The organism is Burkholderia sp. LK4, from assembly GCF_001043615.1.
Taxonomy (GTDB): Bacteria; Pseudomonadota; Gammaproteobacteria; order Burkholderiales; family Burkholderiaceae; genus Burkholderia; species Burkholderia cepacia.
The window spans coordinates 57,672-112,913 of record NZ_LDUL01000041.1 but is presented as its reverse complement, the minus strand read 5'-3'; the positions used below and the strand labels follow the sequence as shown (position 1 = coordinate 112,913).

59 protein-coding genes and 1 riboswitch (2 of these 60 running past the window's edge) are annotated in these 55,242 nt (G+C 66.7%); of the genes, 32 read left to right on the top strand and 27 right to left on the bottom strand.

Annotated elements, in window-relative coordinates:
- Positions 1–319, bottom strand: the beginning of a protein-coding gene (locus VK92_RS21355; protein ID WP_048025115.1) for an SDR family oxidoreductase. It extends 461 nt beyond the left edge of the window; the window shows 319 of its 780 coding nt (coding positions 1–319); it begins with the start codon at positions 317–319; its stop codon lies off the left edge, out of view.
- Between the two features lie 139 nt (positions 320–458).
- Here VK92_RS21355 and VK92_RS21350 point away from each other — a divergent pair, with 139 nt between their 5' ends.
- The 6 genes from VK92_RS21350 to VK92_RS21325 all read left to right on the top strand — a co-directional run bounded on the left by VK92_RS21350 (position 459) and on the right by VK92_RS21325 (position 4,766).
- Positions 459–1,295, top strand: a complete 837-nt coding sequence (locus VK92_RS21350) for an alpha/beta fold hydrolase (RefSeq protein ID WP_048025117.1) — start codon at positions 459–461, stop codon at positions 1,293–1,295.
- 66 nt (positions 1,296–1,361) lie between these two features.
- Positions 1,362–2,150: an SDR family NAD(P)-dependent oxidoreductase gene (locus VK92_RS21345; protein WP_048025119.1), complete on the top strand. Its 789-nt coding sequence runs from the start codon at positions 1,362–1,364 to the stop codon at positions 2,148–2,150.
- A gap of 32 nt (positions 2,151–2,182) precedes the next feature.
- On the top strand, positions 2,183–2,932 hold the full coding sequence (locus tag VK92_RS21340; protein WP_048025120.1) for an electron transfer flavoprotein subunit beta/FixA family protein: 750 nt from the start codon (positions 2,183–2,185) through the stop codon (positions 2,930–2,932).
- 16 nt (positions 2,933–2,948) lie between these two features.
- Positions 2,949–3,893 (top strand): electron transfer flavoprotein subunit alpha/FixB family protein, encoded by a 945-nt coding sequence (locus VK92_RS21335; RefSeq protein WP_048025122.1) that lies wholly within the window; start codon positions 2,949–2,951, stop codon positions 3,891–3,893.
- Between the two features lie 2 nt (positions 3,894–3,895).
- Positions 3,896–4,423, top strand: a complete 528-nt coding sequence (locus VK92_RS21330) for an acyltransferase (protein WP_027791703.1) — start codon at positions 3,896–3,898, stop codon at positions 4,421–4,423.
- Between the two features lie 94 nt (positions 4,424–4,517).
- Positions 4,518–4,766, top strand: a complete 249-nt coding sequence (locus tag VK92_RS21325; protein WP_042978349.1) for a hypothetical protein — start codon at positions 4,518–4,520, stop codon at positions 4,764–4,766.
- A 35-nt stretch (positions 4,767–4,801) separates the two neighbouring features.
- Here VK92_RS21325 and VK92_RS42545 read toward each other — a convergent pair whose 3' ends face one another.
- Positions 4,802–5,062, bottom strand: a complete 261-nt coding sequence (locus VK92_RS42545) for a hypothetical protein (protein WP_165589141.1) — start codon at positions 5,060–5,062, stop codon at positions 4,802–4,804.
- On the opposite strand from VK92_RS42545, the gene VK92_RS21320 reads away from it, so the two are divergent.
- The 5 genes from VK92_RS21320 to VK92_RS21300 all read left to right on the top strand — a co-directional run bounded on the left by VK92_RS21320 (position 4,995) and on the right by VK92_RS21300 (position 8,988).
- Positions 4,995–5,294, top strand: coding sequence for a hypothetical protein (locus VK92_RS21320; protein WP_021164379.1), 300 nt, complete (start codon positions 4,995–4,997; stop codon positions 5,292–5,294). The genes VK92_RS42545 and VK92_RS21320 overlap by 68 nt on opposite strands.
- Positions 5,295–5,472: 178 nt before the next feature.
- The gene (locus VK92_RS21315) at positions 5,473–6,117 is read left to right on the top strand and encodes a DUF1326 domain-containing protein (protein WP_048025124.1); all 645 of its coding nucleotides are present in this window, start codon (positions 5,473–5,475) and stop codon (positions 6,115–6,117) included.
- Positions 6,114–6,905, top strand: coding sequence for a DUF2182 domain-containing protein (locus VK92_RS21310; protein ID WP_048025126.1), 792 nt, complete (start codon positions 6,114–6,116; stop codon positions 6,903–6,905). The genes VK92_RS21315 and VK92_RS21310 overlap by 4 nt, the downstream gene beginning before the upstream one ends.
- 66 nt (positions 6,906–6,971) lie before the next feature.
- Positions 6,972–7,319 carry a copper-binding protein gene (locus VK92_RS21305; protein WP_048025128.1) on the top strand — a complete coding sequence of 116 codons (348 nt, stop codon included), beginning with the start codon at positions 6,972–6,974 and terminating at the stop codon, positions 7,317–7,319.
- 283 nt (positions 7,320–7,602) lie between these two features.
- Complete coding sequence (locus VK92_RS21300; protein ID WP_048025130.1) at positions 7,603–8,988, top strand: collagen-like triple helix repeat-containing protein; 1,386 nt, start codon at positions 7,603–7,605, stop codon at positions 8,986–8,988.
- A gap of 120 nt (positions 8,989–9,108) precedes the next feature.
- Here the strand turns inward: VK92_RS21300 and VK92_RS21295 are convergent, their stop codons facing one another.
- Positions 9,109–9,570: an Lrp/AsnC family transcriptional regulator gene (locus VK92_RS21295; protein ID WP_027791696.1), complete on the bottom strand. Its 462-nt coding sequence runs from the start codon at positions 9,568–9,570 to the stop codon at positions 9,109–9,111.
- 116 nt (positions 9,571–9,686) lie between these two features.
- Here VK92_RS21295 and VK92_RS21290 point away from each other — a divergent pair, with 116 nt between their 5' ends.
- On the top strand, positions 9,687–10,319 hold the full coding sequence (locus VK92_RS21290; protein WP_048025133.1) for a LysE family translocator: 633 nt from the start codon (positions 9,687–9,689) through the stop codon (positions 10,317–10,319).
- On the opposite strand, the gene VK92_RS21285 is transcribed toward VK92_RS21290, so the two are convergent.
- The 7 genes from VK92_RS21285 to VK92_RS21255 all read right to left on the bottom strand — a co-directional run bounded on the left by VK92_RS21285 (position 10,316) and on the right by VK92_RS21255 (position 18,216).
- A complete protein-coding gene (locus tag VK92_RS21285) occupies positions 10,316–10,741 on the bottom strand; it encodes a DUF6331 family protein (protein WP_048025135.1) in 426 nt (141 codons plus the stop codon). The genes VK92_RS21290 and VK92_RS21285 overlap by 4 nt on opposite strands.
- A gap of 19 nt (positions 10,742–10,760) precedes the next feature.
- The gene (locus VK92_RS21280; RefSeq protein WP_048025137.1) at positions 10,761–11,756 is read right to left on the bottom strand and encodes an alpha/beta hydrolase; all 996 of its coding nucleotides are present in this window, start codon (positions 11,754–11,756) and stop codon (positions 10,761–10,763) included.
- A 22-nt stretch (positions 11,757–11,778) separates the two neighbouring features.
- Positions 11,779–12,351, bottom strand: coding sequence for a TetR/AcrR family transcriptional regulator (locus tag VK92_RS21275; protein WP_048025139.1), 573 nt, complete (start codon positions 12,349–12,351; stop codon positions 11,779–11,781).
- 401 nt (positions 12,352–12,752) lie between these two features.
- Positions 12,753–13,598, bottom strand: a complete 846-nt coding sequence (locus VK92_RS21270; RefSeq protein WP_048025141.1) for a GNAT family N-acetyltransferase — start codon at positions 13,596–13,598, stop codon at positions 12,753–12,755.
- A 204-nt stretch (positions 13,599–13,802) separates the two neighbouring features.
- A complete protein-coding gene (locus tag VK92_RS21265) occupies positions 13,803–14,372 on the bottom strand; it encodes a YdeI/OmpD-associated family protein (protein ID WP_048025143.1) in 570 nt (189 codons plus the stop codon).
- 235 nt (positions 14,373–14,607) lie between these two features.
- Positions 14,608–16,536, bottom strand: coding sequence for a TonB-dependent receptor domain-containing protein (locus VK92_RS21260; RefSeq protein WP_048025200.1), 1,929 nt, complete (start codon positions 16,534–16,536; stop codon positions 14,608–14,610).
- Between the two features lie 339 nt (positions 16,537–16,875).
- A riboswitch (cobalamin riboswitch) is annotated at positions 16,876–17,068 on the bottom strand.
- An 89-nt stretch (positions 17,069–17,157) separates the two neighbouring features.
- Complete coding sequence (locus tag VK92_RS21255; RefSeq protein ID WP_048025144.1) at positions 17,158–18,216, bottom strand: helix-turn-helix domain-containing protein; 1,059 nt, start codon at positions 18,214–18,216, stop codon at positions 17,158–17,160.
- Positions 18,217–18,383: 167 nt separating this feature from the next.
- On the opposite strand from VK92_RS21255, the gene VK92_RS21250 reads away from it, so the two are divergent.
- The 5 genes from VK92_RS21250 to VK92_RS21230 are packed head-to-tail and all read left to right on the top strand — an operon-like array spanning position 18,384 to position 22,159.
- Entirely contained in the window at positions 18,384–18,728 is a 345-nt protein-coding gene (locus VK92_RS21250; protein ID WP_048025146.1) for a hypothetical protein, read from the top strand.
- Positions 18,718–19,386: a Dabb family protein gene (locus tag VK92_RS21245; protein ID WP_048025148.1), complete on the top strand. Its 669-nt coding sequence runs from the start codon at positions 18,718–18,720 to the stop codon at positions 19,384–19,386. The genes VK92_RS21250 and VK92_RS21245 overlap by 11 nt, the downstream gene beginning before the upstream one ends.
- Before the next feature lie 43 nt (positions 19,387–19,429).
- Entirely contained in the window at positions 19,430–20,422 is a 993-nt protein-coding gene (locus tag VK92_RS21240) for an NADP-dependent oxidoreductase (protein WP_048025150.1), read from the top strand.
- Positions 20,423–20,453: 31 nt separating this feature from the next.
- Positions 20,454–21,329: an SDR family NAD(P)-dependent oxidoreductase gene (locus tag VK92_RS21235; RefSeq protein WP_048025152.1), complete on the top strand. Its 876-nt coding sequence runs from the start codon at positions 20,454–20,456 to the stop codon at positions 21,327–21,329.
- 5 nt (positions 21,330–21,334) lie between these two features.
- The gene (locus VK92_RS21230) at positions 21,335–22,159 is read left to right on the top strand and encodes an SDR family NAD(P)-dependent oxidoreductase (RefSeq protein WP_048025154.1); all 825 of its coding nucleotides are present in this window, start codon (positions 21,335–21,337) and stop codon (positions 22,157–22,159) included.
- Positions 22,160–22,192: 33 nt separating this feature from the next.
- On the opposite strand, the gene VK92_RS21225 is transcribed toward VK92_RS21230, so the two are convergent.
- The 6 genes from VK92_RS21225 to VK92_RS21200 form a co-directional block, all read right to left on the bottom strand.
- Positions 22,193–22,441, bottom strand: coding sequence for a hypothetical protein (locus tag VK92_RS21225; protein ID WP_048025156.1), 249 nt, complete (start codon positions 22,439–22,441; stop codon positions 22,193–22,195).
- Positions 22,442–22,592: 151 nt separating this feature from the next.
- A complete protein-coding gene (locus VK92_RS21220) occupies positions 22,593–23,567 on the bottom strand; it encodes a threo-3-hydroxy-L-aspartate ammonia-lyase (RefSeq protein WP_048025157.1) in 975 nt (324 codons plus the stop codon).
- 66 nt (positions 23,568–23,633) lie between these two features.
- A complete protein-coding gene (locus VK92_RS21215) occupies positions 23,634–24,272 on the bottom strand; it encodes a helix-turn-helix transcriptional regulator (protein ID WP_021162168.1) in 639 nt (212 codons plus the stop codon).
- Between the two features lie 69 nt (positions 24,273–24,341).
- The gene (locus VK92_RS21210; RefSeq protein WP_048025159.1) at positions 24,342–24,845 is read right to left on the bottom strand and encodes a YbaK/prolyl-tRNA synthetase associated domain-containing protein; all 504 of its coding nucleotides are present in this window, start codon (positions 24,843–24,845) and stop codon (positions 24,342–24,344) included.
- A 258-nt stretch (positions 24,846–25,103) separates the two neighbouring features.
- Positions 25,104–26,465 (bottom strand): NAD(P)/FAD-dependent oxidoreductase, encoded by a 1,362-nt coding sequence (locus VK92_RS21205; protein WP_048025161.1) that lies wholly within the window; start codon positions 26,463–26,465, stop codon positions 25,104–25,106.
- Between the two features lie 86 nt (positions 26,466–26,551).
- On the bottom strand, positions 26,552–27,067 hold the full coding sequence (locus VK92_RS21200; RefSeq protein WP_048025163.1) for a hypothetical protein: 516 nt from the start codon (positions 27,065–27,067) through the stop codon (positions 26,552–26,554).
- A 668-nt stretch (positions 27,068–27,735) separates the two neighbouring features.
- On the opposite strand from VK92_RS21200, the gene VK92_RS21195 reads away from it, so the two are divergent.
- The 3 genes from VK92_RS21195 to VK92_RS21185 all read left to right on the top strand — a co-directional run bounded on the left by VK92_RS21195 (position 27,736) and on the right by VK92_RS21185 (position 30,795).
- On the top strand, positions 27,736–28,482 hold the full coding sequence (locus tag VK92_RS21195; RefSeq protein WP_124922721.1) for a TetR/AcrR family transcriptional regulator: 747 nt from the start codon (positions 27,736–27,738) through the stop codon (positions 28,480–28,482).
- Between the two features lie 242 nt (positions 28,483–28,724).
- On the top strand, positions 28,725–29,594 hold the full coding sequence (locus VK92_RS21190; protein WP_131723319.1) for a hypothetical protein: 870 nt from the start codon (positions 28,725–28,727) through the stop codon (positions 29,592–29,594).
- A gap of 175 nt (positions 29,595–29,769) precedes the next feature.
- Positions 29,770–30,795 carry an alpha/beta hydrolase gene (locus VK92_RS21185; RefSeq protein ID WP_231600669.1) on the top strand — a complete coding sequence of 342 codons (1,026 nt, stop codon included), beginning with the start codon at positions 29,770–29,772 and terminating at the stop codon, positions 30,793–30,795.
- Positions 30,796–30,922: 127 nt separating this feature from the next.
- On the opposite strand, the gene VK92_RS21180 is transcribed toward VK92_RS21185, so the two are convergent.
- On the bottom strand, positions 30,923–31,342 hold the full coding sequence (locus VK92_RS21180; protein ID WP_048025168.1) for an NUDIX hydrolase: 420 nt from the start codon (positions 31,340–31,342) through the stop codon (positions 30,923–30,925).
- Between the two features lie 155 nt (positions 31,343–31,497).
- Here VK92_RS21180 and VK92_RS21175 point away from each other — a divergent pair, with 155 nt between their 5' ends.
- Both VK92_RS21175 and VK92_RS21170 read left to right on the top strand, forming a co-directional pair.
- Positions 31,498–32,262, top strand: coding sequence for an alpha/beta fold hydrolase (locus VK92_RS21175; RefSeq protein ID WP_048025169.1), 765 nt, complete (start codon positions 31,498–31,500; stop codon positions 32,260–32,262).
- A 124-nt stretch (positions 32,263–32,386) separates the two neighbouring features.
- On the top strand, positions 32,387–32,752 hold the full coding sequence (locus tag VK92_RS21170; protein ID WP_048025170.1) for a hypothetical protein: 366 nt from the start codon (positions 32,387–32,389) through the stop codon (positions 32,750–32,752).
- 85 nt (positions 32,753–32,837) lie between these two features.
- Here VK92_RS21170 and VK92_RS21165 read toward each other — a convergent pair whose 3' ends face one another.
- Together VK92_RS21165 and VK92_RS21160 are read right to left on the bottom strand one after the other, a co-directional pair.
- On the bottom strand, positions 32,838–33,554 hold the full coding sequence (locus tag VK92_RS21165; RefSeq protein WP_048025172.1) for an EthD domain-containing protein: 717 nt from the start codon (positions 33,552–33,554) through the stop codon (positions 32,838–32,840).
- 51 nt (positions 33,555–33,605) lie between these two features.
- A complete protein-coding gene (locus VK92_RS21160) occupies positions 33,606–34,118 on the bottom strand; it encodes a nuclear transport factor 2 family protein (RefSeq protein WP_048025173.1) in 513 nt (170 codons plus the stop codon).
- A 212-nt stretch (positions 34,119–34,330) separates the two neighbouring features.
- On the opposite strand from VK92_RS21160, the gene VK92_RS21155 reads away from it, so the two are divergent.
- The 6 genes from VK92_RS21155 to VK92_RS21130 all read left to right on the top strand — a co-directional run bounded on the left by VK92_RS21155 (position 34,331) and on the right by VK92_RS21130 (position 41,796).
- A complete protein-coding gene (locus tag VK92_RS21155; protein WP_048025204.1) occupies positions 34,331–34,831 on the top strand; it encodes a nuclear transport factor 2 family protein in 501 nt (166 codons plus the stop codon).
- Between the two features lie 50 nt (positions 34,832–34,881).
- Positions 34,882–35,748 carry an SDR family NAD(P)-dependent oxidoreductase gene (locus VK92_RS21150; protein WP_048025175.1) on the top strand — a complete coding sequence of 289 codons (867 nt, stop codon included), beginning with the start codon at positions 34,882–34,884 and terminating at the stop codon, positions 35,746–35,748.
- 9 nt (positions 35,749–35,757) lie between these two features.
- Positions 35,758–36,513, top strand: coding sequence for an SDR family NAD(P)-dependent oxidoreductase (locus VK92_RS21145; RefSeq protein ID WP_048025177.1), 756 nt, complete (start codon positions 35,758–35,760; stop codon positions 36,511–36,513).
- A 115-nt stretch (positions 36,514–36,628) separates the two neighbouring features.
- Positions 36,629–37,405 (top strand): glucose 1-dehydrogenase, encoded by a 777-nt coding sequence (locus VK92_RS21140; RefSeq protein ID WP_048025179.1) that lies wholly within the window; start codon positions 36,629–36,631, stop codon positions 37,403–37,405.
- A 526-nt stretch (positions 37,406–37,931) separates the two neighbouring features.
- Positions 37,932–39,797, top strand: coding sequence for a phosphoenolpyruvate carboxykinase (GTP) (locus tag VK92_RS21135; RefSeq protein ID WP_048025180.1), 1,866 nt, complete (start codon positions 37,932–37,934; stop codon positions 39,795–39,797).
- A gap of 478 nt (positions 39,798–40,275) precedes the next feature.
- Positions 40,276–41,796: a hypothetical protein gene (locus tag VK92_RS21130; protein ID WP_048025181.1), complete on the top strand. Its 1,521-nt coding sequence runs from the start codon at positions 40,276–40,278 to the stop codon at positions 41,794–41,796.
- Between the two features lie 153 nt (positions 41,797–41,949).
- Here the strand turns inward: VK92_RS21130 and VK92_RS21125 are convergent, their stop codons facing one another.
- The 5 genes from VK92_RS21125 to VK92_RS21105 are packed head-to-tail and all read right to left on the bottom strand — an operon-like array spanning position 41,950 to position 45,867.
- Positions 41,950–42,858 carry an NAD-dependent epimerase/dehydratase family protein gene (locus VK92_RS21125; RefSeq protein WP_048025183.1) on the bottom strand — a complete coding sequence of 303 codons (909 nt, stop codon included), beginning with the start codon at positions 42,856–42,858 and terminating at the stop codon, positions 41,950–41,952.
- 58 nt (positions 42,859–42,916) lie between these two features.
- Entirely contained in the window at positions 42,917–43,753 is an 837-nt protein-coding gene (locus VK92_RS21120; RefSeq protein ID WP_048025185.1) for an SDR family NAD(P)-dependent oxidoreductase, read from the bottom strand.
- A 37-nt stretch (positions 43,754–43,790) separates the two neighbouring features.
- Positions 43,791–44,549, bottom strand: coding sequence for an SDR family oxidoreductase (locus VK92_RS21115; protein ID WP_027791663.1), 759 nt, complete (start codon positions 44,547–44,549; stop codon positions 43,791–43,793).
- A 40-nt stretch (positions 44,550–44,589) separates the two neighbouring features.
- Positions 44,590–45,447, bottom strand: a complete 858-nt coding sequence (locus tag VK92_RS21110) for an SDR family NAD(P)-dependent oxidoreductase (RefSeq protein ID WP_048025187.1) — start codon at positions 45,445–45,447, stop codon at positions 44,590–44,592.
- 3 nt (positions 45,448–45,450) lie between these two features.
- The gene (locus tag VK92_RS21105) at positions 45,451–45,867 is read right to left on the bottom strand and encodes a nuclear transport factor 2 family protein (protein WP_027791661.1); all 417 of its coding nucleotides are present in this window, start codon (positions 45,865–45,867) and stop codon (positions 45,451–45,453) included.
- 460 nt (positions 45,868–46,327) lie between these two features.
- Here VK92_RS21105 and VK92_RS21100 point away from each other — a divergent pair, with 460 nt between their 5' ends.
- Together VK92_RS21100 and VK92_RS21095 are read left to right on the top strand one after the other, a co-directional pair.
- The gene (locus VK92_RS21100) at positions 46,328–46,537 is read left to right on the top strand and encodes a hypothetical protein (RefSeq protein ID WP_048025206.1); all 210 of its coding nucleotides are present in this window, start codon (positions 46,328–46,330) and stop codon (positions 46,535–46,537) included.
- A gap of 292 nt (positions 46,538–46,829) precedes the next feature.
- On the top strand, positions 46,830–48,326 hold the full coding sequence (locus VK92_RS21095; protein WP_042976804.1) for an FAD-dependent oxidoreductase: 1,497 nt from the start codon (positions 46,830–46,832) through the stop codon (positions 48,324–48,326).
- A 146-nt stretch (positions 48,327–48,472) separates the two neighbouring features.
- On the opposite strand, the gene VK92_RS21090 is transcribed toward VK92_RS21095, so the two are convergent.
- Positions 48,473–50,131 (bottom strand): acid phosphatase, encoded by a 1,659-nt coding sequence (locus tag VK92_RS21090; protein ID WP_048025188.1) that lies wholly within the window; start codon positions 50,129–50,131, stop codon positions 48,473–48,475.
- A 472-nt stretch (positions 50,132–50,603) separates the two neighbouring features.
- Between VK92_RS21090 and ftsH the strand changes: the two genes are divergently transcribed.
- Positions 50,604–52,586, top strand: a complete 1,983-nt coding sequence (gene ftsH / locus VK92_RS21085) for an ATP-dependent zinc metalloprotease FtsH (protein ID WP_048024605.1) — start codon at positions 50,604–50,606, stop codon at positions 52,584–52,586.
- A gap of 83 nt (positions 52,587–52,669) precedes the next feature.
- On the top strand, positions 52,670–53,137 hold the full coding sequence (locus tag VK92_RS21080) for an OsmC family protein (protein ID WP_048024606.1): 468 nt from the start codon (positions 52,670–52,672) through the stop codon (positions 53,135–53,137).
- A 7-nt stretch (positions 53,138–53,144) separates the two neighbouring features.
- Here the strand turns inward: VK92_RS21080 and otsA are convergent, their stop codons facing one another.
- On the bottom strand, positions 53,145–54,551 hold the full coding sequence (otsA, locus tag VK92_RS21075; RefSeq protein ID WP_021162139.1) for an alpha,alpha-trehalose-phosphate synthase (UDP-forming): 1,407 nt from the start codon (positions 54,549–54,551) through the stop codon (positions 53,145–53,147).
- Positions 54,552–55,149: 598 nt separating this feature from the next.
- Positions 55,150–55,242, bottom strand: the end of a protein-coding gene (locus tag VK92_RS21070) for a methyl-accepting chemotaxis protein (RefSeq protein ID WP_021162137.1). It continues 1,527 nt past the right edge of the window; the window shows 93 of its 1,620 coding nt (coding positions 1,528–1,620); its start codon lies off the right edge, out of view; the stop codon is at positions 55,150–55,152.

Genomic DNA, 55,242 nt, shown 5'->3' with positions numbered 1-55,242 from the left:
TCGATTCGGTGAAGCGCGGCGACGCATCGGCTGCAAGCGCGAACGGCGAGCCGCCCGCGTTGTTGACGAGCACGTCGAGGCCGCCGGCCTCCGCGCGGATGGTTGCGAGCATCGTGTCGACCTGCTCGATGTCGCGCAGGTCGGCCGCGACGAATGCCGCCGTGCGGCCGCCGGCCGCGGGCGGCGTGTCGGGCGCGCTGCGTCCGCAGACGAACACGCGCGCGCCCGCCGCGAGAAACCGTTCGGCGATGCGCCGCCCGATGCCCTTGGTGCCGCCCGTCACGAGCACTGTCTTGCCGCTGTAGTCGAATCCGTTCATCGTCTGCCTCCGTTTCGGTGGGCCGATGATAGGAAGAAGCGCGCGCGGCTTCGTAGTCTGAAAGGACGATGCCGGCCGGCGCCGGCGACGCAATCATCGTGGTCAGGCATCCATCGAACGACGAAGGAGACAACCCGCGATGACGATCCCCACGACGCCGCCGGCCGGCATCTTCACCGACGTGCCGGGCGGCCTGCGCCTGCACCATTACGAGGCGGGCGAGGGCCGGCCCGTGGTGTTCATCCACGGCAGCGGCCCGGGCGCCAGCGGTTTCAGCAACTTCAAGCACAACGTGCCCGCGTTCGCGGCGGCCGGCCATCGCGCGATCGTCGTCGACCTGCCGGGCTACGGGCAGTCGTCGAAGCCGTCCGACGTCGCCTATACGCTCGATTTCTTCGTCGGCGCGCTGCATGCGCAACTGGACGCGCTCGGGATCGGGCCGGCCGTGCTGCTCGGCAACTCGCTCGGCGGCGCGATCGCGCTCAAGTACGCGCTCGATTACCCGGACGAAGTCGACGGGCTGATCATGATGGCGCCGGGCGGCGTCGAGGATCGCGACACCTATTTCCGGATGGAGGGCATCCAGCGGATGGTGAAGCTGTTCACCAATCGCCAGATGAATGACGACACGATGCGCGAGCTGCTCACGCTGCTCGTGCACGATCCGGCGATCGTCACCGACGCGCTCGTGGCCGAGCGGATGAAGGTGTGCGTCGAGCAGCCGACCGAAGTGCTGTCGACGATGAGCGTGCCGAACCTGACCGGTGCGCTCGGCGACCTGCGCTGCCCGGTGCTGGGTTTCTGGGGAACGGACGACCGTTTCAATCCGGTCGGCGGCGCGCTGAAGTTCCTCGAACACTGCCGCGACGCGCGTTTTGTGCTGATGAACCGGTGCGGCCACTGGGTGATGGTGGAACACGCCGACTATTTCAATCGGGAATGCCTCGATTTTCTTGCGGCGCGGAATACGCGATAACGCCGGATGCCCGCGAGGGCCTGCCCCGATGCGGGCGGGCCGTCTGAACACATACATGGAGACGACATGAAGCTCATCGAAGACCTGTTCGACCTGCGCGGCAAGGTGGCCGCGATCACCGGCGGCGCGCGCGGCATCGGCGCGGAGACCGCGCGCACGCTGGCCGCGGCCGGGGCGAGCGTCGCGATTCTCGACGTGCTGTCGCAACCGGCGGAAGCACTCGTCGAGGAGATTCGCGCGCAGGGCGGCCAGGCCGCGTTCTGGGCGCTCGACGTGACGCAGGAGGCCGACGTGGCGCGCGTGTTCGGCGAGATCGTCGCGCGCTTCGGGCGCCTCGACGTGCTCGTCAACAACGCGGGCATCGAAGGCCACAACGTGCCGACGCACGAACTCACGCTCGCGCAGTGGCAGCGCGTGCAGGACGTGAACGTGAACGGCGTGTTCCTGTGCACGCGTGCCGCGATTCCACATATCGACGCGGCCGGCGGCGGGTCGATCGTGAACCTGTCGTCGATGTACGGGATCGTCGGTGGCCCCGACGTGCCCGCGTATCACGCGTCGAAGGCCGCGGTGCGGATGATGGCGAAGGTCGACGCGATGCTGTACGCGGCGAAGAACATCCGCGCGAACTCGGTACACCCCGGCTATATCCGCACGCGGATGCTCGAGGACGCGTTCCGCCAGATGGGGCAGGACCCGGACAACGTGTTCGGCTACCTGCAGACGCACGTGCCGATGGCGAAGATCGGCAGCCCGCGCGACATCGCGGCCGGCATCCTGTATCTCGTGTCGCCGGCCGGGCGTTACGTGACGGGCGCGGAGCTCGTGATCGACGGCGGTTATACCGCGCGCTGACGCGGCTATCGCACCACAAGGGAGACGCGCAGTTGAAAGTGCTCGTGGCAGTGAAACGCGTGGTCGACGCGAACGTGAAGGTCGGCGTGAAATCCGACCGGACGGGCGTCGACATCGCGAACGTGAAGATGTCGATGAACCCGTTCGACGAGATCGCCGTGGAAGAGGCCGTGCGGTTGAAGGAGGCCGGTGTCGTGACCGAAGTGGTCGCGGTGTCGGTCGGCGTCGCGCAGGTGCAGGAAACGCTGCGCACGGCGCTCGCGATCGGCGCGGATCGCGCGATCCTCGTCGAGTCGAACGACAGCGTTGAACCGCTGGGCGTCGCGAAGGTGTTGAAGGCGCTGGTCGACAAGGAGCAGCCGTCGCTCGTGATTCTCGGCAAGCAGGCGATCGACGACGATTCGAACCAGACCGGGCAGATGCTGGCCGCGCTGGCCGGTTTGCCGCAGGCGACGTTTGCATCGAAGGTGGTGGTGGCCGACGGGCGTGCGACGGTTGCACGCGAAGTCGACGGCGGCGCGGAAACGCTGTCGCTTCGACTGCCGGCCGTGGTGACCACCGACCTGCGTTTGAACGAGCCGCGCTACGTGACCTTGCCGAACATCATGAAGGCGAAGAAGAAGCCGCTCGAGATCGTGCAGCCCGGCGACCTTGGCGTGGATGTGACGCCGCGTTTGAAAGTGCTCAACGTGAACGAGCCGCCGAAGCGCGCAGCCGGCATGAAGGTGCCGGACGTGCAGACGCTGGTCGCGAAGCTGAAGACCGAAGCCAGGGTGCTGTAACAGGGAACGCAACGAAATGACGATTCTGGTAATTGCGGAACACGACAACGCATCGATCAAGGCCGCGACACTCAATGCGGTGGCGGCTGCGCAGGCGCTCGGCGCGGCAGGTGGCGGTGACGTGCATGTTCTGGTCGCGGGCCACGACGCGCAAGGCGCGGCCGATGCGGCAGCGAAGATCGCAGGTGTGTCGAAGGTGCTGCTGGCCGATGCGCAGCAACTGGCCGACGGCCTCGCGGAAAACGTCGAGGCGACCGTGCTGAACATCGCGAAGGACTATTCGCACATCCTCGCGCCGGCGACTGCATACGGCAAGAACATCGCGCCGCGTATCGCCGCGAAGCTGGACGTCGCGCAGGTCTCCGAGATCACGGCGGTCGTGTCGGCCGATACCTTCGAGCGCCCGATCTACGCGGGCAACGCGATCGCGACGGTGCAGTCGGGCGATCCGGTCAAGGTCATCACGGTGCGCGCGACGGGTTTCGATCCGGTTGCAGCGGAAGGCGGCAGCGCGGTGGTCGAGAAGATCGAGGCGGCGGCAGACGCCGGCAAGTCGCAGTTCGTGAGCCGTGAAGTGACGAAGCTGGACCGTCCGGAGCTGACGAGCGCGAAGATCATCGTGTCGGGCGGCCGTGGTCTGGGCAGCGGCGAGAACTACACGAAGGTGCTGGAGCCGCTGGCGGACAAGTTGTCGGCCGCACTGGGCGCCTCGCGCGCGGCAGTCGACGCCGGCTACGTGCCGAACGACTACCAGGTCGGCCAGACCGGCAAGATCGTCGCACCGCAGTTGTACATCGCGGTGGGCATCTCGGGTGCGATCCAGCATCTGGCCGGGATGAAGGATTCGAAGGTGATCGTCGCGATCAACAAGGACCCGGAAGCGCCGATCTTCAGCGTGGCCGACTACGGCGTGGTCGGCGACCTGTTCGCGCTCGTGCCGGAAGCGGTCGCGGCGCTCTGACGATGCCGCTGTTCGAATTCAACGGGATGCGGCCGCGCGTCGATCCGTCCGCGTACGTCGACCCGAGCGCGGTCGTGATCGGCGACGTGACGATCGGCGCGCGCTGCTACATCGGCCCGCATGCGAGCCTGCGCGGCGACTTCGGCGCGATCGTCGTCGAGGACGGCAGCAACGTGCAGGATGGCTGCGTGCTGCACGTCGGGATCGGCGAGACGTGCCGGCTCGGCGTCAACAGCCACATCGGTCACGGCGCGATCGTGCATGGCGCGACGCTCGAACCCGACACGATGATCGGAATGAATGCGGTCGTGATGGACGGCGCGACCATCGGCGCCACGACGATCGTTGCCGCGTGCGCATTCGTGAAGGCCGGCTACGACGTGCCGCGCGGCGTGCTGCTCGCGGGCATGCCGGGGCGGGTCGTGCGTCGGCTGAGCGACGCGGAGATCGACGCGAAGGCGAACGGCACGCGGATTTATCAGCAGCTGGCAGCGGATTGCCTGAGGACGATCAGACGGATCGACGCGTGAGCGAAAGGCATCCGGGGGCAGGATGCGACGGATTGCCGGGCAGGTTGCCGTTGCCGTAAGATCGGCACTGGCTTTCCACCGGCATTCGCGTCACATGAAAAAGAACGTCCGTTTGCGGCTCACGGTCATCGCGTCGGCTTTTGCCGTCTACAGCGTTTATATGCACATCCAGCAGCTCATCAGCGGCTGCGTGTGGGTCAGGGGCCATCAGCGCTGCAGCTTCGAAAACAGCGCGAATTTCGAAGGCTGGATGGATCTCGACCTGATGATCGCCTGTTGCTGGGTCGCCGCGGCGGTGGTGGGCTGGATTTCCGTCGTGCAGGCCACGAAGAAGCCGGGTTGAAGGCGGGCAGTTCCATCGCGCGAATCCGGTTTCTGTCAATCCGTGACAACGATCATCGGCTCCGCGCCGTCCGCGATCGACACGCATCTGCGGCTGCTCGAGGAGGCGACCGGCGTATCGTTGCTCGAGCGCGCGCCGCGCGGGCTGCGGCCGGCCGGCGTTGTGCTTTTCCCCTCCGCGCCGGGATAATGATCCGGCATCGCGCACGCTGCGCGAGGGGAGGCTCCCATGCAATTTCCGACGGGATCGGTGGTCGCGCTCAGTTCGGCCGCCGCGACGATGTTTTCGATGGGCATGCTGTTTCTCGGCTACTGGGGATTGCACGAGCCGTTGCCCTGGCGGTTCGGCGATTACGTCGTGATCGTGCTCGCGCTCGCGGGTTTCGCGTGCCTCGCCAGCGTGCCTTTTCTCGCGACTTCGCCCATGAAGACCGCTGGAGACGAATCGCGGATGCTCGTCGCGCGGCGCGTGTTTCTGTGCGGCGCAAGTGCCGTGTGGTGTGCGATCGTCGCGTCGCTGGTCGTGTGACGTGCGGGCGTGACGTCTGGATCTGAGCGGCCGTCCGCGAGCCGGTCGACGCGCCATGCGCGCCACCGGAATTCGAGGGTTTCTCCCGTCGTATCGGTCATCCGTTCCCGCTTTGATTTCCCCGATGCCGTGCACTAGATTCGAAGCGTTCATGTGTTACAGCGCGCGAGGTGAAGCCATGACGCCGTGGGAGATTCAGGGCACCGAAATGATGAGCTGCAATTGCTCATACGGATGCCCTTGCCAGTTCAATGCACCGCCGACGCACGGCGGATGCGAAGCAATGGGTGCGATTTCGATCGACAGCGGCCACCATGGCGACGTGGTGCTCGACGGCGTCAGGATCGCGGTCGTGTTTCAGTGGCCGGGGGCGGTCCACGAAGGCCGGGGCAAGTGCCAGCCGATCGTCGACGAGCGCGCGAGTCCGGCGCAACGCGAAGCGGTGCTGAAGATCATGACCGGTCAGGATACCGATCCGTTTGCGACGATGTTCGCGGTATTCGCGTCGACGCTCGAGCACGCGTTCGATCCGATCTTCACGAAGATCGATTTCGACGTCGATGTCGATGCGCGGCACGGCCGGATTCATGTCGACGGCGTGTTCGACGTCGCGGGCGATCCGATCCGCAACCCGGTGACGGGCGCCGAGCATCGCGCGCGGATCGACCTGCCGAACGGTTTCGAGTACGAACTCGCCGAGATCGGTTCGGGCACCGGGCGCTCGCAAGGCAACATCGTGCTGAACCTCGACGGAACCTATGCGCAGTTCGCGCGGCTGCACCTGAACAACCACGGGCTGATCCGGCATCGCGCGGCGGCATGACCCCGTTCGACACCTGGCTCGGGCGCGAGCGCGTCGTCACGCTGCTCGGCATGGCCGCGCTCGTCGGCGTGTGCTGGTTCTACCTGTGGACCGGCGCGGGCACCGGCATGTCGGCGCTGCAGATGACGGCGATCGCGCTCTTTCCGCATCGGCTGACGGGCGACATGGGCAGCATGGATCCGTCGCTGCCAACCGTGATCGTGATGTGGTGGGTGATGATGATCGCGATGATGACGCCCAGCGCGGCGCCGCTCGTGATGCTCTACCGGCGTGTGCTAACGCATCGCGGCGCGGACGGTGCGGCGGCTGCGTTGACGTCGCTGTCGCTGCTGGCCGGCTATCTGGCCGCGTGGTTCGCGTTCTCGGTCGGCGCGGCGTTGCTCCAGGCACTGCTGCAGCCGGCCGGGCTGATCTCCGCGATGATGCTGTGGTCGAAGAGTGCGGTGCTTTCCGCGGCCGTGCTCGCGCTGGCCGGGCTCTATCAATTCTCGCCGCTGAAACGTGCATGCCTTCGGCAATGCCGCGCGCCGGCGGCCTTTCTGGTTGCGCACTGGCGTCCGGGCATCGCCGGCAGTTTCCTGCTCGGTGCGCGACACGGGATGTATTGCGTCGGGTGCTGCGGGTTGCTGATGGCGCTGCTGTTCGTCGGCGGCGTGATGAACGTCGTGTGGATCGCCGCGCTGTCGGTGTTCGTGTTCGCGGAAAAAGTCCTGCCCGGCGGCGAGCGCGCCGGGCGCGTGCTGGGCGTCGTGCTGATCGCATGGGCCGGTGCGACGTTGTTCGTTTGAGCCGGGTATCCGCGTCGCGGCTTCGATGAACAACGGGAATGTCTTCGGGGCTGCGGGGGACGATCGATGAAGACCTGCTTTCACGCTTTCGCCGCCTGGTGCGCGGCGGCAGTCGTCGCGATGCCGGCGTTCGCGGGCAGCGACATGCCTGCGATGAGCATGGGTAGTTCGAAGATGTCGGCGCCGGATGCGGCGCTGACCGATGCCGAGGTCAAGGAGATCGATGCCGGGCGCGGGTTGGTCATGTTGAAGCATGGCGCGCTCGACAACGTCGGGATGCCGCCGATGACGATGGCGTTCAAGGTCGAGGATGCTGCGATGCTGACGTCGCTTCATGTCGACGACAAGGTCAGGGTGCGCGTCGAAAGCGTGAACGGCACGCTTACGATTGTGAAGATCGTGAAGCGTCCGTGACGACGCGTGGCATGTGCAATGTGCCGGGACCGGCGGTGTGCGGTCCCGGCCGTTTTTTTGGGGGAGTCGTGCTACGTAACGCCGGATCGGTGTTACGTCGGTGCTGCCGGAACGCACGGCCGGATTGAACGCTGCGGATGGAGGCGCGGGCGATGTGCTGCGCGGGAGTATGGCGTCGGCAGGGGCGCTGCGGTGCGGCGGCGGGATCGTTACCGGAACCGACGGGCATGGCACGGTAGATGCTTGCAGGAAGGATCGCGCTGAATTGCAGACGGGGGCTTCCATGCAAAATCATTTCATCAAGGCGAACGTTGCGCTCGCCGCGATTGCCGCGGCGTGTGCGCTGGCGGCGTGCGGCGGCAGCGATGTCACGGCGCCGAAGCCGGGTGGCAACAACATCGGAACGAGTACGAGCGGGACGGGTGGGACGAGCGGGACGAGTGGGACTAGTGGGACTAGTGGCACGAGTGGCACGAGTGGCACAAGCGGCACAAGCGGCACAAGCGGCACAAGCGGCACAAGCGGCACGAGTGGCACGAGTGGCACGAGTGGAACGAGTGGAACGAGTGGAACCAGCGGCACGAGCGGAACCAGCGGAACAAGTGGAACCAGCGGAACAAGTGGAACCAGCGGCACGAGTGGGACCAGCGGCACGAGCGGAACCAGCGGCTCGAGCGGAACGAGCGGAACGAGCGGAACGAGCGGAACCAGCGGAACCAGCGGAACCAGCGGAACCAGCGGAACCAGCGGAACCAGCGGCACGAGCGGCACGAGCGGAACCGGCGGCACAAGCGGCACGAGCGGAACCCCCGGCACGAACGGCATCGTCAGTTCCGTCGGGGCGGTCGTCATGGCCGCCGGCGCCACGATCAGTGAAGTGAATCCGCCGGGAGTGGGCAACGGCGTGACCACCGGCCTCGGCAACACGGTCACGGGTGTGGGCACGATCATCCGCGACACGTCGAACGCCGTGAGCAACGGCATCGGCCAGACCGGTTTCACGGCGAACCCCGTCGGCACGACGGTCGCCGGGCTCGGCTCCATCGTCGGCTCGGTCGGCAATCCGGTCGCCGGCCTCGGCGACACGGTGAAGGCGCTCGGCACCGGCCCGCTGTCGCCATTGGCGCCGCTCACGACCCCGGTCGGCGGCCTGCTCGACACCGTGTCCGGCGGCATCAAGACGGGCGGCACCATGCTCGGCTCGGCCCTGTCGTCGGCCCCGGTCCAGCAGACGACGCAGGCGATCAGCACCGCGATCACGCCGCTCGTCACGACCGTCGGCCAGGTCACGCAGCAGGTCGGCACGGCGACCGGCCTCGGACAGCCGGTCGCGGGCCTGCTCGGACAGATCGGCGGCGCGATCACGTCGGCGGGATGGAAGGTGACGTCCACGTCGCCCCAGCCGCTGGTCGGCGGCGTCGGCGGGCTCGTTCGCGCGGTCGGCAACACCGTGACCAATGTGGGCGGCCTCGTGAACCCGAGCGGCGCGAACGGCGCGGTGCCGGTGGCGGGCCTGGTGACGAGCGTGGTCGGCGGCATGCCGGCGACGGTTCACAACGGTTCCGCGACCGGCGCGGATGGCGGCTCGCCGCTGGGGGCGCTCGCCAATCCGCTCGCGCCCATTACGGGGCTGGTGGGCGGCCTGCTTGGCGGCGTGGCCGGCAAGTAGCCGAGCGGTCCGGATCGTCACGGCGGTAACCGGCCAGATGAAGTCTGGCCTCCGGTTACCGCCGGCGGGTTTCCTGATGGTCTCCCGCGGAAAACGGATCGGGCGGGGCCGCTCGATGCGTCAATCGCGAACGATGTCGCGCGGCGACGGCGGCCGCGCCAATCCGCGTGCGGGCAGCGGCGTCGACATCACGATCGACGTGCGTGTTTCGCCGTACAGGTTGATGCGTTCGATCAGTTGTTCGAGATGGGTCATGCTGATCGCGACGAGTCGCATCACATACGAGTCCGCGCCCGTCACGTGATGGCATTCGACGACTTCGGGAATCGTCTCCAGCAACCGGAGGAATTTCGCTTTCGCCGGTTGCGGCACCGTGATGCCGATCAGCGCGCTGACCGGATAGCCGGCGGCGGCAGGATTGATCCGCGCGGTGTAGCCCTCGACGACGCCGGCCGCTTCAAGGCGCTTCACGCGCTCCGTCACAGCCGGCACCGACAGATGCACCTGGCGCGCCAGCTCCGTGTAGCTGATGCGGCCGTTGGCCTGCAACAGCGCCAGTACCTTCCAGTCCAGATCGTCCATCGCGGTGGAATTTTTTAAGGTGGAGCCGCCATTTTTCCTTAAAAACCGCATTCAGCGATGACCGGACTTTCCCTACGATGCCTGTTCAACGCGTCACATGTCGCAAGGAGCAGGCGATGCTGTTCATCAAGTCCGTCGTAATGGGTCTGTCGATCGCGGTGCCGGTCGGCCCGATCGGCATGCTGTGCATCCAGCGCAGCCTGAGCCGCGGTTTTCAGGCGGGATTCGCGACGGGCGTCGGCGCCGCGTGCGCCGATGCGATCTATGGCCTGCTCGGTGCGCTCGGCATCGCGGGTATCGTCACGGCGTTCCCGATGCTGACCGTCGGGTTGAAAATCGCCGGTGGCGCATTTCTCGTGTGGCTGGCGTGGACCATCGCGCGCCAGGCGCCGGCCGCGCCGACGGCGCAACGCGACCTGCCGCGCACGACCGTCCTGCGCGACTTCCTGACGACGTTCGGCCTGACGCTGTCGAACCCGATGACGATCCTGTCGTTCGTCGGGATCTTCGCGGCGCTCGGCCCGCTGACGGGAGCGCGGGAAGGCGCGATGTGGCCGGCCGTGGCGCTGATGGTCGCCGGTGTGTTCATCGGCTCCGCGACGTGGTGGCTGTGCCTGAGCGGTACGACCGCCGCGCTGCGCACGCGGATGTCGTTCGCGTTCATGCACGGGCTGTCGCGCGTGTCGGCCGCGGTCGTCGCGGTGTTCGGCGTGATTCAGGTGGTCGCGGGCGTGCGCGCCGTCATTTAGGCCGATGCGTCGCGCGCATCGCGCTGCGACCGGATCGCGTCGAGAGTCGTCCGGATATGCGCGAGCAACTCGACTAACACCGCCTTCCTGAAAAACTGGTTCATCCGCGTGCTGACGACGAGATCGGCCGGCAACGCGTCGATCGCACGCTGAACCGACAGCAGATCGTCGGCGAGCCGTGCCAGTGCGGCGCGATCGAGCGTGCTCACGGCAACCGCGATCTCGTCCGGCCAGAAACCGAATGCGTCGATGCCGCAGCATTCGGCAACACAGTCCGTCTCCAGTGCATCGATCAGCGACATGACCCCGGCCAGACAGGGATCGATCGCGACCGCCTGCGCCTGCCCGCCCGACAGATCGCCGAATTCGATCCAGCGATCCGGGCCGATGCCGATGTCGTCCTTGTGGGGTTTGCCGTTCATCGTCCGACGCTCGACGGATTCAATTCAATGCAGGCAAATGCGCATGCACGAAGCGCGCGATTTCCTGGCTCAGTTCCATGTCTTCGGGGGCGCCCATGAACCCGCCATGCGGCATGCCTTCGAACAGGTGAAGCTCGGTCGGCACCTGCGCGCGCCGCAATGCGCGGTGCAGGCGGACCGCGTTCGACAGGAACAGGTCGCGTGTGCCGCTCTGGATGAAGGTCGGCGGGAAACCGGCAGCGAAATCGCCGAACAGCGGCGACAGATACGGATGCGCGAGATCGGCGCCGTTCGCGTAGAGCAGGTTGTTCGGCATCAGCGACGTCGGCAACACCACGTCGACGAGGCGGTTGGTTTCGAAGCTGTCGCCGGATTCGGTCAGGTCGACTTCCGGCGACAGCAGCACCAGCGCGGCCGGCAGCGGCAACCCTTCGTCGCGGGCGCGCAGCACCATCGCGGCGGCGAGGTTGCCGCCCGCCGTGCGCCCGCCGATGACGATGTTTTCCGGTGCGTAGCGCTCCAGCACGTACGCATACGCGGCGATGCAATCGTCGAGTGCGGCCGGATACGGATGTTCTGGCGGCAGACGATAGTCGACGCCGTAGCATCGAATGCCGAGCCGGTCGGCTTGCATCTGCGCACCGGCGCGGCATGCGGCGCCGCCGCCGAGAACCAGCGCACCGCCATGCAGGTCGATGTACGCGCATTCGCCGGAAGCCACTGCCTCGGGCGTGGCGACGTGCACGTCCGCGGCGCCGGCCCGGATCGTCTCCACGCTTGAACGCAGATGACCGCCGAGCTGCTCGATGGCCGCCGCGTAGTGCGCGTCGGCGGCCGCCTTCACGCGCATCCATGCGTCGAAATCGTCCGGGGCAGGCATCACGTGCAGCGCGTTCAGCGGCACGCCGTCGCTGCCGACCAGCCGTTGCAACGCGGCTCGCGCCTCTTCGCTGATCGAGGCCGGGAAGGGGACGACACGGCTCGGCAGGACCACGCCGTCGGGTTGGTCTTTCATCGATTCGGCTCCGTTGGGCGAGTCATGCGGCGCAAGGCCAGTGGCGCAGCATCACGTCAAGCGCATCGAGACTGCGCAACCACGACGCGTCGGAAGCCGGTGCGCTGTGCGAGAACCCGCCGGCGCTTTCGAGTGTGACGTAGCCCATGAAAAAGCCGCCGAGCAGGCGGATCGCATGCGGCTGCTCGGCTTCCGGCATGTCATAGCTGCGCAGCACGGCCGAGGTCATCCTGACCAGCCGGCCGCCGGCGCTTTCAGTGGCGCGCTCGACGCTCAGCGGGTGGCGCGCGGCTGCAAAACGGCCGGGGTGCTCGCGCGCGTAGTCGCGATAGACGTTGGCGAGCGCTGTCAGCGCGTCCTTGCCGGTACGGCCGGCCAGTGCTTCGGTTGCGCGATCGGCGAGTTCCCTCAGCGCGAAGAGTGCGATCCGGCTCTTGAGATCGTCGAAACTCGGGACATGGGAGTACAGGCTGGCGAGCTTGACGTCGAAGTGACGCGCGAGCGCTGCGCCGGTCAGGTGCTCGAAGCCGGTCTCATCGGCGAGCTGTGCGCCGGCTTCGACGAGTTTGTCCAGGGTGATGCCGGCGCGTGCCATGACAGATGCTATTCGAGTTAGTCAAAAGGCTAATTGTATTAGGTTCGGTGGGGATGTCAATTTTCCGGGGTGCCGGTTCTGCCCATGCGTCATTGGGGTGACGTGTTCCGGAGCGTCGAAGCGCTATGGCTTCATGTGATCGGGGATGGCCGCTTTGGTCGGGTGCCGTGCGGCAGGAAGCGGAGACAAACATGCGTCGAGCATGTAAGCCATATCCACCCGGCTGTCGCGGCGATCGGGATCTGCGTCGTCTGCGCATCACCCGTTCCGACGGGCGGCCCGTTGATGCCCGCACGATGCCCGTACCTGCCGTACAAGGGCCGTAGAGGGCGGAATTACCCAGCCACGCTTGCTGACGTTGCATCGCGTAGCGACTTGGGCGTCCGCCCCGTTCGGGACGATTACCCCAGCTCGAACGACGTCACCCCGAACACGCGTTCGATTGCAATCGGCGGCGCGTCTTGCGTGTACATCCTCGCGGTTTCGAAGACGCTCGTCATGCCGTGCCGTTCCGCCAGCGCGACGGCTGCGGGGTTCGTTTCCGGCACGTCGAGCACGATGACCTCGCCGGGCATGCGCGCGGCCAGCGCGCGAAACAGCCCGGTGGCAACGCCTGCGTCGTCGGCGAACAGCGGGCCGACCTTGCAGCCCGCCTTGCAGCGTCGCACGACACCGTATCCGGCGATCCGGCCGGCGTCGACGGCCACGAGCGCCACGGCATCCGGCTGCGCGATCCACGCGGAGACGAAACGCGCGCGTGCCGCTGGAAAGCACTGGCGGTCGTAGGCGAGCAACTGCTCGAACGGCACGTCGGCCGCGGCGGTCACCTGCGCGCACCCGATGCCGTCCACGCGCCCCTGATAGCGGATGTTGCGGTACGCGAGCGCGAATCCGGACTTCCGGTAGTTCGCCTGCTGGGCCACGACACCATCGAGCCCGATGTTGTGATCGGCGAGGTAACGCATGCCGTGCTGCCAGATTCGGATGCCGAAGCCCTTGCCGCGAAACCCGGGTTTCACGATGTAGAGGCCGATGAAACCAAAGCGATCGTCGTAGGCGACGGCGGCAAGGCACGCGACCGGCTCGCCACGCCACACGCCGACGAAGAACCCGGCCGGGTCCGCTTCCCGGAAACAGGAAGGATCATGCAGGCCGGGGTTCCAGCCTTCCGCCGCAGCCCATTCGATCGACATGGCTACCTCGTCGGCCGACATGGTGCGCACGATGAAGTCTTCGTGTTGATCCATGATTCACCCCGGTCGCTGCGCTCGGGAATGCGCGTTGCGTTACGTGAAATGTATCGAGGAAGCGTGAGCCGGCAGCCCCGTGGCTGCCGGCCGGATCATCATAGTCCGAAGAATGGAACGAGTGTGTGATGACGGATGCCTAGCCGAAGCGGCCACGACGGGTTGTATCCCCCACGTTCGGGAAAATCTCCGTCGGCGAAAAATTCATGGATGGAAGGTTTCGCCACGCATCAGCATGTCGATGAACTCCGCGATTTTGCGCGCCCTTGTTTCGGGCTTTTTGGCATTCTGTATGCGATACAGGATCGCATAGCGGTTACGGCTGTTCAGGGTTGCGAAGAATTTTTTGGCTCCGGGATTGGCGTCCAGAGCCGCCTGCAGGTCGTCCGGCACGGTCGAGTTGCTGGCCGACGTATAAGCAGCGTTCCAGCGGCCGTCCTTCCTGGCCTTCTCGATTTCGCACATGCCGGGCGGGCGCATTCTGCCTGCGGCGATCAGTGCTTCGGCCCGGTCCTTGTTGAGTTGCGACCACAGGCTTTTGGCGGTGCGTGGGGTGAAGCGTTGTAACCAGTATTGGTCGTTCCCGGCCCGCTTTTGACCATCGATCCAGCCATGGCAGAGGGCGCTTTCCAGCGCCTGTTCGTAGGTGACGGTTCGCTGCCCGGTGCCTTTTTTCGCGAGACGCAGCCATGCGCCGGTTGACATGCTGCCGTTTTCCCCTAACCAGCTTTCCCATTCGATCTGACTGGAAAACGTGAGCGTGCATTCGGTCATGTCGATGTCCTGAATGGTGAGTACATCTACGGGGAAGGCGTCCGCAGTCTAACAGTGTTGATACGGACATTGACGCCCGTGGCGTGACCGAAAGACCGGCAGATCCGCAGTCATCAGCCCGTCGACGGGTTTGGGTCGGAATACCGTTTCCCATACCCGGTGACGGAAGCATCGAACTCTGCTTCCCGACGGGAGACCTTGCCGCCCACCGCGCCAAGGCCTCCTCATTCACCTGTCAGAACGTGTAACTCACCTTCCCGAACGCCGTCCGGCCAAGCGTGTTGTATCCATACGCGGTCATGTACTGCCGGTCGAACAGGTTCGACACCGTCGCCGACACCGTCAGGTGCGAATTGATCCGGTACGACGCGCGCAGGCCCACCGTCAGGTACGACGGCAGATAGGTCGAGTTGGCCGGATCGTCGAACGTCGTGCCGCCGTAAAGCAGCGACGCCCCCGTGCTCAACGCATGCAGGTGGAGTTCATCCCACGTGTGATCGATGTTGATGCTGACCGTCTGGCGCGGACGGCGGCTGAGCCAGGAGTCGTTGGTCTCGTCCTGCGGATTCAGGATCCCGACCGCGACGCTCACCGGCGTCGAGCGGCCGATCGTCCCCTTGTACGACAGGTCGATCCCGCGAATATGCGCGCGACCGATGTTCATCGGCGAGAACGTCGCCGGGTTGTACGCGATCAGGTTGGTGACCCGCGTGTCGTAGATCGCGGCCGTGAACGTACCGTACGACGTGTTCGCATCGACCGCGGCCTCGACCGACGTGTTGCGTTCCGGGCTGAGATCCGGATTGCCGTAGCCGGGGTAGTAGAGGTCGTTGAACGTCGGCAGCTTGAACGCATTGCCGTACGACACGCGCGCCGTATACACCGGCGTGATCGCCCACGACAGCGCCGCGTTACCCGTATTCACCGACTGCCCGGCGATGATTTCATGTCGCCCGGCGAGGAACATCGTCACGCTGCCGAGCGTCGCCGACTGATGCAGCGAGAACGCGGAATCGTTGCGCGTCGGTATGCCGCCCGGCATATCGACCGGCAGGAACGCCTGCTCGCGCGTGAAGTCGTACGCGAGCTTGGTCTCGCCCGACAGCGGCAGCCCGAACAGGTGGAACCCGCGTTCCTGATGCGTCAACGACGTCGACGTGCTGATGCGCTGCGAATTGATCTGGTCGGTCGGGATGGCCGGATCGCTCGCGTAGAGGAACTGGCGATCGTTCGCATAACCGAACGACTGGTCGAACTGCGTGTCGGGTGTGATGTCGAGATGGAACGCGATACCGGTCGTCAGCTGATGATCGAGCTGGCGGTTCGCATAACCGCTGTTGTCGTAGGACAGATCGGACCGGTGATACAGCGCGAACGTCGAGATCGACCAGTTGTCGCGCGCGTAGCCGAGGCGCGCATCGAGATCCTGCGCGTGGTACGGGTTGCGGCCGGCCTCATGGTACGGCAGCACGGGCCGCGTCGAGTCGATGCCGGCCGTGTTGTACGAGCGCAGGCCGAGCGAGTAGGTGAGCCCGCCGAGCGCGGCGAGCGGCCCGGTCGACGGCACCGTGCCCGACGTGCGGAGCTGCGTGTCGAACGTCTTGTTCGACCCGCCGCCGAACGACACGGTCGTCTGGTTCGGCTGGTTGGCGGCGCGGCGCGTGAAGAGCTGCACGACGCCGCCCATCGCATTGGCGCCGAACGACGCGGCAGCCGGCCCCGAAATCACTTCCACACGTTCGAACGCTTCGGTCGGCAAGTCGGCCCACGGCGCGATGCCGGTGGTCGGCGAGCCGATCCGGATGCCGTCGATGAACACGGCGACCTGGTTGGCCGACGAGCCGCGGATGCTGACCGACGCGGACGAACCGGGGCCGCCGTTCTGCGAGACGGTCACGCCGGGCAGCGTCGCAAGCGCCTGCGTGATGCTCGGGTCGCTCGGCGACAGCCGGTCGAGATCGGTGCGCGTGAGCACCTGGGTCGTCGCATAACGCTGGTCGAACGACTCGGGCAGGCGCCGCGTGTCGGTCACGTTGATCGTCGGCAGGTCGGTGCCTTCGGCGGCCGGGGCCGGTTGCGAAACCGCGGTGTCGCCGGCGGCGTGGGCGAGGGGCGAGAGGAGCGCGGTCGCGGCGGACGTGGCAAGGAGGTGTCGAATCTTCATGAGGCTGTCGTTGTCGTCGGGCTGCGCTGGCGTCAATCGGGAACGGGCGGGCAGCACCGGTCTTGTTATCGGTGATCGGGTTATCGCGCGACCGGGCCGGGCAGGCCGGTTTCACGGGCGTCGGCGCGGCGCACGCCGGCGGACGCAGTCGATGGGGGACGGCACGCGCGTGCGGGCGGGCCGTGCAGGCCGGCGGCGTGCCGGCGCGGCGCTTCCGGTGCGGAAGCGGATGCGGTAACGATGGACATCGGGCGGATCCTGAGGTCGGGCCGTCCATGCAGCGGGCGACCGCCAACGGCGGTGCCTGGCGCTCCGGGACACCCCGCCCGGTGCGGCTGCCTGGACCTCGGGTCGATGGCAGGTCTCCTGGCTCGCGGGTCGTCATTCGTGCGGGCCTTCCCGGTTTCCCAGTGGCACGCAGTGGCACGAATTCACCGCTCACAGTTGCGGGGGCAGCCGCAGATTCGAGGCATGGCCTCTCCTGCGTTCCCTTTTGATCCCGTCTCCGGGCACCATCAGCGCGCAAGGGTAATGGCGTGCGCGCCGCCGCGTCAAATATCCGGCGACGCAGGGATGCGAAAAAACGTCATTACCGGGCAAATCCTTTCGAAATCCTTTCTTTCATGCGTCGGCGCCGCGTTTCATGTCTGACGAAACAGGGTGGTTCGAAGCCGTCCGATCGCGCCTGAACCGGCTCGGCGCGACTCCTGTCCACCGGACGAACGCGCGGCGAAACGCCTCCTCGCCGCCGAACCCGAGATGCGCGGCAATCCGCGCGACCGGCCAGTCCGATTCACGCAGGCAGTGTTGTGCGGCTTCGGCGAGACATTGCTCCTTCAGCGCGTGATAACCGGTGTGCTCGGCCGTCAGCCGCCGCCGCAACGTCGCCTCGCTGACGCCGAGCCATGCTGCCAGTTCGTCGAGCATCGGCAACGCCTGCTCATGCGCGAGTGCCGCATCGAGGAAACCGCGCACCTGCTGCGTCCACGACACGACGGCCGGCGCCGCATCGATCAGGCGAAACGGAAAATCGACGAGAAACGCGTCGAGCTCGGCCGGCTGCCGGATCACGCGGCACGCGAGCCGCGCCGCATCGAACGCGAAACCGTAGGTCTTGCGGCCCACTTCAACCGGCGCATTGAACAGTCCGAGCAACGGCATCGCGTCATCGCGGCGCGGATGGCCGAGCCACACGTCGGTCGGCCGCAACGGCTGCCCGATCAGCCAGCCGAACAGCTGCAGGTAGCAGAACAGCCCGGTCAGGTCGACCAGGCACGCGGCCGGGCTGCGCGTACGCCGCAGCGAATCCATTCGGAACAGCGCACGCCCGTCGCGCATCGCAAGCGTCAGGTGACCGGCGCGCGGCTGCAGCATTTCGCAGAACTCGGCCGCACAGCGGATCGCGTCTGCGAGCGTCGCGCAACTCAGCAGGCAGCGGCACATCAGGTCGACTTCGCGCTTGCGCATCGGTGGGTGGCCGTCGCCGCGCGCGACCCGCGCCTCGAGCCGCTCGATCGCGTCGCGGTACAGCGCGACGAAATCGCCCGGTGTCGTCGCCGGGCGAGGTGGCTGCGCATCGCGGTCGGCCGACGGCGCGCCGCTGCGCGTGAGTTCGCTCAGCAGGCGCGCGCCGAGGCCCGGCAGGATGCGGCCGCGGGCCGGCATGGCGCGCTGTTTCATGAGTTTCCCGATCTGATCGTTGCGACAGGGGCCGGTGAGCGGGCCGGTAGGGGCCCGCTCATCGCCGCCACGCAAGAATGCTATCCACGCCGGCCGCCCGCGGCCTCGCCGGAATGGCGTAGGCCGGCCGCCGATCCCTGTCACGAACGACCACGAACGACACGCGAATGATCCAGATCGTAGACGAAATCACGCTCGCGCCCGAGCGCATTCCCGACGTGCTTGCGCTGCTGCGCGACCGCTACCTGCCGGGCCACGCGGCACGCGGGCTGACGGCGGCCGGCCACTGGGTGTCGCCGCCCGTCGCGGTGCCGGGGCAGCCGAGCACGCTGTGGCTGACCTGGCACGTGGCCGATGCGCCGGCCTACTACCGGATGCGCGCGCTGACGGATGCCGGCGTGGTGAGTTTCTGGATGGCGGTCGACGCGCTGTGCGACGTGCGCCGCCGCCATGTGATGACGGACGCCGATGCGCCGCTGCCCGCGCTGACGGAGGCCGATCATGCGGCATGACACGGCACAGGTGTTCGTGTCGGCGGATTGCGACGCCGGGGGCATCGAACGCGCGTTGCATGAAGCCGCGCACGCGCTGGTCGGCGCGAAACGCGTGGCGCTGGCGCGCAACCAGGATGGCAGTTGGGGCGCGGGCGCCTACACGCTCGACGTGCTGCGCGACGATTCGGCGGCCAATGGCACCGCCAACTGCGTGGCCGACTGCGCGGCCGACGGCACGGCGGATTTCGCCGCGCTCGCGCAACTGCCGGGCATCGTGCGCATCGACGGCGCCCTGTGCCGCGCGATCGGCGGCGGCCTGCGCGAACCCGCGCTGCGCGAGGGCGTGTGGCGCACGCTGATGCTGCGCGTGCGGCCGCAGGCCGGAGCCGAGCAGGTCGCCGCGCTCGAACGCGAACTGCTGCGCATGCCCGCGTTCATGCCCGGCATCCGCAACTGGCGCCTGAGCCGGATCGCGACCCCGGGCGCATGGACACACGTGTGGCAGCAGGAATTCGCGCACGTCGGCGATCTGCTCGGCGAATACCTGATGCATCCGTATCACTGGGGCTGGGTCGACCGCCGGTTCGATGCCGAAAGCCCCGACTGGACCGTCGATGCGATCTCGCATGCGTTCTGTCCGCTCGCGTCCAGCCTGCTGGCCGAGACGGCGGCGTGATGCGGCGCGAACGTCAAGCTGACAACTCCCTGGAGACACGAAGATGCGAGCCCTGTTGATCGACCGCGCCGCTCATTCCGACGCGTTGCGGATGGCCGACGTGCCGGCACCGACGCCGGGCCCCGGCGACGTGCTGATCCGCGTTGCCTTTGCGGGCGTCAATCCCGCCGACTGGAAATGCCGCGAAGGCTACCTCGGCGCATTCATGCAGTACACGTTTCCGTTCGTGATCGGTTTCGACGCGGCGGGCGTGGTCGAAGCGGTCGGCGACGGCGTCGACGGTTTCGCGCCCGGCATGCGGGTGTTCGCGCAGACCGACGTCGGCGCGGGGCGCTGGGGCGCGTATGCGGAATACGTGGCGGTGCGCCACGACTCGGTCGTGCGCGTGCCCGACGCGCTGAGCCTCGCGGAAGCCGCCACGGTGCCGACACCGGCGCTTGCCGCGTGGGCCGGCCTGTTCGACGACGGCGGGCTGCGGGCCGGACAGATCGTGCTGGTGCACGGCGGCGCGGGCGCGGTCGGCACGTTCGCGATCCAGCTCGCGGTGCAGGCCGGCGCGCGGGTCGCGGCGACGTGTTCCGCGCGCAATCGCGAGACGGTCGAATCGCTGGGCGCCGCGGCAAGCATCGACTATCGCGCACAGGACGTCGCGGCGGCGCTGCGCGCATGGGCGCCCGGCGGGGTCGACCTCGTGCTCGACGCGGTCGGCGGCGACACGCTGCCCGACGCGCTCGACCTGCTGGCACCGGGCGGCACGCTGGTGAACATCATGACGCTTGCGCCGGGCGATGCGCAGCGGCAGGCCGCGACGGCCGCCGAAGCCGCCCGGCGCGGCCTGCGCACCGCGATGACCTACAGCCGGATGCCGAGCGGCGCCACGCTCGGCCGGATCGCGGCGCAACTCGAGCGGCGCGCACTGCGCGTGCCGCGCTTCGACCGATTTCCGCTCGAACAGGCGGCCCATGCCCTCGATCTCGTTCAAACGGGCGAGGCGAAAACGAAGCTGGTGCTTCATGTTGCGGATATCGCCGGTTGAGCGGCCCGCACGCCCATCACAGGAGACAACGATGACCGATACCCGAACCGGCGTACTGGCCGGCAAGTGCGCGCTCGTGACCGGCGCAAGCCGCGGCATTGGCCGTGCGATCGCACAGCGCCTGGCATCCGAAGGCGCGACCGTCGTCGTGACGGCGCGCAGCCTCGCGCAATCGGCCACGACCGCCGGCACGCTCGCCGAAACGGTCGCGCTGATCGAGCAGGCGGGCGGTCGCGCGATCGCGCTCGCGGCCGACCTGTCGAACGCGGCCGAGCGCGACGCGCTCGTCGGGCGCACCGCGCAGGCGGCCGGCGGCCTCGACATCCTCGTCAACAACGCGGGCGTGGCGGACTATGCGTGCGTCGACGCGATGCCGATGACGATGTTCGACACGACGATCGAACACTATCTGCGGATTCCGTTCGCGCTGGCGCAGGCCGCGATCCCGCTGATGCGTGCGCGCGGCGCCGGCTGGATCGTGAACGTCGGCTCGGTGACGGCGCTGCCGCCGCTGCGCCCGTTCGACGATTTCTCGCGTGCGGGCGGCGCGACCGTCTACGCGGCGGCGACGGCGGCGCTGTCGCGCTTCACGCAGGGGCTCGCGGCCGAACTCGAAGCCGACGGCATCGCGGTGAATCTCGTCGCGCCGAGCACGGCGATCCGCACGCCGGGCGCCGCGCGCTACATCCCCGAAGGCTATCCGACCGAGGATGTCGCGTATCTCGCCGAAACCGCGCTCGCGCTGTGCAGCCTGCCGGCGCGCGAACGCACCGGCCTCGTCACGCACAGCCTGCATTTCCCGCTCGCGCAGCAGCTCGCGGTGCATTCGCTCGACGGCCGCACGGTGCTGCCGCCGCCGGTGATTCCCGCGTATGCGCATCCTCACATCGACCCCACAGGACTCTGATCGACATGACGAACCCGATTCGCTTCGACGGCGGCACCGCCGTGATCACCGGCGCGGCCAGCGGCATCGGCAGCGGGCTTGCACGCCACGCTGCCGGGCTCGGCATGCGCGTCGTGCTGGCCGATCTCGACCCGGCGAAGCTCGACGCATTCGCCGCGACGCTCGACACCGACGTGCTGTGCGTGCCGACCGACGTCAGCCGGCCGGAAGCCGTCGATGCGCTGGCGGAAGCCGCGTGGCAGCGCTTCGGCGGCGTCGACCTGCTGTTCAACAACGCGGGCGTGATGGCGACCGGCTTCAGCTGGGAAATCACGCCGGAGCGCTTCGAGCGCAGCTTCGCGATCAACGTGCACGGCGTGCTGAACGGGATCCGCAGCTTCGTGCCGCGGATGCTCGAACGCAACGTGCCGGCGCGCATCGTGAATACCGCGTCGGTGGGCGGGTTCCTGCCGAGCCCGCTGATGTCGCCTTATTCGGCGACGAAATTCGCGGTGGTCGCGCTGACCGAATCGCTGTACGGAGAACTGAAGATGCTCGGTGCGCCGGTCGGCGTGTCGTTGCTTGCGCCTGGCCCCGTGCAATCGGGCATCTTCAACGACCCGTTCGGCGCGGTGCACGACCGGCCCGAAGTGCGCGGCTTCGTCGACACGATGCGCTCGATGCTGAACGCGCACGGGCTCACGCCCGACGCGTTCGCCGAGCGGGTGTTCGACGGCATCCGAGCAGGGCGGTACTGGCTGGTTCCGCAACCGGAGACGATCGACGGCGCGCTGCAGCGGCGCACCGACGACATTCTGGCCGCGCGCGATCCGTCGTTGCCGTCGTTCTGAGGGCCGGGCGGCAGCGGCGCCCGGCGCGAGCCGTCACATGTGCGTGCCGGAATGCGTGCGGCCGCTCGGGTCGCCGCCGCGATCGGGGGGCGTATTGTTCTGATCGATCTTCGCGAGGATGAAGCCGGCGTGCGGCAACGCGGCGGGCGAGCGGTGCGTCGCTTGCGCGACGGCGTCGTGCGGCGACGCGGCGGGAAAACCGGATGACGTGACGCCCGGTTGAGCGAACGCCGAAAGGGAAGCGGCCGTCAGGGCGGCGGCGACGATCGCGTGCGTTTTCATGGTGGCTCCTTCACGACTGACTGCGCGACGGATTGCGCGACTGACTGCGGGACAACGTAATCAGTCTAGGGCGCGAAACTTAACGCGGCGTGAAGGAGCGATGCGGCGGGATGCGGCGCGGATCACGGCATGGTCATGCGCGCCGCGATGGTCAGGCCGACGCCGACACAAGCGTGCAGAAGTTCTCGAGATCGACGTTGCCGCCGCTGATCACCACGCCGACGCGCTTGCCCTGCAGCGCGTCCTTCATCCGTCGCACGGCGGCGAACGACAGGCAGCCGGTCGGCTCGACCACAATCTTCATACGCGTGGCGAAGAAACGCATGCAGTCGACCAGTTCCGCGTCGGTCGCGGTGAGGATGTCGTCGACGTCGCGGCGGATGATCGGGAACGTCAGGTTGCCGAGATGCTGCGTCTGCGCGCCGTCGGCGATCGTGCGCGGCGTGTCGATATGCACGATCGCGCCGGAGCGGAACGATTGCTGGCCGTCGTTGCCGGCTTCCGGCTCGACGCCGTACAGCGTCGCGTGCGGCGACAGTGCGCGCGTGGCGAGCGCGGTACCCGACAGCAACCCGCCGCCGCCGAGCGGCGTGAATACCGCGTCGAGCGGGCCGACTTCGTCGAACAGTTCCTTGGCCGCCGTGCCCTGGCCGGCGATCACGTCCGGGTGGTCGTAGGGCGGGATCAGCGTGAGCCCGTGCCGCGCCGCGAGATCGCGCCCGATCTGCTCGCGATCCTCGATGTAGCGGTCGTAGGTCACGACGTTGCCGCCGTAGCCGCGCGTCGCGGCGATCTTCGCGGCCGGCGCGTCCTGCGGCATCACGATCGTCGCGGGAATGCCGAGGATGCGCGCCGACAGCGCGATCGCCTGCGCATGGTTGCCGGACGAGAACGCGACGACGCCGTTGCGGCGCTGCTCCGCGTCGAAGCGCGACAGCGCGTTGAACGCGCCGCGGAACTTGAACGCGCCCATGCGCTGCAGGTTCTCGCACTTGAAGAACACCTGCGCGCCGAGCGCTTCGTCGATCGTCCGCGATGTCATCACCGGCGTGCGGTGCGCATGGCCTTCGAGCCGGGCCGCGGCGGCAGCAACGTCGTCGTACGTGGGGAGAGTCGGAGCGTTCATGGTCGTTTGGGGTCGGAAAGGTCAGTCAACAGGGACGCCGCGCGCACGGCGCGCCGGAATCCGGAATCATTTCGCATCGTTGTAGACGGTCGCGCGCGAGACGCCGAGATGCTGCGACACGATTTCCATCGCGCGGCGCACTTCGAGAAAACCGTCGGCCTTCAGCGCCTGCATCAGCTCGCGGCGCTGGTCGGTCTTCAGTTCGCGCGGCGTCGTCGCGAGGCGCATCGCGAATGCGTCGATGCGTTGCCGGATCGCGTCCGCGCCGGCCGGGTCGAGCGTTTCGGCGACGGCTTCGCCATCCGTGCTGCAGAACTGGTTCAGCATGCCCTGGAAGCCGCGGAACAGCGTGGTGTCGGCGTTCAGGCACAGCGCGGCCACGTAGCGGCCGGTCGAATCCTTGATGCCGATCGACGTGCTTTTCGCGGTGCGGCCGTCGGCGAAGCGGTTCGGGTAGTTCGCGAGCACTTGCGGGAAATCGTCGTCCGCGATGCGGGCGAGGCCGAGCTCGGTCGCGGGATCGCCGACTGCGCGTCCCGACAGGTTGTTGTGGATCGCGAGAATCGCGTGCTTCGGCGTGCGCAGGTCGTGAACCACGACCTCGGTGAACGGCGCGAACATCGCGCCGAGCCCTTCGGCAATGCGCTGCACCTGTTCGATCAGCGATGCCTGCTCGGACGGCGCCTTGTTCCGGGTGGTGGTCATGGTGGTTTCGCGGTTGGTGTTCGGATCGATGCGAGGGTGCCGGGAAACGGGCGACCGGCGGCGGGCGGGTTACTCGCCGTCCGCCGCTTGCGGCCGCGTGATGTCGGCGAGCAGCGGCTGCGCGATCCGCACGTAGTCGGCCGAGTCGAGTACGACGGAGCGGTCGAGGCGGCCCGCGTTGAATGCAATCTCGGTGTTCTGTTCGACCAGAGCGGGATCGACGACGAGCGTCACGCCGGCGTCGAACACGAACGGCGGCACGGCGCCCATCAAGCAGCGCGTGACGGCGGCCGCGAGATCGGGCGATGCGAGTGTCGCCTTGCGACGGCCGACCGCATCGGCGACCTTGCGGAAATCGATCTTCAGGTGGCCGGGAATCACCGCGAGGGCGGTGGCGTCGCCGCCGTCCTTGAACGTGCACAGCATCGCCTTCGCGCCCTGTTCGGGCCGTGTGCCGCGCAGCGCGGCGATCGCGTCGGATTTTCCCTCGGCCGGATGTTCCAGCACGCGGAATCGTGCGCCGGACGTGTTCAGCAGATCGCAAAGCGTGTCGAAAACGGGGTAGTCGCTCATGTCGTTCCGGGCAGGCGGGGCCGGGGAATCGAGGCGCGCCAGGGGCGAATGCTTCGGCGCGCCAGTCGATGGATTGTCCAATTATAGACGTTTTGTCATGGGCGTGGCAAAGGTGCGTGCGGGCGGGGCGTGGAGGGCGCGGCGGGTGGAAAGGGGATCGACAAACAGTTGCGTTGCGCAATGTTGATGAGCGCCGGGGAATTGCCGGCGCCAGCGTCATGCCGCCGGCCAGGGCGGGAACGCGCGGATCCTCCGCCGTTACTTCGTCAATCCTCGCTCCTCCCATCGGTCCCAGGTCTTCAGCGCTTGACGGGCCGCCCTGCCGCACAGGAACGACAGCGTGTCGCTCTTCATCGACATCGATTTGCGGTTCACGATCCAGAAGTCCGTCAAGGCCGTTTGCTTCCCGCTCAGCATGTCCGCGATCGTCCGGCCGTTGAGGTGCGTCAGGGCGACGCCGTGACCGAAACATCCACCCGAGTAGATGATGCGTTCGTCGTCGATGAAACCGATCTCCGGAACCATGTCCATCGTCACGGAAACCGGGCCGCCCCATCGATAGTCGATGCGCGTATTCTGCAGCTGCGGGTAGATCCATTTCAGGTGTGCCTCGCAATGTCGCCAGGCGGCGGGCGCGGGAACCTCTTCCATCGCGTCCGTCCGGTAGCTGATCGCGTCGCCGCCTCCCATGAGAATGCGGCCATCGGCCGTCGGCCTGAAATAGTGCAGCATCTGCCGGTTGTCCCCGAAGGATTGCCGTTCCTTCCAGCCGATGCTGTCCCATTGAGCCGCGCTCAAGGGTTCGGTGACGACCTGATACGTCCAGAGCGGATATTGACGCGCTTTCAGGTTCGGTGGGCCGGGAACGTCGCGAGAATAGGCATTCGTCGCAACGACGATCCTGTCTGCCTCGATCCGGCCGTGCGGCGTCGCGATGCGTACCGATCGCGGTGTTCTTTCCAGATTCGTGACCGGTGTCAGCTCGTGGATCGAGACCCCGCTCGACATCGCCAGCGCCTTCAGCGACCGGACCTGCTTGCAGGGGTTGAGGTATCCGGTGTCCGACTCGTAGATGCCGCCCGCGAAACGTTCCGAATGGAAGTCCTGCCGGAACTGGTGCGCGCTGCGCCACGCCATGTCCGTGTCGATGCCCAGCTTCTGGAACAATTCGAACGTCTTCTGCATGCGGCCCAGTTGCTGTTTCGTGTAGCTCGCGCGAACCAGGCCGCCATGGCAGTAGTCGGACTGAAAACCGTGTTCGTCGATGAGCTGCCGGGTATGCGCGACGGCGAGCTGCAGGTAGCGATGAGCATCGATCATCTTTTGCTTGCCCCAGCGCAGCAGGACCAGTTCCGGCTCCAGGCCGAACATCTTCGTGCTGAACCCGGCGTTGCGACCGCTGGCACCGAATCCCACGATGGCGGCCTCCAGCACGACGACTCGAGCGTTGGGATTGTCCCGCTTGAATTGAAACGCGGTGTTCAGCCCGGTGAAGCCGCCGCCGATGATGGCGACATCGACCTTGAGATCCCCGATCAGCGCTGGATTGGGCGAATATTCTCCGTAGGCTTGCTGCCAGAATGACCTGGCCTGAAGCAGGGGTGTTTGATCGAATGCCATCGCGATGCTCGCATGTGGGGAGATCCGGCCGCTGCCCGATGAATGACTGCGAGGGCGAAGCGGCTGATTTCACGGGTGACAGAGGCTCACGCCTGCTGACGCCGGCTATTGATTTCGGAATCCGAAGCTATTCTCTTGTGCTGCTGAATGAACGTGTCGATGCGGCTTGCCAGCACGGCATCGTCACCATTCAACGAGCGCCTCATCATGTCGATCTGGAACTCCTCCTGATCGACCATGTAGTCGAGAAAGTCGCGCGCGTCGGAGGGGCCGATGTCTCGAAGGCGGCGCAACGCTTCGCAGTAGGCGATAGTCTCCGCGTACACGTACTTCAGGAAGGGCTTCAGCAGACACGTCGGGACTGAACTCACTACCCATGCCTTCAGCCGAGTCGCCAGCGTGGGCGAAGCATCCATCCCCCAGCGGGTCGCCACAGCGCGGTAAATCGGCGCATTGAACGCTTCCAGCTTCAGATAGGCTGCCCAAAGACGCTGGCGGGGATCGCCGTCGAGGCGCCCCGCCAGTCTTCCAATGGCACACAGGGCGAACGCGCGGTTCTGGATCTCGTGACGAAATCCTGCGATAAATGCGTCAGTCGGCATCGAAATTTTCCGCTCGTGTATGGCCGGAGCCCGGCAGGGAAAATCGGTTCCCGGCCATGCAGGCATGTCGATCGCTTCTGGAAAGCATGCAGTAATCCTGATAATCAAGGGCCGGCTGACATCGACGGCCGGGACAAAAGGGGTTACGTACTCAATCGCTGAACACGCCAGCAGTCCCGCACGCGAAAACGTCCGTGCGGCTTCCCGAGAGGAAGCGATTCTCCGAAGCCCGTTTTAAGTGATGCCGGGCAATCTGCGACGTATGCCGTCGCCGGTGCGTGCAGACGATAATATGTCACATGACCTATTTGTGCAACATCGGCGATGAACGCGCGAGGCGGATGGCGGATCGCGGCTGCCGCCATCCGGTTCAGCGCTGCGAGGCCGGGGGCGTGGATCGGCAGTTTCTCGAACTACGTGAGGAAGCGCGCTCGTTGCCACAGTGGGCTGTTTTGCAGGAGAGGCTAGACAAGTGGAAGATGAGCAATGATTCCGCTTGCATACGGACATCGGGCAGGGAACAGGCCCGCTTGCCGATGGATACCCTCTCGTCTGCCCGGATTCCCAAACCTGCGTAGAATGTCGCCGTCAGGTTCGGTGTCTCGGCCCCCGCCGCAGAGCGGGCGCCAGGAAGCCGGCGGCAAATTCGAGTCGATCGGCGCGATCCGGTGTCGGGTATCGATGCTTTGCAAAATCAGGTCGGCCAACCTAAATATCCGCTTCCGGTGTATCGAGCGGGGGCGGCGCGGTTGGTATGCGGCCGGCATTCGCTCATGGGGCAGCAGGAGGATTTCTTGAAGAGGGCGGCTCTCGATAACGAACGCGTGTTGACCGAACGCGGAAAGAACACGGTGAATAAAATCATGGCCAGCGCGATCGAGATCTTCGTCGTCGAAGGCTATGGTGGGCTGACCATGCGGAAGGTCGCGGCGAAGGCGGGCCTGGCGCTGTCGAACCTGCAACATTACTTCCCCACTCGCGAAGACATCTTCGAGGCCATCCTTTCCGCGACGATGGAGGCCTACGCCAATACGTACGACAGTGTCAGCGCGGACACGTCGCTGACCGCCGAGGGCCGCCTGGAGAAAGTGGTCAGGTTGTTGCTCGAAGACGGCAAGCAGCCCCGGACGCAAAGCCTGTTCGTGAACTTCTGGGCACTGGCGCAGACTCAGGAGTTTGCGCGGAAAATGCTCGAAGAGGGATACGGGTTTCAACGGCGCGTGATCGCCGGATTCATCGAGGCCGTGAACCCGGCGCTGTCACACGCCGCGCTCGCGAGGCGAGCCGCGCTGGTTACCGCGCAGATCGAGGGGCTCATCGTGTTGATACCGCAAAGAAACCGGTTCCCGTCGGATATCAAGGGAATCGAGGACGATGCGGTGATGGCCGTTCTGGCTTTGGCCAAGGCGCCATGAGTTGAATCGCTGCGGCGGCGCGGCGTCGGCGCCGATCGGGGCAACTTCATAAGACGGAAAGCGCTGCATGCCGACGCGGGTCGACGCGCGGCGCGATCTCGTGCTGATCGCTGCGATGCGGTTCGACGTCTCCGGCGTGGGCTCGAGTGGTCGAAGCCCGTCGAGTCAGGCGCAGAGACGTTGACGCGACGAAACTTGCTTGCAACTGGCTGGAAACAGGATCTACGAGGAGAACACGGGCGATGTCGATCGGCATGCAGGAAGCACGCGGAGATGCTTCATCCTTTGGGCGGCGATATTCACGCGCCCGAAAAAGCAGGAAACTCGACTTTTCCATCCAAACGGTGCTGACGCTCGTCCTGGCGCTGGTTGCGCACTGCGCGTTTGCGTCGAGCAACGTGACCGACGACGAGCAGCAACAAGCTGCGTTGCGTACCCTGATGGGCACGGACCCGGCCCCGGCAGACAGTGTGAAGGGTGTCGCGCTGTCACCATGGGCGCATGGTCCATCGGCTTCCGGGCCGCTTTGGGTCGTGGCCGCATTGGTCCAGCGCCCGACCGAGACCGTCGACGCGGAGTTGTGGACAGGTGTGCTGACCCGCGACGGGCAAGGGTTCCGCCTGCTCGCGAGCGATCGGAGCGAGCGCGTCGATACGTCGCCGATGTTATGGAGTGCCTTCCTGGCCATGGACGTCATTCCCTACAGGATCAGCGCGCAGGAAACTGCCTTTGGCGTGCTCTTTGGCAATAACTACACGTCGACCGCACATAGCGATTCGACCGGGATACTGAGCTTGTACCGTTATCGCGATGGTCGCGTGACGCCCGTCTTCTCCGCGCTTACCGACTGGTCGACCTATGACAAGGACGGGGCGGCGGAATGTGAGGAGAAGAACGACGGAAAACGCGGGAAGCCGGGCGATGCCCAGCAGGATTCCTGTGATGCGGAAAATACGACGGAGACGCATTACGTGCTGTCGTTCAGTCCTCACATGACGAACGGGCACTACGACCTCCTTGTGCGCCCCAAGGGAAAGGCAGGGGCGGGCAAGTCCGCGCGTTTTACCTGGAACGGGAATACGTATCAGCCGCGCCGGTTCACGGGTGACTGACGGGCAAGAACGGGGCGGCCTCGGTCAATTGCATCCGACAGGCGTCGGCCAGGTACGACGGCTTGAACGAGCCGCTTCCGTCGTTGGCAATTGATCGCCGTGTTGCCAGGACGTCGTGGCCATCCCGGGAAGACGTCGAGGGTTTCATGCGCGGCCGGGGCCGATGGTGACGGCGATGTTCGCAAGCATCACCATGGCTTGCGCCCTTCATTCGAGAGATCCTTTACAAACCATGCAGACGGAAATCGAAGCGCCGGGCCCGGCCGGCCCGTTGAAAGGCACGCTGTTGTCCCCGGGTTCCGGCGATGCCCCGGTGGTGCTGATCGTGCCGGGCTCGGGCCCGACCGACAGGAACGGTAACGCGCCGAACGGGGTTCAGGCGTCGACGTACCGATTACTCGCGGAAGGATTGCGCGATGAAGGAATCGCGTCGGTTCGAATCGACAAGCGCGGCCTGTACGGCAGCGCGTCGGCGATACCGGATGCCGATGACGTCACGATCGACGAGTACGCGGCCGACGTCCGTTCGTGGGTCGCCGCCATTCGCGCGCGGACGGGAGCTTCCCGCGTGTGGCCGTTGGGGCATAGCGAGGGCGGATGGGTGGCGTTGTCGGCTGCCCGGCAAATGGACGACATCGACGGCCTGATCCTGGTATCGACGGCAGGGCGCCCGCTAGGGCCCGTGTTGAGGCAACAACTGCAATCGAACCCGGCAAATGCGCCGATTCTTGCCAATGCAATGTCGATCCTCGAATCCCTGGAGGCAGGTGAACGGGTAGACGCGGCCAGGATCGACCCGGCACTCATGCCGTTGTTCAGGCCGCAAGTCCAGCGCTTCCTGATGAGCGAGTTGACCCTCGATCCGGCAGCGCTGCTGGCCGGTTACATGAAGCCCGTGCTTATCGTGCAGGGGGCGCGGGATATCCAGGTCGGCGTACAGGACGCGGAACTTCTGAAGCAGGCCAATCCGCGGGCCGAAATGGCGCTGATCGCCGACGCCAATCATGCGCTCAAGACGGTTCGCACGTCGGCGCTGCAGGAAAACCTCGCCGCTTATTCGAACCCGGATCTGCCGCTGGCGGATGGCGTGGTGGCGGCAATTTCGGCGTTCGTGCATGCGGCGGCGAACCGGTGCCAGTTCCAATCGAATCCGGTTGATCCGTCAGGGCGGCCTTTATCGAAGCAGGCACCGGTCAAATGACGTCGAGTGTCTGCTGTCGGGAAGCGGGCATGGTCACGTCAGCCAGCTTCGGTCGAACGCATCGATCGGCGTTCGCCAGCACGCGACATTCGACGGACAAACGTCAATCGCCGGCAATCGTGCGCCGTCAACGATTCAGATAATCCGTCACGCGTGCCTGCAAATGCGTGATCGCATCAGTGAGCTGCAGATACGCGTCGACATCCATCAGCGTCCATTCCTGGCCTTCATTGCCGAAACGGATCGCGGCGATTTCCGTGGCGCTCAGCCAACCGGCGAAGAACCAGTGTGGCAGGCGGTCGGGCCGGCTCGACGGATAGACCCTGGACCAACCTATCCGGCTGCCCGGTATCGTCAATCCGAATTCCTCATGGAGTTCACGCAACACGCACGCTTCAGGCGTCTCGTTACCTTCCCTGCCTCCGCCGGGCAAGTCCCACAGGCCGGGAAACGGGATGTCGGGCTTGTCGTCACGTCGATAGACGAGGATGTCCCGGTCCTTGAAGAGCGCAATCTTCGAACCACTGAAGGGGGCACGCGATTCCATGCATGATCCATATCGTGGAAGCGGGGCTGTCAGTGTAGATTCTCGGGTATCGACGCGTACGCTCGATTTGATATAAGCATCCGCGTGGCACGACAGCGATGTCAAGGCGCGGTACAGCCGATACCGCCGTGAACGTTGAAAGATGGAAATCGAACATGAAGACTTTTGCTGTAAGGAACGGCCAATGGGGACTCCGGTATCACGATCTCCCCGGGCAAGGGATACCGACATTCTTCGTTCACGGATTGGGGTGCGCGTCCTCCTGCGATTATCCGGGTGTCATGGCACAGCCTGCTTTGTCGGGGCATCGGGCGGTGCTGGTCGATCTGCCTGGATTCGGGTTCAGCGATCGGCCCCTGGACTTTTCCTACACCATTCAAGACCATGCCGGAACGATCGTGGCACTCGCCGATCATCTGGCGCTGTCGTCGCTCAACCTGTTCGGTCACAGCATGGGGGGCGCAGTGGCGATCGCCGCATCGATGCAACTCGGTGAGCGGGTGCGACATCTCGTGCTGGGCGAGCCCAATCTGGCGCCTGGAGGCGGCTTTTTCAGCAGGAAAATCGCGGCGATGACAGAGGTGGAATACGTGCAAGCCGGGCACGCCGCACTGATCGCCGAATCCGCCGCCGGCGGCAGCGATATCTGGGCTGCTTCGATGTCGGCCAGTGCTCCATATGCCGTTCATCGAAGTGCCGTGTCGCTCATCGAGGGCAGTCATCCAAGTTGGCGCGAGCAGCTCTGTGCGATGAAGATGCCGAGAACCGTTTTGTTTGGAGCGCGCTCGCTGCCCGATGTCGACACCGAACGTCTTCCCGCGGAAGGGGTGAACGTCGGCATCGTGGAAAACGCGGGTCATTCGATGGCCTGGGAGAATCCGGCCGGGCTCGCCTTGGCGATCCGGCAGGCGCTCGAGTAACCGGAAAACCGGCGTCGGCAAGTGTGCCGTCATCGACGCGACCAATGCCCGTTCGGCGTGTCCGCTTTCGTAACCGGCTGCGAGCAATCGTTCGATACCGGGCCACGACAACAGAAAACGAGCCATGACAAACCTGATTCGATTCCGTGTTCGACCGGAATTTCACGGCAGTGATCTGTTGGTCGAGGTACTCGATGATCATCGTGCAGCGGATTTCCCGAGCATCGCCGCGATCCTGCAGGATGCGCTGCACGCTGTCGAGGTTCCGCATCCGGACGGCCTTGATGAACCGGTGGTCGCATTGTTTCACGACCGCTGCTTCAGCTATTGGACCTACGCCCGGGGCCACTATGAAATCGACGACGATATCTGGGGACTGTTCGTGACGGCGTCGAGCGACAACGCATCCGTTATCGCGGACATCGAAAGTGCCCTCCTGTCGACGGGGAAGTTCGTCAAGGAATACGTGGATTTCCGCAAGTTCGAGTGAGTTGAAGGGGCCGGGAAAACCTGTTCGGCAATATCGAACGACAACTCCCGGCGCCGGCAAGGATCGCCCCACACGCCCCCCGAACTCACCCCCGCACTGCCTTCACCACATACTGGCTCGTCGGCACCACATCGATCTTGTCGAAGTCGATGAAGCGTCCACAGCTGTCCATCATCTCGGCCACATTGCGCTGGAATTTTTCGTCATCGCCGACCGCATCGAAAAACGCATGCGGATCGGTCATCGCCGCGGCGGGAAAGCACTCCTCGACGATCGCGTCATAACCGGGCGCCGCATGCGTGAGCGCGCGCACGACGACGTTCTGCACATACAGGAAATTGTCCTGCGTATCGATCGCGACGCGCGTGTGATGTCCGTGCCACACGTCGAGCCATGCTTCGTGCGTGAGGCGCGGCGGCCGCTTCAGGAACGCGAGCTGCGAGAAGCCCGTGGTGCGCTCGCCCGGCCGTGCAGGAAAGCGCGTATTCGGAATCGGTTGCGACTCCGTGACGAGATACGCAGCCATGTGCGGGACGACCGCACGCACCGCGTCGTCGAACGGCTGCCGAAACATCGCGTTCGCGCTATCGACCCACACCGCGACGATCCCGTCGATGCCCGGGTGCGTGTTGGTCTGCTTCAGGCCGGCGGCCGGCGCGACGTCCGCATCCGCGACGTTCACCTGCACGCCGTGCGCACCGAGCGACAGCAGCTTGTCGGCGAGTGGCGCGCGCACCGAGCGGCTCCACTGATCGGGCGCAGCCTGCGCGTCGCGCCACAACACGTAAATGACTTTCTCCATTGCTCCGGCTCCAGAGGGTAATGACGGGATCGGCGGCGTTGCCGCCGGGGTTCAGGAAGCGATTTCAGGCGATCCGGCCGACGGGGGTGCGTCCGGCGCGAACCGGTTCGCGGTCAGCGTGAACGACGGCGGAATCGGCGACGTGACGGTTTCGAACAGGCGTTCGTGGCGCGTCGCATGAATGCGCCACGCGCCATCGCGTTTCACGTACTGGTCGTCGTAGAACGCAGTGCCGTGCAGCAGGTAGTTGTCCTCGAGATTGATCGCGTGGTCCTCGAGAAACCACACGCCGCATGCATGATCGGCCGAGACCAGCGTGAGCTCGGGGTGATGGCCGTGATGCATCGTCAGGAAGGTCGGCTTGCCGATCAGCTCGCGCAGGCTCGACACGAACGCGTCGCGGCCGTCGTACACGTAGCGGCCGCCGTACAGGCGGGCCTCGCAGTCTTCGGTCAGGCAATCCGCGAGCAGCGCCCAGTCGTGCGTGTCGACCGCGCGGAAATACCGGTACTTCAACTGTCGGATCTGCTCGTATTCATGGAGCGTGCGGGTCGTGTCGTCCATCGCCGGGTCTCGTGGTGGTGTCGTTCGATGGTAGGAACGAAGCCGCCTGCATCACATCGTCTGTTCGGACGAACGCGCCGTCCGCGTGTGCTCCGCGCTGCGAGGACGAATCGCGGGTTTCATCCGAACGGGTGATGGCCGACGCATCGCGCGGCGGTAACGTGGCATCGACGCGGCCATCGAACCGCACCGGCACCGAACAAGGAGACAGGATGACCCTCATCGAATCGCTGGAAGCGCGTGTGCGCCGGCTCGAGGATGCCGACGCGATCCGCCGGTTGAAGGCGCGCTACTTCACGTGCTGCGACCGGAAGGATCCGCAAGGGATGCGCGACTGCTTCGCACCCGGCCAAGTGCGCATCGACTACGGCCGCATCGGCACGTTCGACACGCGCGACGCGCTCGTCGACGTATTCGTGCAACTCGGCTGCCATCCGCACATCGTCGAGATGCATCACGGCGTGAATCCCGAGATCGACGTGCTCGACGACGTGCATGCGCGTGGCACGTGGGGCCTGCACTACCAGGTGATCGACACGAACGCGCGATCGCTCACGCAGCTCGGCGCGTACTACGACGACGAATACCGGAAGGTCGACGGCGAATGGAAGATCGCGGGCACGCGCTGCGTCGTCACGTCGACGCTGTCGGCCCGTTACGAAGGCGATGCGCCGGGCGTGCTGTTCGCCGGTGCGCAGCCGCCGGCCGCCTGACGCACGCCAGCGCCATGCACATGACGCACATTCCACAGGAGACATCGAACATGACACAGAACCACGATGCGCCGGTCGCCGTCGTGACGGGCGCATCGCGCGGCGCGGGCAAGGGTATCGCGCGCGCGCTCGGTGCGGCCGGCATGACCGTCTACGTCACGGGCCGCTCGCAGAACGAAGGCGATGCGCCGCTGCCCGGCACCATCCACGAGACCGCACGCGAGATCGATGCGCTCGGCGGCCGCGGAGTCGCGGTGGCATGCGACCACGCGGACGACGCGCAGGTGAAGGCGCTGTTCGAGCGCGTCGAACGCGAAAGCGGGCGGCTCGACATTCTCGTCAACAACGCGACCTACCTGCACGATCAACTGATCCTGCCGGGCCCGTTCTGGGAGAAGTCGCTCGACCTCGTCAACATCCTCGATGTCGGCCTGCGCTCGGCCTATGTCGCGAGCTGGCACGCGGCGGCGCTGATGGTGAAGCGTCGCAGCGGCCTGATCGCGTTCACGTCGTCGTTCGGCGCGAGCTGTTACATGCACGGGGCGGCCTACGGCGCGCAGAAATCCGGTGTCGACAAGTTCGCGAAGGACATGGCCGTCGACCTGAAGCCGTTCGACGTCGCGGCCGTGTCGATCTGGATGGGCCCGCTGCGCACCGAGCGCACGACGCGCGTGTGGGAAGAACACCCGGATCTGTACAAGGAATTCTCGCTCGTTGCGGAAAGTCCGGAATTCACGGGCCGCGTGATTCACGCGATCCATGGCGATCCGCAGCGCATGGGGTTGTCGGGGCAGGTGCTAGTCGGCGCGGAAGCCGCGTTGCGGTACGGCATCGCCGATCTCGACGGCAAGCAGCCGCCGTCGTACCGCGAACTGCTCGGCGGGCCTGTGCAGGCCCATCCGGCGATCGTCGCCTGAGGAGCGCACATGGGCATCCTGAAAGGCAAGGTCGCGCTCGTGACGGGCGCGGGGCAGGGCGTCGGCCAGGGCGTCGCGCAGGCGCTCGCGTCGGAAGGCGCGCACGTCGCGGTGGTCGGTCGTACCCGCGACAAGCTGCTCGCGACCTGCGAGGCGATTCGCGCGCGTGGCGGCGTGGCCGAGCCGTTCGTGTGCGACGTGATGAACGCCGCGCAGATCGTGGCGTGCGTCGACAGCGTCGTTGCGCGCTTCGGCGGCGTGCAGATCCTGATCAACAACGCGCAGGTCGTGCCGCTCGGCCGCCTGCTCGACGTCACCGATGCGGATTTCCACGCGGGGCTCGAGTCGGGGCCGATTGCGACGCTGCGCATGATGCGCGCGTGCCATCCGCATCTGAAGGGCGACGGCGTGATCGTCAATTTCGCTTCGTCGGCCGCGGTGCGCTGGGATGCGTCCGGCTACGGCGCGTACGCGGCGACCAAGGAGGCGATTCGTGCGCTGACGCGCGCGGCTGCCTGCGAGTGGGGCGTGGACGGGATCCGCGTGAACGCGGTCGCACCGCATGCGTTGTCGCCGGGCCTGAAAGGCTGGGTCGACGCGAACCCGCAGGAAGCCGCCGCGTTTTTCCGCACGATTCCGCTCGGCCGTGTAGGCGACTGCGAGCAGGACATCGGGCGCGCGATCGTGTTTCTGGCGAGCCGCGACGCGGCGTACCTGACGGGCGCGACGCTGCCGCTCGACGGCGGGCAGGCGTACTGGGGCTGACGACGCGGGCCGACGGCACAGGCGCGCGGCACTGGCCGCGTGCCGATCATGATCCGGCACGCGCGTGCACGCCTGCGCGCGGCGGCCGGCAAACCGGAATCGAAGAGAGGACGACATGGGTCGACTGGAAGGAAAGGTAGCGATCGTCACGGGCGGTGCGCGTGGCATGGGCGCGGCGACGTGCCGGCTGTTCGTCGCGGAGGGCGCGCGCGTCGTGATCGGCGACGTGCTCGATGCGGAAGGCGAAGCGCTCGCGCGCGAGCTCGGCGACGCGGCGCGCTTCATGCGCCTCGACGTCGCCGACGAAGCGAGCTGGGTGCGCGTGACCGAAGCGACGGTCGAGCAGTTCGGCCGTATCGACGTGCTGGTCAACAATGCGGCCGTGCTGACGTTCGGCGGCATCACCGAGCTGTCGAAACGCGATTTCGAGCGTGCGGTGTCGATCAACCTCGTCGGCACGTTCGTCGGGATCCGGACGATCGCGCCGCGCATGATCGCGCAGAAAAGCGGGTCGATCGTCAACATCTCGTCGGTGGACGGGCTGCGCGGCGTGAACGCACTGGCCGCGTACGTGTCGAGCAAGTGGGGCGTGCGCGGGCTGACGAAGGTCGCGGCGCTCGAACTCGGCCATCAGGGCGTACGCGTGAATTCGATCCATCCGGGCGGCGTGAACACCGCGATGTCGAACCCGACCGGCGCGCCGCTCGAGGAAATCAACAAGCACTATGCGAACGTGCCGCTGCAACGCGTCGGCCTGCCCGATGAAATCGCGCGCGCGACGCTGTTCCTCGCGAGCGACGAAGCGTCGTACTGCAACGGCGCCGAACTGGCCGTCGACGGCGGGATGGCGGCAGGAGCGTATTACCCCGGATTGCCGGGCGCGCCGTTTTGAGCAGGTGGGCCTGCCGCACGTTCTCGTCGGATGTTTGTGTACGCAACCTAATTCAGGGTTTGCCTGACTAGCGAAAACGTGAATTCGCACGGCCCGCGCGCTCGCTGGCCAAACGCGGGCGCGGCGGGCCGGATTTGCCGCTTCCGCGAAACCCTTGTTGGACGGCCGTCCTGGCCGTTTTCACCGCAGAAACGCGCGCAATGGCGTTGTAAAAATAATTCACAGGCAACTGGCGTGCCGGATCGCCGACATAGTTGTTTCTTGTTGCAACGCAACGTTTGCCGAATAACGGCGATGGTATGCTGGTCGCCATGGAGTTGTACGGCAGGTTGCTTGCATGGCGAAACTCGCGTTCGCACCTTCTAACGAGACGTCACCTTCTCTCGCACGCATCGCGGCATCGACACGCGCTCCGCTCGCGTGTCCCGTCCTGCGCGCCGCCGCACCCTGCGCTCCAATCGCATCCCCCATCTCGCGGGCTCGCCCCGCATCCCCCATCCTCGCCCAATAATCTGGAGACACCCTCATGTCGCAAAACAATCTGGCCGAAGCAACACACGGCCCGCTGATCGCTCCGCCGGCTTTCGTCAAACATCGCAAGCTGATCGACTGGGTGTCGCGCATCGCGGCGCTCACGGAGCCCGAGCATGTCGTGTGGTGTGACGGTTCGCAGGAAGAAAACGACGCGCTGTGCCAGGCGATGGTCGACCAGGGCACGCTCAAGCGGCTGAACCCGGCGAAGCGCCCGAACTCGTATCTCGCGCAATCCGATCCGTCCGACGTCGCGCGCGTCGAGGATCGCACGTTCATCTGCGCGGCATCGCGCGACGACGTCGGCCCGACCAACAACTGGATCGCGCCCGCCGAAATGCGCGAGACGCTCAACGGCCTGTTCCGCGGCTCGATGCGCGGCCGCACGCTGTACGTCGTGCCGTTCTCGATGGGCCCGCTCGGCTCGCCGATCGCGCACGTCGGCGTCGAGCTGTCCGACAGCCCGTACGTCGCCGTGAACATGCGGATCATGACGCGCATGGGCCGCGAGGTGTATGACGTGCTGGGCGAGGACGGCGATTTCGTGCCGTGCGTGCACAGCGTCGGCCATCCGCTCGAAGCCGGCCAGCAGGACGTGCCGTGGCCGTGCAACCCGGTCAAGTACATCGTGCACTTTCCCGAGACGCGCGAGATCTGGAGTTTCGGTTCGGGCTACGGCGGCAACGCGCTGCTCGGCAAGAAGTGTTTCGCGCTGCGTATCGCATCGACGATGGGGCGCGACCAGGGCTGGCTCGCCGAACACATGCTGATCCTCGGCGTGACGTCGCCGGCCGGCAAGAAGTATCACGTCGCGGCCGCATTCCCGTCCGCGTGCGGCAAGACGAACTTCGCGATGCTGATTCCGCCGCAGGGCTTCGATGGCTGGAAGGTCACGACGATCGGCGACGACATCGCGTGGCTGAAGCCGGGCCGCGACGGCCGACTGTATGCGATCAACCCGGAAGCCGGCTTCTTCGGTGTCGCGCCGGGCACGGGCGTGAAGACCAACCCGAACGCAATCTCGACGCTCACGAAAAACGTGATCTTCACGAACGTCGCGCTGACGGAAGACGGCGACGTGTGGTGGGAAGGGCTGACCGACACGCCGCCTGCGAAGCTGACCGACTGGCAGGGCAACCCGTGGACGCCGGAGATCGGCAAGGAGACGGGCCGCAAGGCGGCGCATCCGAACTCGCGCTTCACGGCGCCGGCCGCGCAGTGCCCGTCGATCGACGACGACTGGGAGAACCCGGCCGGCGTGCCGATCGACGCGTTCATCTTCGGCGGCCGCCGTTCGACGACCGTGCCGCTCGTGACCGAGGCACGCGACTGGGTCGAAGGCGTGTACATGGCCGCGACGATGGGCTCGGAGACGACCGCCGCGGCGGTCGGTCAGCAGGGCATCGTGCGCCGCGATCCGTTCGCGATGCTGCCGTTCTGTGGTTACAACGTCAGCGATTATTTCGCGCACTGGCTGAAGCTCGGCAAGCAGCTCGAAGGCGCTGGCGCGAAACTGCCGAAGATCTACTGCGTGAACTGGTTCCGCAAGGATGCGAACGGCAAGTTCGTGTGGCCGGGCTTCGGCGAGAACATGCGCGTGCTGAAGTGGATGCTCGACCGTCTCGAAGGCACGGGCGGCGGCGGCGAGCATGCGTTCGGCGTGTCGCCGGCGTATGAGGACCTGCACTGGGACGGCCTCGATTTCACGCGCGAGCAGTTCGACGCGGTGACCTCGATGAACGCCGACGAATGGCGTGAGGAGCTGAAACTGCATGCGGCGCTGTTCGACATGCTGAAGCTGCGCCTGCCGGCTGAAATGACCGACACGATGAAGAAGATCGAGCAGCGTATCGGCGCCTGACGGCCCGCATCGACGTTGTCGCTCCGACGTCCCGCCGCCGGCATTCGTTGCCGGCGGCGGGACGTTTTTGCATTTCCGCTTGTCGTCGTGCATGCCTTTCTTTGTCCGGTGCGGCCGGCGTCGCAGTATCCGTTTCGGCAACCCCGGCCGTATAGGTGAGTGCGGTAACGCACGGTTGCCGTCAACCGATCCTAGAGAATCGAAGCGGGTCGTGCTTGTTAGGGCAAGAAGGTCGCTTTATCGAGCCGCAATCAATATCGCCGCCGTCGAACCGAAGACTTGGGCGGCTATTAAACTGGGCGCTCCGTTTCCTTGCCGGTGAATTAGGCGGCGAAACACCAGGCGCCCTGATGAAGACGCATGAGGTGTCTCAATGATCGGCAAAACAATACATTGGCTCTCGAATGTGGTTAGTGGCGCACTGTCCGCATATCGATATGAGCGGCCGCGTTCGGCGTCGGCCGGATTGGGGTGGGCCATGCTTTTCATCGCGCTGTTCGTTGGCCAACCCGCGATCGGCCAAACCAATACGCCGGTGCCGGCAATCAACCTGGGCAGTGAAATCAACGACATCATCAACAAGAACGCCAACGATCCAACGCAAGCCATCAACAACTACATGGCCGGTCTCGCGGCGACAAACGCGCACTGGGTCCGGATCGATATCAACTGGGCGCGGATTCAGCCGTCACAAACCACGATCAACATCAACGACCCCAACCCCGGGACCAGCAGCGGATTGAACTGGGGAGTGACGGACACGATCATCCGGGCAGCCCGCAACAATGGCCTTCGGGTACTGGGCCTGATATTGCTTACTCCGCCGTGGGCGGCCAGTTCGAAGTGCTCGAGCAGCTATCAACAAGCGAACGGAGTTTCATCCTGGTTATGCGCACCGGATCCGACGTTTTATACCAATTTTGCCCGTGCCGCGGCCAAGCATTACGGTAGCGACAGCTACGGTGGACAAATCGATGCTTGGGAAATCTGGAACGAGCCGAACTGTGGTATCGATTTCATGCCCCACGATCCGGTGCTGTATACGCAAATCCTGAAAAGCGCCTACCCGGCGATCAAGCAGGCTAATCCTGGAGCCTACGTGTATGCGGGGGGAAGCGCGGCATGTACGACATATCCGAACAATTCGAGCGGCACGCTTCCGTCGAACGGTGTGGTCGGACTCGTCAACTCAACCAATCCGAGTTACCCCGCGCCGACCCAGTGGGATCCGCGCGACTGGCTGGCCGTGATGTACGCGAGTGGCGCGCACGGGTATTTCGATGCGCTGGCTCATCACCCGTACTGCTATTTCGACGACTGGCAATCGGCTCAGGACCAATGTCCCAGCACGACGCTCAACACCACGTTTCCGCAATACTCGAATGCATTCAACATGATGTGGCACACCTTCCCGTCGCCGTCGTATGCGTGGCCGTCGAGTAGTGGCAACTCGTTTTCGAGTTACACGGGAACAAGCTTGCGCGATCAGATGAATACGGCGGGCGATGCCGCGAAGGCCATCGTTCTCACCGAATTCGGTGCACCCACGACCGGTACGGACGGCGCGACCAATTTCACGGGACAATTGGGCGGCTCGTCGACGCAATACACGAATGCCGATTTTCGAACCATGCAGAATGCGCCATTTCTGACGCAAGCGAACCAAGCGCGCGAATATCATGCGCTGATGGCATGGATAGCGCAGCAACCGATGGGAGCATACGGACCGGTGTATGCGTACTGCTATTCCGACATGGCGTTGTCATTGCCGAACAGCACGAACATCTACGAGCCGTATTTCGGCATCGTGACGCTTGGCGCTGCGACGGGGGCCAACGGCACGCCTGGTTCCGCGAAAATCGAGGGCACGTCTCAGGTGAAGTCGAGTCAGTACTATCCCGCGTGGCCTGATTTCGGCATTAATGCCCGTGCGGCGGCAGCGGGCACTACCGGTTACGCGCCGATTGGCCCGGGCTGGTTCAATGCGTTGGGCAAGTAGGCGTATCGAACCGACAGCGGAGTCGCGCGTCCGGATTCGCACTTCACGAATCCGGGCGTGCCGTATCCACTGGCCGAGGTGTCCGATTCGATAAAGAAGATTGATCTGCTTATGGGCGACTGACGATACGCATTGAAGCTTCGATCGCGTCGCCTACTGCGCGCGGCAATGCGCAACGACTTCATCGACCGCACGCTGCACATCGCCGCGCCGGTAGCGCAGCAGTGCGCTGTCGGCGGGATCGGGCTCGTACGACACGACGTTGCCGCGCCCCGTGTAGATCGCGATGTCGGGCAACAGCGGATGCTCCTGGTCGAGCGACGGGACGTCCCGCGGATTGCCCGCCGCGCGGAAGAAGGCCGCGAAGTAGTCGGCGAAGCTGAGGTTCTCGTCGCCGACGAGGTAGGCCTTGCCTGCTTCGCCGCGCTGCAGCGCGCCCCAGATCGCTTCCGACAGCGATTGCGTCGAGATGAAGTTGCTGCCGCCGGCCGGCCCGAACACGGGCAGCCCCGCGAACTGGCCTTGCGCATAGCCGGTGTAGGCAGCGAACATCTCGTTGCGCAGCCCTGGCACCGACCCGACGACGAACGGCGCGTTGACGCTGCAGACGGCGAACGACTGCGTCGCGAGCGCGCGGACACGTTCGTCGGCGAGATGGCGCGAGCGCACGTACGGCACCGTGTCGACGAGCGCCGGCGCGACCTGCGGATAGAAGCTGCCGACCAGCACCGCGCGCTTCACGCCCGCGTCGCGCGCGAGCGCGAAAAAGCGCGGCACCGCGTCGACGTTCGCGCGCTCCCAGTGCGCGGCTTCGTCGGTGCCGGGCGGCAGGTGGCGGATATCGTTGCCGGCCGCGAACACCACCGCGTCGAACGGCGCGAGATCGTCGCGCGTGAAGTTGCCGGCCACGTAATCGCGCAGCAGTACATCGAACTGCGCGAGTGCGCTGCCGGGGGCGGGTGGCTTGCGTGCGGCGAGCGTGACGCGGTTGCCCTGCGCGTGCAGGTGCAGCGCGGCATGGCCGCCGATGAGGCCGGTGCCGCCGACGATCAGGATCTTCATGGTGTCTCCGGTAGCGGCGCTTTCGTGCCGCGTGAAATGAACAGGCGGGCGGTGCCGCTCAGAAATTGAAGCCGTTGCCCGTGACGACGGGCATGTTGGTCCAGAAGCCGTTCGGGTCGCGATACCAGCCGGCCGCCGCGAGCGCGCCGCCGTCGACATGCAGCGTCGTGCCGGTGACCCACGCGGCGAGCGGGCTCGCGAGGAACAGCGCGGCACCCGCGATATCGCCGGCCGTGCCGAAGCGCCCGAGCGGGATCCAGCGCGGGATGTGCTCGCGATGCTCGGCCGCGACCATCGCGCTGACGGGCACCTGCGGCGTCTCGGTGGTTTCGGGGGCGATCTGGTTCACGCGAATGCCGGCCGGCCCGAGTTCGAGCGCGAGGCTTTTCGTGAAGCCGGTCAGCGCTGCCTTGAACGACGCGTACACGGTGCAGTTCGGAATGGCGCGAAAGCCTTCGATCGACGACACGCCGACGATGCTGCCGCCCGCGCCGCGCTTGCGCAGCAACGGCAGCATCGCGCGCGTGACGACGAACACCTGGCGCAGGTTCGCGTCGAACAGCCGTGCGATGTCGTCGTCGGTGCAGTCGTCGAACGGTTTCGCGATCTGCAGGAAGTCGCCCACATTGTTGACGAGCACGTCGAGGCCGCCGAAGCGCGCGTCGACGGTTCGTGCGAACGCATCGACCTGGTCGCGGCGCGTGACGTCGACGGTGCCGACGAGCGCGTCGACACCCGCCGCCTCGAGCGCCTGGCGCACGTCCTGCGCGCGGGCCGGGTCGATCTCGGCTACCGCGACGCGCGCGCCGGCCGCGCCGAACGCTTCCGCACACGCACGGCCGATGCCTGCGCCGCCGCCGGTGACCAGCACGGTCTTGCCGTTGAATGAAATCATCGATGAACTCCTTTGAACGGGAGGGCAGTGCGTCGCGTCACAGCGACGACACCAGTTGCGCGTTGTCGATCCGCAGCTCCGCACCGTTCACGAAACGCGATTCGTCGGACGCGAGGAACAGCACGAGATTCGCGACGTCCCGTGGGTCGCACATGCGTGCCATCGGATCGCTGCCGATGCCGAGCGCGGCCGGGTCGAGATCGGGCATCAGCGCCTGCGTCATCGGCGTCCAGATCCCGTCCGGATGGATCGAGTTGCAGCGGATGCGGTAACCGCTGCGCTTGCAGTGCACGGCGACGCTGCGCGCGAGCGCCGTCACCGCGCCTTTCGACCCGGTGTATGCGCACATCATCGGCAGCCCGCCGAGCGCGGCGACCGACGACATCATCACGATCGAGCCCGGCGTGTCGTTGCCCTTCATCGCGCCGATCGCATATTTGCAGCCGAGGAAATAGCCGTCGGCGTTGGTGCGCATCACGCGGCGCCACGTGTCGAGGCTCGTGTCCTCGATCGAGCCGACCGGGCAGATCGCCGCGTTGTTGACGAGCACGTCGAGGCGGCCGAAGCGGTCGAGCGTCGATGCGATCGCCTGTCGCCAGCCGTCCTCGTCGGCGATGTCGTGGCGGACGAACAGTGCGGCGTCGCCGATCTCGCGTGCGAGCGCGCGGCCTGCATCCTCGTCGATGTCGGTCAGCACGACACGCGCGCCTTCGGCGGCGAGCAGCAACGCATCCGCGCGGCCGACGCCGCTTGCCGCACCGGTGACCAGCGCGACCTTGTTTGCGACTCGATTCATGGTCGGTCGTTTTCCCTAGACGTTGAAAGAAGGCGGGCGCTCATGCGGCGCCCGGTGCGCGGCCGGCCTTGATCGCGTCGAGCGCGGCCGTGCCGTAGATCTGCGCGATCGTGTCGTCGACGCGCGGGTTGGTGCGCAGTTCGTGGCCGCCGTCGACCGCGAAACTCTGGCCGGTCACCCAGCCCGACTCGGGGCCCGCGAGATAGCGCACCGCATGCGCGATCGCTTCCGGTTCGCCGAGCGTGCCGAGCGGGATCTGCTCGAGAAAGCTGTCGACGAGCGCGCGATTGTCGAACATCGGCGCCGTTGCTTCGGAGCGCGTGAGGCCCGGGCGCACCGCGTTCACGCGGATCTTCGCGCCGGCCAGTTCCTCGGCCGCGCCGCGCACGAGCGCTTCGAGCGCAGCCTTCGCGGTGCAGTACGCGGACAGCCAGCGGAAATTGATCTGCGCGGCCGTCGACGAGATGCAGACGATCGCGCCGCCGCCGCTGTCGGCGAGCCGCGGCGCGGCATGACGGATCGCGGCGAACGCGCTGTGCAGGTTCAGGTCGATTTCGGCGCGGAAGGTGTCGGCGTCGTGCAGCAGCAGCGGCCGGAAACCCGCACCGCCAACCGTCGGCACGACGATGTCTAGGCGACGGTCGAGCGCCCACGCGCAGTCGAGCGCGGCCTGCAGGTCGCCTTCGTCGCAGGCGTCGCCCGCGTGGATCGCGACGCGGCTGCCGGGCACCGCGTCGGTCAGTTGCCGTTGCGTGCGTTCGAGCGCGTCGCGGCGGCGGCCCATCAGCACGACGGCCGCGCCGTCGGCGACGAGCGCGTGCGCGCAGGCCGCGCCGATGCCGCCGGCGCCGCCCGTGACGAGTGCGGTGCGGCCGTCGAGGGGAGCAGCGGTGCGCATCGTTCAGCCCTCCAGCGGCAGGTCTTGCGACCAGTCGACGTGCAGCGTGCGCGCGGCGAAACGCCACGTGCCGCCGTCGAACACGCAACGGTCGCGATAGCGCAGCCCCCAGTCGAGCTTGCGCTTCACGCCGTCGCGCACGTAGACGTGGCAGGCGACGCCATAGGTCTCGACGTCGGCCTCGCCGCCGTCGAGCGTCACGAGCTGGTTGTGCACGTGATGCTGGGTCGCTTCGTAGCGCTCGATCACGCGCATGCCCGTCACGATCGCGTCGCGATCGTCGAAGCGGAAGCCGGGCCCGGCGAGCTGCGCATCGGGCGTGAAGAGGGCGGTGAGTCGCGGCCAGTCGCGCCGGTCGACGGCTTGCGCGTAGCGGCACGCCAGTTCGTACAGCGCGTGGCGGGGATTCGAATCGGTCATGCAGGGCTCCCGTGGAAGAACGGAAAGAGTCGGCCGCGCCGCGAGTGCGGACGCGGCGGCATTGCGACGTCGAGGCGAAGGTTCGCATCGGACCGATGGCGACTCATCATCCATACGGAGCAGGGCGAGGGTCGGGGAAAACACCGGGGCCGGGCGCCGCGTGCCGCACGATCGCGCCCGGATGGTGCGGCGCAGCGGCCGGCGTGCGACAGTCGTCTGACGATTGGCGCGGGCGGCCGGGACTGGCGCGCAACGCGCCGCGTCTCCTCCGCGTGTACGAAGCCATCGCGCACGATGCTGCGATGCGACACGCCGTGCGCCCGTCGCTCAGCGTTTGCCCCTAGTCGAAATGGACGATGGCCGACGGCCGGGCGCTGGCTACCGTGCAGTCATCCGGTGCCGCATGCGATGCACGCCGGACACGAACCGCACCAGCGGACAACCGGAGGGGACGACGATCATGAGACTGACGACTCGCAAGCTATGCGTACTGGCGATGGGCACGTTCGCTGCCATGGCGATGGCGCGATACGGCGCCGATCAGGTTCCGTCGCCGCCGTATGCGGCCGGCATCCTGCAATGCCGCTCGGTCGACGCGAACGGGCTGCCGGTCGGCTGCGTGCCGATCGATCCGTCGCACTTCGGGTTCGCCGCGCTGCGCGGCATGTGACGTCCGCGCGGCTACGCGCCGCGCAGGCCGGCAGCCGTGGCGGCGCGATGGCGTACCAACGCTCTTCGCCACGGCCACGTCGCAATCATCGCGCGGGCCGATCCCGTTTGATGCGGGTCGCGGCTTCAACCGGGCACGGGACGCCTGCGTCGTGCACGCGCCCCGTCGCACGCCCGATCCGGCATTCAGGCATTGCGGCGGCAACGTCGGCAACGGGCCGCCTGTCGGCCCTCACCGCGTCCGCGGCTTTCCATCGCTTCCCTCAGGTTTCCTACACGCTGACCCATTCCTCATGTCATCCGACTATTCCCTGACTCACCCCCTGAACATTCGCGACGTGCATCGCTGGGATGCCGAACACGATGTCGTGATCGTCGGCTTCGGCGCGGCCGGCGCCTGTGCGGCGATCGAAGCCGCGCGCGCCGGCGCCGACACGTTGATCGTCGAGCGCGCGTCGAGCTACGGCGGCACGAGCGCGCTGTCGGGCGGCGAGATCTACCTCGGCGGCAGCGGCGGCACGCCCGCACAGCGGCAGGCCGGCTTTACCGACGACACCGAGGATCTGTACCGCTACCTGATGCTGGCCGGCGGGCGCGACGCCGACGAGGCAAAGGTGCGGCTCTACGCGAACGAAAGCCTGGCGCACCACGACTGGCTCGTCGAGCAGGGCCTCACGTACAAGAACACGTTCATTGCCGAGCGGATCGTCGAACCGGAGACCGACGATTGCCTGATCTGGTCGGGCAGCGAGGAAGCCTGGCCGTTCAGCGAGGCCGCGAAGCCGTGCCCGCGCGGGCACACGCCGCAATGGCCGGGCTGGGGCGGCGGGCAGATGCTGATGCGCGTGCTGGCCGAACGCGTGGCGGCGCTCGGCGTCGCGACGCGTTACGACACGCGCGCGCTCGCATTGATCGTCGACGACGACGGCGCGGTGCGCGGCGTCGTGCTGCGCGCGTATGGCGAGACGGCATGCGTGCGTGCGCGTCGCGCGGTGATCCTGTGCGCGGGCGGTTTCGCGATGAATCGCGACATGGTGCGCCGCCATGCGCCGCAGTTCCTGCGCTCGGATGAACCGATCGGCAGCCCCGGCGACGACGGCTCGGGCATCCTGCTCGGCCAGAGCGCGGGCGGCGCGGCGATCCACATGGACCAGGGTTTCGTCAGCCTGCCGTTTTACGCGCCCGAATCGCTGATCCGGGGAATCTTCGTGAACGCGCGCGGCCAGCGCTTCATCAACGAGGACGGTTATCACGGCCGCACGGGCCATCACGCGTTCCACCAGGCCGGCGACCGCATCTACCTGCTCGTCGACCAGGCGACGTACCGCGAGCCGCCCGCGATTGCGCGGATCGGCATCGCGGCGGCCGGCGAAACGTGGGAGGAAGTCGAACGCGACCTGCAGATGCCGGCCGGCACGCTGACGGCGACTGTCGACGTCTACAACCGCCATGCTGCCGAAGGCGCCGATCCGCTGTTCCACAAGGCCGGGAAATGGCTGCAGCCGTTGATCGAGCCGCCGTTCGTCGCGCTCGATTGCCGGATCGACTACGCGTTCTATCCGCACTTCACGCTCGGCGGGCTCGACACGTTGCCGACCGGGCAGGTGGTCGACGCGGCACGCGCGCCGGTGGCGGGGCTCTATGCGGCCGGCCGCACGACCTGCGGGCTGCCGCGCTGGGGCGCCGGGTACAGCTCGGGGTTGTCGCTGGCTGACGCGACGTTCTTCGGCCGGCAGGCCGGCCGTCACGCCGCGCAGGCGGGGTGCGACGCGCTGCGCAACGCCGCGTAGCGTTGACAGGGTGGAAATGAACGACGCCCCGGGCAATCGTCTTGCCCGGGGCGTCGTCGTTTCGGGCACCCAAGTGCCCAGGTGCTTGAGCGGTTCAGCGGCTCAGCCGCTAAGCCGCCAACCGGGCCAACCAGGCCAACCCGCCGTCAGCCGAGGTCGAGCGCGTTCGTGAGATCGCCCGGCGGCGTCGCGCCGCGCGCGGCGAACGCCTTGTTGCGCGCGACCACGCCGTCGAGCGGCGCGAGCCCGTGCACGCGGCTGATGAAGCGCAGGATCGAGTTCGTGTCGTACAGCGTGTGATCGACGAAACCCTTCTTCGCGAACGGCGAGATCACGAGCGCCGGAATCCGTGAACCGGGGCCCCAGCGGTCGCCCACCGGCGGCGCGACGTGATCCCACCAGCCGCCGTTCTCGTCGTGCGTCATCACGATCACGGTGTTGTCCCATTGCGGCCCGCGCCGGATATGGTCGATCACCGTCGCGATGTGACGGTCGCCGGATTCGATGTCCGCATAACCCGCATGCATGTTCAGGTTGCCCTGCGGCTTGTAGAACGTGACGGCCGGCAGGCGGCCCGCGTCGATGTCGGCGATGAAGTGGTTGGTCGACGGCTCGTCGCCGAGCCCGGCGTCGCGCAGGTGCTTGCTGCGCGCCTCGGTGCCGGGCGCGTAGTTCGCGAAATAGTTGAACGGCTGGTGGTGGTACTGGAAATCGGGCACGGTGCCCGTGTCGCGATGCTCGAGCGCGTACTGCCACGCGCCGCTGTACCACGCCCAGTCGATGTTCTTTTCCGACAGGCGGTCGCCGATCGTCGCATAACCCTGCGGCGGCATCACGCGATGGTCGGCCGGGTCCGCGTACGCGGCATTGCCTGGGTCCGGCGGCGGCACGTAGCTCGGCTGATACGGCGGCGCCATCGTGTTCACGCCATAACCGTCCGGCGTCAGCGGGCCGTCGCCCGCGAACTTCGGCGGGCCGTCGAGCGCGGACGCGGGCGAATCGTCGGCGAGCTTCAGGCGCGTACCGGCCGGATCGTCGCCTTCGACCTTCGACAGCAGTTTCGCCGCATGCGGATGCTTGTGCGCGTCCGGATACAGCGGCGGCTGCGCGGAGATCAGGAACATGTGGTTCATCCACGAACCGCCGAAGGCCGCCATGAAGAAGTTGTCGCACAGCGTGTATTGCCGCGCGAGGTTCCACAGCCGCAGCGTGTCGGCCGAATTGCGGTAATGGCCCATCACGAGACCGCCCGAATCGGCCCACGCGGCGAACTGGTCGTTGCGGCCGCCCGCGATCTGCATCTGGTTCTGGTAGAAGCGGTGCCACAGGTCGCGCGTGATCACGCCGTTCGGCAGCGGCTTGCCCTGCGCGTCCGTGATCTGGAACGGCGCGTTCGGCAGCTTGTCGATGTCGCGCTCGGCGATCGCGTAGCGCTTGCCGCCCACTTCCTGCGCCTGCGGCACGAGCCCGCCCCAGATCTTCGGCAGCACGGGCAACGGCGTCTTGCCGTCGCGATCGAGCTGCTGCGCGTGCTCGGGCCGCACCTCGCTCAGCGGATGGCTTACGCCCGGGAAATCGCCGTACAGGTTCGCGAAGCTGCGGTTTTCCGCGTAGATCACGACGATGTGCCGCACACGCTGGCGCAACGCTTCGTCGACGCGCAGGTCGGCGGCGGAACGCGGCGCGCCGGTGGTTTCGCAGCCGCTGAGCGCGACACCCGCACCGAGCGCGGCAAGGCCGCCGAGCACGCGGCGGCGGTCGGGATCGGCGGGAAGGTCGTCGGGGCGATCGGGGGTGTCGTTCACGTCGTGGGTTCCTCGAATGGGCGGGTGGACGGGGCGTGATGCACGGCGGTGCCGCACAGGCTGCCGTGCCGAACGATGGAAGGCAACGGCCCGTATGGCGTATCGGCGCGTGCGATGCATCTGTCACAAAAATGTCACGAACGCGACTATAACGCGGCAACGGGGGCGGATGAAAGGTGTTTGTCGGACGATTCCCGTCGCGCCGCGAGCGATGCGCGACGCACTCGCGCGAACTAGACTTGAATAAGGGGCGGCGCGTCGCGGCGTGCCGCCCGGGCGAGGATTGCCCGGCGATGCCGGCCGACGGCGTTGTCGCGGCATCGTTGATGCGCAGGAGCGAGGCGAGATGGCACGCATGACTACCGCTGCCGCATGGCCGCCGATGCCGCGCGCGGGCTGCGCGCGCAGCCACGCACGTCCGCTGTGCCGCGGCAGAGCAGCGTAGCGTCGCGCGCACGTCCGGCCGGATGCCATGGACAGGAAATTCGACTACCCGGGATTGCTGATCGCGGCGGGCTTCTTCGTGCTGTTCGCCGCGCAGTTGCTGATGCTGCGTCCGTCGTCGGCGTCGATCGCGTACAGCGATTTCCACCGGCTCGTCGCCGCACGGCTCGTCGACGATCTCGAAGTCGGCCCCGCGTCGATCTCGGGCACGCTGAAGATGCCGCAGGCCGGCGCGATGCTGCCGGCGTCCGACGCCTCGGCCGTGCAGCAGGCCGGCGCGCCGTGGCGGTTCACGACCAACCGCGTGAGCGACGAACACCTGACCGACACGCTGACCACGGCCGGCATCCGCTATCACGGCACGCCCGACACGAGCTGGATGGCATCGCTTGCCTCGTGGCTGCTGCCGCTCGTGCTGTTCGTGTTCATCTGGAACATGATGCTGCGCAAGCGCGGCGGGCTGCAGGATTTCACCGGGATGGGCAAGAGCCGCGCGCGCGTGTACGTGCAGCAGGAAACCGGCATCACGTTCGACGATATCGCGGGCATCGACGAAGCCAAGGCCGAGCTGCAGCAGCTCGTCGCGTTCCTGCGCAATCCCGACCGCTACCAGCGGCTCGGCGGCAAGATCCCGAAGGGCGTGCTGATCGTCGGCGCGCCGGGCACCGGCAAGACGCTGCTCGCGCGCGCGGTGGCCGGCGAGGCGGCCGTGCCGTTCTTCTCGATCAGCGGCTCGGCGTTCGTCGAGATGTTCGTCGGCGTCGGCGCCGCGCGCGTGCGCGACCTGTTCGAGCAGGCGCAGCAGAAGGCGCCGTGCATCGTGTTCGTCGACGAGCTCGACGCGCTCGGCAAGGTGCGCGGCGTCGGCCCGATGTCGGGCAACGACGAACGCGAGCAGACGCTCAACCAGTTGCTCGTCGAGATGGACGGCTTCCAGGCCGGCTCCGGCGTGATCATCATGGCCGCGACGAACCGGCCGGAGATCCTCGATCCCGCGCTGCTGCGGCCGGGCCGCTTCGATCGCCACATCGCGATCGACCGGCCCGACGTGAACGGCCGCCGGCAGATTCTCGGCGTGCATGTGAAGCGCGTGAAGCTCGCGGCCGACGTCGATCTCGGCGAGCTGGCATCGCGCACGCCGGGCTTCGTCGGCGCCGATCTCGCGAACGTCGTCAACGAGGCCGCGCTGCATGCGGCCGAACTCGGCAAGCCGGCGATCGGGATGGCCGACTTCGACGAGGCGATCGATCGCGCGCTGACGGGCCTCGAACGCAAGAGCCGCGTGATGAACGCGCAGGAGAAGCTGACCATCGCGTATCACGAGGCCGGCCATGCGCTCGTCGCGGAAAGCCGCGCGCATTGCGACCCGGTGAAGAAGGTGTCGATCATTCCGCGCGGCGTGGCGGCGCTCGGTTATACGCAGCAGGTGCCGACCGAGGATCGCTACGTGTTGCGCCGGAGCGAACTGCTCGACCGGATCGATGCGTTGCTCGGCGGGCGCGTTGCCGAGGAGCTCGTGTTCGGCGACGTGTCGACGGGCGCGCAGAACGATCTCGAACGCGCGACCGCGATGGCGCGCCACATGGTCATGCAGTACGGGATGAGCGAAAAGATCGGGCTCGCGACGTTCGACGACGGCGATGTGCGCCAGGGCATGCCCGGCGCGTGGCATGCGGGCGACGGGCGTTGCAGCGAGCACACCGCGCGGATGATCGACGACGAGGTGCGCACGCTGCTCGCCGATGCGCATGCGCGGGTCGCGATGACGCTCGGCGAGCGCCGCGATGCGCTCGAACGCATCGCGCGACGGCTGCTGCAATCCGAGGTGCTCGAGCGCGAAGCGCTGCAGGCGCTGATCGACGGGCGCGTCGAACCGTCGTCCGCGACGCCGGCTGCACCGGCTCCGGACGATGAAGCCGGCGCACGCGGCGGCGCGATCGAAACGGAGCACGCGTCCGCGGTCGAGCGCGATTTCGTCGCATACGGGCCGCCACGCGAACCCGAGCGCTGAAGGTGCCGCGAACCTGCGGGCGGCGCGCATCGATGCGACTGCGTGCCGGCATTCCTTTCCCAGTTGATCCGCGCGGAGTCGCCATGAGCGAGGCGCACATATCGGTCGATGTCGCGCAGCAGGCGCGCTTCTGTTTCGAAGTGGTGTTTGCCGGCACGACGCTGTCGCCGGTGCTCACCGACGAACCGCCGCCGCTCGGCGAAGGACGCGGGCCGAACCCGATCCGGTTACTGGCCGCGGCGGTCGCGACCTGTCTCGCGGCGAGCCTGCTGTTCGCGCTGGAAAAGCAGCATGTCGATCCGCAGCCGATTGCCGCACACATCGATGTCGACATGGTGCGGAACGAAGCGGGCAGGGTGCGCGTGGGCGCGATGTCGGTACGGCTGTCGATCGGCAGGACATGGGCCGATCTCGCGGCGGCGACGCGCGTGCTCGATCAGTTCGATGCGTACTGCGTGCTGACGGATAGCCTGCGAGAAGGCATACCGGTGTCGGTCGACCTGTGCGATGCGAGCGGCGCGGCGCTCGAATTCGCGGCGACGGACGCGTGAGCGCGCGTCAGGATTCGGCTGCGGCCGCGACTTCGGCCGCTTCGGCGAGTGCGTCGAGAAAGCGCGTGCGCCACCAGTGCACGTCGGTCTTGCGCACGATCGCCATCAGCGCCGCATGACGCTGGCGGCGTTCCTCGAGCGGCATCGCGAGCGCACGCTGGATCGCCTGCGCGGTGCCTTGCGTGTCGTACGGGTTGACGAGCAGCGCCGACTTCAGCTGCTCGGCCGCGCCGGCAAAACGCGACAGCACGAGCACGCCCGGATCGGCCGCGTCCTGCGCGGCGAGAAATTCTTTCGCGACGAGGTTCATCCCGTCGCGCAGCGGCGTGACGAGCGCGACGCGGCTCGCGCGATAGAGGCCCGGCAGGCGCTTGCGCGCGACGGTGCGGTGAATGTAGCGCATCGGCATCCATTCGAGTTCGCCGTAGTCGCCGTTGATCGCGCCGCACAGGCTGTCCATCTCGCGCCGCAGGTCGTCGTATGCGCCGAGATCCTCGCGGCTCGGCGCGGCGATCTGGATCAGCGTCGCGCGGTCGCGGTTCTCCGGATACTGTTCGAGCAACTCGCGGAACGCATGCACGCGCTGCGGCAACCCCTTCGTGTAATCGAGCCGGTCGACCCCGACCAGCAACTGGCGGCGCGAGTATTCGTCGCGCATGCGTTCGAACATGTCGAGGCCGTCGCGGTCGCGCGCGAGCGACTCGAACTCGTCGACGTTGATGCCGATCGGGAACGCGCCGGCCGACAGCGTGCGGCCGAATGCACGCAGCCGGCCGTCCGGCAGCCGCGCGGCGCCGGCTTCCGCTTCGACGTAATGCTCGAAGTGGAGCAGATCCGACTCGGTCTGGAAGCCGACGAGGTCGTACGCGAACAGCGAGCGCATCAGCCATTCGTGTTCCGGGATCGCGGCCATGATCGGCGGCGGCGGCATCGGGATGTGCAGGAAGAAACCGATCGGATTCGTACAGCCCATCGCGCGCAGCTCGGCGGCGAGCGGAATCAGCTGGTAGTCGTGGACCCAGATGGTGTCGTCGGGACGCAGCAGCGTGCGCAGCTTGCGCGCGAACAACTGGTTCACGCGCCGGTAGCCGTCGGCGAAGCGGCGGTCGAACTGCGCGAGATCGAGCCGGTAGTGAAACACCGGCCACAGCACGTTGTTCGAATAACCGAGGTAGTAGGCGTCGTAGTCCTGCGGGTCGAGATCGATCGTCGCGAGCTGGATGCCGCCGACGTTCTGGATCTGCACGTCGTCGCCATGCGCGGGCTGGTCGTCGCTGCCGCGCAGCTTTCCGCTCCAGCCGAACCAGACGCCGCCGGATTCCTGCAGGCTGTCTTTCACGGCAACGGCGAGCCCGCCGGCTGCGGCTTTACGGGGATCTGCAATGCGATTGGATACGACGACGAGTCGGCTCACCAGCTCTCCTGACGATTGTTGGGGGAAGGTTCGTGCGGCCGTGGCGCGAGAAGCTGACGCCGCCATCGGCTCGCGGTGCGCGAAGCGATGAGGCCGCAATACGATCGGACGGGAGTCAGGGCACGCGATTCGCCGTCCGAACGCGGAGTGCTTTTTTAAGCATACTCGTCATTCGTTCGATTTAAAAGTCTGCGTCGGCGAGCGATGTGCGTGCGAACGCGGCGTTATCTCCATGTCGCCGGTGTGGCAACGCGCGATACAGGGCCGGGATCGAAACTTGCGCAACGCTGCAAACGCGGCGTGCCGGATGGCATGCGGAGGACGGGCATCGCGCGCGATCGTCCGTGACGATGCGCGTTTCCGGATAGGCGCACGATGCCGCGCCGGTCGGTAGAAACGACCGGCGACGACGCGGCTGCGCCGATGCGCGAGCTACACGCGCGCGTGCAGCGAACCGGAAAAGGAGACGTGCGACGCGCGCGCGCGAACGGATCGAGCCGGACGTTGACGATGCACGGCCCATCGCGCGGTATGCGCAAGCGTGACGCAGGCAGACCGGCGAATCAGCGTGCGCATCGTCGTCTCCTTGCGGTATCCGCTACGCGGCAGCCGGTTGCCAGTGATGCGCGGCGGGTTCTTGCGCGTGCGTGCCCGACGACGTCACGTGCGTGCCGGACGGCATCCGGAACGC

Coding starts and splice junctions, on each gene's coding strand:
- VK92_RS21250 (WP_048025146.1), top strand. CDS start 18,384: ATGATCCAGATCGTAGACGAAATCACGCTCGCGCCCGAGCGCATTCCC.
- VK92_RS21315 (WP_048025124.1), top strand. CDS start 5,473: ATGACGCCGTGGGAGATTCAGGGCACCGAAATGATGAGCTGCAATTGC.
- VK92_RS21215 (WP_021162168.1), bottom strand. CDS start 24,272: ATGACCACCACCCGGAACAAGGCGCCGTCCGAGCAGGCATCGCTGATC.
- VK92_RS21135 (WP_048025180.1), top strand. CDS start 37,932: ATGTCGCAAAACAATCTGGCCGAAGCAACACACGGCCCGCTGATCGCT.
- VK92_RS21300 (WP_048025130.1), top strand. CDS start 7,603: ATGCAAAATCATTTCATCAAGGCGAACGTTGCGCTCGCCGCGATTGCC.
- VK92_RS21225 (WP_048025156.1), bottom strand. CDS start 22,441: ATGAAAACGCACGCGATCGTCGCCGCCGCCCTGACGGCCGCTTCCCTT.
- VK92_RS21110 (WP_048025187.1), bottom strand. CDS start 45,447: ATGCGCACCGCTGCTCCCCTCGACGGCCGCACCGCACTCGTCACGGGC.
- VK92_RS21130 (WP_048025181.1), top strand. CDS start 40,276: ATGCTTTTCATCGCGCTGTTCGTTGGCCAACCCGCGATCGGCCAAACC.
- VK92_RS21125 (WP_048025183.1), bottom strand. CDS start 42,858: ATGAAGATCCTGATCGTCGGCGGCACCGGCCTCATCGGCGGCCATGCC.
- VK92_RS21165 (WP_048025172.1), bottom strand. CDS start 33,554: ATGGAGAAAGTCATTTACGTGTTGTGGCGCGACGCGCAGGCTGCGCCC.
- VK92_RS21255 (WP_048025144.1), bottom strand. CDS start 18,216: ATGAAACAGCGCGCCATGCCGGCCCGCGGCCGCATCCTGCCGGGCCTC.
- VK92_RS21150 (WP_048025175.1), top strand. CDS start 34,882: ATGACACAGAACCACGATGCGCCGGTCGCCGTCGTGACGGGCGCATCG.
- VK92_RS21330 (WP_027791703.1), top strand. CDS start 3,896: ATGCCGCTGTTCGAATTCAACGGGATGCGGCCGCGCGTCGATCCGTCC.
- VK92_RS21305 (WP_048025128.1), top strand. CDS start 6,972: ATGAAGACCTGCTTTCACGCTTTCGCCGCCTGGTGCGCGGCGGCAGTC.
- VK92_RS21245 (WP_048025148.1), top strand. CDS start 18,718: ATGCGGCATGACACGGCACAGGTGTTCGTGTCGGCGGATTGCGACGCC.
- VK92_RS21220 (WP_048025157.1), bottom strand. CDS start 23,567: ATGAACGCTCCGACTCTCCCCACGTACGACGACGTTGCTGCCGCCGCG.
- VK92_RS21115 (WP_027791663.1), bottom strand. CDS start 44,549: ATGAATCGAGTCGCAAACAAGGTCGCGCTGGTCACCGGTGCGGCAAGC.
- VK92_RS21155 (WP_048025204.1), top strand. CDS start 34,331: ATGACCCTCATCGAATCGCTGGAAGCGCGTGTGCGCCGGCTCGAGGAT.
- VK92_RS21160 (WP_048025173.1), bottom strand. CDS start 34,118: ATGGACGACACGACCCGCACGCTCCATGAATACGAGCAGATCCGACAG.
- VK92_RS21145 (WP_048025177.1), top strand. CDS start 35,758: ATGGGCATCCTGAAAGGCAAGGTCGCGCTCGTGACGGGCGCGGGGCAG.
- VK92_RS21185 (WP_231600669.1), top strand. CDS start 29,770: ATGTTCGCAAGCATCACCATGGCTTGCGCCCTTCATTCGAGAGATCCT.
- VK92_RS21325 (WP_042978349.1), top strand. CDS start 4,518: ATGAAAAAGAACGTCCGTTTGCGGCTCACGGTCATCGCGTCGGCTTTT.
- VK92_RS21190 (WP_131723319.1), top strand. CDS start 28,725: ATGTCGATCGGCATGCAGGAAGCACGCGGAGATGCTTCATCCTTTGGG.
- VK92_RS21230 (WP_048025154.1), top strand. CDS start 21,335: ATGACGAACCCGATTCGCTTCGACGGCGGCACCGCCGTGATCACCGGC.
- VK92_RS21265 (WP_048025143.1), bottom strand. CDS start 14,372: ATGACCGAATGCACGCTCACGTTTTCCAGTCAGATCGAATGGGAAAGC.
- VK92_RS21205 (WP_048025161.1), bottom strand. CDS start 26,465: ATGGCATTCGATCAAACACCCCTGCTTCAGGCCAGGTCATTCTGGCAG.
- VK92_RS21175 (WP_048025169.1), top strand. CDS start 31,498: ATGAAGACTTTTGCTGTAAGGAACGGCCAATGGGGACTCCGGTATCAC.
- VK92_RS21235 (WP_048025152.1), top strand. CDS start 20,454: ATGACCGATACCCGAACCGGCGTACTGGCCGGCAAGTGCGCGCTCGTG.
- VK92_RS21320 (WP_021164379.1), top strand. CDS start 4,995: ATGCAATTTCCGACGGGATCGGTGGTCGCGCTCAGTTCGGCCGCCGCG.
- VK92_RS21270 (WP_048025141.1), bottom strand. CDS start 13,598: ATGGATCAACACGAAGACTTCATCGTGCGCACCATGTCGGCCGACGAG.
- VK92_RS21140 (WP_048025179.1), top strand. CDS start 36,629: ATGGGTCGACTGGAAGGAAAGGTAGCGATCGTCACGGGCGGTGCGCGT.
- VK92_RS21335 (WP_048025122.1), top strand. CDS start 2,949: ATGACGATTCTGGTAATTGCGGAACACGACAACGCATCGATCAAGGCC.
- VK92_RS21240 (WP_048025150.1), top strand. CDS start 19,430: ATGCGAGCCCTGTTGATCGACCGCGCCGCTCATTCCGACGCGTTGCGG.
- VK92_RS21095 (WP_042976804.1), top strand. CDS start 46,830: ATGTCATCCGACTATTCCCTGACTCACCCCCTGAACATTCGCGACGTG.
- VK92_RS21260 (WP_048025200.1), bottom strand. CDS start 16,536: ATGAAGATTCGACACCTCCTTGCCACGTCCGCCGCGACCGCGCTCCTC.
- VK92_RS21345 (WP_048025119.1), top strand. CDS start 1,362: ATGAAGCTCATCGAAGACCTGTTCGACCTGCGCGGCAAGGTGGCCGCG.
- VK92_RS21200 (WP_048025163.1), bottom strand. CDS start 27,067: ATGCCGACTGACGCATTTATCGCAGGATTTCGTCACGAGATCCAGAAC.
- VK92_RS21285 (WP_048025135.1), bottom strand. CDS start 10,741: ATGAACGGCAAACCCCACAAGGACGACATCGGCATCGGCCCGGATCGC.
- VK92_RS21080 (WP_048024606.1), top strand. CDS start 52,670: ATGAGCGAGGCGCACATATCGGTCGATGTCGCGCAGCAGGCGCGCTTC.
- VK92_RS42545 (WP_165589141.1), bottom strand. CDS start 5,062: ATGCCCATCGAAAACATCGTCGCGGCGGCCGAACTGAGCGCGACCACC.
- ftsH (WP_048024605.1), top strand. CDS start 50,604: ATGGACAGGAAATTCGACTACCCGGGATTGCTGATCGCGGCGGGCTTC.
- VK92_RS21310 (WP_048025126.1), top strand. CDS start 6,114: ATGACCCCGTTCGACACCTGGCTCGGGCGCGAGCGCGTCGTCACGCTG.
- VK92_RS21290 (WP_048025133.1), top strand. CDS start 9,687: ATGCTGTTCATCAAGTCCGTCGTAATGGGTCTGTCGATCGCGGTGCCG.
- VK92_RS21180 (WP_048025168.1), bottom strand. CDS start 31,342: ATGGAATCGCGTGCCCCCTTCAGTGGTTCGAAGATTGCGCTCTTCAAG.
- VK92_RS21120 (WP_048025185.1), bottom strand. CDS start 43,753: ATGATTTCATTCAACGGCAAGACCGTGCTGGTCACCGGCGGCGGCGCA.
- VK92_RS21105 (WP_027791661.1), bottom strand. CDS start 45,867: ATGACCGATTCGAATCCCCGCCACGCGCTGTACGAACTGGCGTGCCGC.
- VK92_RS21350 (WP_048025117.1), top strand. CDS start 459: ATGACGATCCCCACGACGCCGCCGGCCGGCATCTTCACCGACGTGCCG.
- VK92_RS21210 (WP_048025159.1), bottom strand. CDS start 24,845: ATGAGCGACTACCCCGTTTTCGACACGCTTTGCGATCTGCTGAACACG.
- VK92_RS21275 (WP_048025139.1), bottom strand. CDS start 12,351: ATGGCACGCGCCGGCATCACCCTGGACAAACTCGTCGAAGCCGGCGCA.
- VK92_RS21295 (WP_027791696.1), bottom strand. CDS start 9,570: ATGGACGATCTGGACTGGAAGGTACTGGCGCTGTTGCAGGCCAACGGC.
- VK92_RS21170 (WP_048025170.1), top strand. CDS start 32,387: ATGACAAACCTGATTCGATTCCGTGTTCGACCGGAATTTCACGGCAGT.
- VK92_RS21100 (WP_048025206.1), top strand. CDS start 46,328: ATGAGACTGACGACTCGCAAGCTATGCGTACTGGCGATGGGCACGTTC.
- VK92_RS21280 (WP_048025137.1), bottom strand. CDS start 11,756: ATGAAAGACCAACCCGACGGCGTGGTCCTGCCGAGCCGTGTCGTCCCC.